This window comes from Saccharothrix longispora (assembly GCF_030852425.1).
GTDB lineage: Bacteria > Actinomycetota > Actinomycetes > Mycobacteriales > Pseudonocardiaceae > Actinosynnema > Actinosynnema longispora.
The window spans coordinates 735,315-790,878 of the sequence record NZ_NSDM01000001.1; the positions used below are offsets into that span (position 1 = coordinate 735,315).

Below are 55,564 nucleotides of genomic sequence, written 5' to 3' on the forward strand. Positions count from 1 at the left end.
CGGCTTCGACGTGGTGGGCTGGGCCGGTTTCCCGGTGCTGCGGGAGGTCAGGGAGTTGAAGCTGACCACGAGCGTGCTGCCGATCATCCGCAGCCACCCCGACGTCGGTGCGGAACTGCGCCGCCGGCTCAACGCCCTGCGCGCCGGCGACACCACCACGCCGTGGACCCCCTACCGCTGAACGCGGCCCCGTGGGAGAACGAACCGGTAACGCTCGCCCCGCGTTCCGCGAATGACGCATCGACGGGGACGCGCGTGACGGGGTCGCGAGGTGCAAGGTGGTCGGAAAGCTGATCGGTGCGAAGCGCAGGCGAGCGAAGCGGGCCCTCCGGTCCGCGCGGATGCTCGACGAGGTCGTCGACACCCAGCTGCCGCTGCTGGCGTCGTTCGACGAGCAGCGCCGCCGCCGGTCGGCCGACTACCTGGCCGAACTGGTGAAGCTCGCCCAGGACTACCGCTACTACGCCAACGGCTGGATCGACGCGCGCGAGCTGGAGCGCCGGGGCAGGTCGGCCATGTCGGTGCTGACCCGGCTGCGCGAGGACCCGTCGAACCACGCGGTCAACGACTAGGGGCCGGCGCCTCCGGTCGACGAGCGCCTCGGACTAGGCCACCGGGGCGCGCGACAGGACGACGGCCAGGCCGAAAGCCACCCCCATGACGGCCAGTTCCACCGCCGCCCACGCCACCAGCGCGGTGGTCCTGTGCTGCGCGATGTGCGGCAACAGCCGCCACCGGATGTTGGCCCCCAGCAGACCCAGTGCCACCGCGCACACCGCCTTGCCGACCAGCACCAGCCCGTACGACGTCGTGAACAACGACCCCGGCAGGCCGATCACCGGGTTGAGCGCCAGTTCCAGCACCCCGTTGAACAACCCCGTCACCGTGACCAGCGCCAGCGCCACCGTCGCCAGCTTCGAGAACTTCGGCAGCGCCTCGGCCAGCAACCCCCGCCGGTGCGCGACCAGCACCACCAGCGCGGCCAACCCGCCGGTCCACGCCGCCGCGCCCAGCACGTGCAGCTCCATCGAGATCATGGAGTAGTCGTGGTACTTCCAGTTCGACGCGTGGCCGGTCACCGGGAGCGGGAGCAGGCCGAACATCGAGATCAGGATGCGCAGCTCGGCGGGCACGGACTCGCCGCGCCGCACCGCCATGACGCCGACGAGCACGTAGACCAGGGCGCACGCGGCGCTGAACAGCAGCCCCTGCCCGGCACCGACCCGCTGCACGTAGTCCACGACCATCGGCATGGTCAGGTCGGCGTCCGGCCTGGTCTCGTACGCCCTGATCACGATGGACAGCAGCGCCGTGAACGCCCACACCGCCGCCGCCACGACGGCGGCCGGCCGGGCCACCCGGAGGACCGGTTCGGTCATCGCGGGACGGGTGAAGCCCAGCAGCTTCGGCAGCAGGGACAGGCCGACGACCAGCGTCGCGGCCAGGTCCAGCAGGGTGCGGACGAGCGGGTGCCCGACCCGGACCACCATCCCCGGCTCGGCCACGCCGACCACCTCGGGGGTGGTGGACAGGCCGAGACCCAGCAGGACGCCGACGGCTCCGCCCGCGAGCAGGCCGCCGGCGACCCAGTACCGGTTCGCGGTGGTGGTGGTCCGGCTCGAGGTCATCGCCCGGGGCCCTCCTTGGCGGGGGAGCCGCCGCGCAGCGCGAGGAACACGCCGCCGCCCAGCAGCACGACGGCCGCCGCGATCCACACCCAGATCGGCACGCCGCCGCCGTCCTGGGCCGCCGCCGAACCGGCGGTGCCCGAGGACTCGGCGGGCGCGGGGGTGCCGTCGCCCGCCGAGGTGGTGGTGAACTTCAGCGAGCCGGTCACCGGGTGGCCGTCCGCCGACAGGATGCGGTAGCCGACCGCGTACTCGGCGGCCGGCCCCAGCGGGCGCACCGGGAAGGTGACGCTGTTGTTCTTGACCGTCGGCTCGCCCTCCGCCTCCCAGCGCGTGCCCTCCGGGCCGGTCACGGTGATGGTGTTGAACTTCTCCCCGGCCTGCACGGGCTGGTCGAAGGTCAGCGTGATCGCCGCCGGGCCGGACTCCAGCCGCGCCCCGTCCGCCGGGTCGCTGCTGATCAGCACGTTGTGCGCGAACGCGGTGCCGGCCGTGCCGAGCACGACGGCGCCCGCGACCAGGCCGGCCAGCAGCAGCGAGACGACGCGCCTCATGCCGTCGGCTTGCCCGCTCGGCGGGACCGCAGCACGGCGCCCGCACCGAACCCGAGGCCGAGCGCGCCGACCGCGAGCCCGGCGCCGCCCAGCCAGCGGGCGGTGTCGTCGGTCGCCGAGGCGGCCGACGCGTCGTGCGAGTCGGTCTCCGCGGTGGCCGTGGCGGTGGGGGAGCCGTGGGCGTCGCCGTCGCCCTCCACCAGGTTCAGCACGGGTGCGGGCCGCTCCGGCTCGTCACCGCCCTCGGCGGGCGGCGGGGCGTTCCAGTCGACGACCTCGCCGCTCTCGTAGGTCTGCTTGGTGGGCAGCACCAACTGCCCGGTGTTGTCCGGCAGCGGGCCGATGGACAGGTCGAACTCGTTGAACTCGCCGGGCCCGATGCGGGAGCCCGGGTCCGCGGTCCACGTCACGGTGCGGACGGCCTCGGTCACCTCGCGGCCGTGGCTGGTGACCGGGGTGGCCAGCTTCTCCTTGACCGCCACGGCCTTCCAGCCGGGGACGGGCTTGGTGCTGACCGACGCCAGCGGGTACTCGGCGGGCAGGGTCAGCTCCAGCTTGATCGTGCCGGAGTCGGGGCGCTCGTTCGGCACCCGCAGCGTCACCTTGGTGTAGCCGCCCTGCTTGGCGGGGGCGGGCGTGGACGCGGTGACGTGCGCGGACGCCAGGCCGGCCGTGCCGAGCACGAGGAAACCGGCGGCGGTGAGCACGGCGCCGCCGCGGGCGAGCGCGCGCACGCCGGATCGCTTCATGGACATGGGGGTGTCGCTCCTGAGGACCAGGGGGTTTAGGGGACTCGGGTGATCAGGACCGCGGGAGGCCCCCTGCGCCCGTTCACGCGCCGCAGCAGCACGCCGACCAGCCGGTGCGGGGTCGGCGCCGGCACGGCGACGGGCGCCGTCCCCACCGGCGGGAGCGTGCCGGGGAACCGGGGCACGAGCCGCCGCGCGACCGCCACCAGCGCGTCCAGCGCCGCGTCCGCCCTGGCCAGCAGCAGGCCGGTGAGGAGCGCGGCGACGGCGTGCGCGGCGGTCATGGTGGTCTGGTCGACGCCGAGCCCGGGTCCGTCGGCGGTGCGGTGACCGAGGCCGAGCAGCAGGTGCTGCCCCACCTGGGCGACGCCGAGGGTGGCCAGCACCGTCCACGGCCGGCGGCCCCGTTCGGCGAGCGCCGTGCCCGCGAACGCCACGAGCAGCGTCAGCGGCAGGGCCGGCGCGAACTCGGTGACCCGCCCGCCCGCGGCACCGTGCGCGGTCACGGTGAGCGCCGCGGAGGTGACGGCCAGCAGCGCCGCCCGCGCGAAGCGGGTCGGGGCGGGCCGTCTGGTCACAGCCAGAGCCTAGGAGGTGTGGTCGCGCCGGCGGGAGCCCCGTCCGTGCGGTCGCGTTTGGACTGGTCCGAAAGGGGGAACGGGATTACCCGTGACGACTGATCCCAAACCTGTCGGGCAGCCCTCGCCCGGTGATCCGAAGGCCGACCGCCCGGGGCGCACGGACCACGTCGTGTTCGGCGTGGCCGCCGTCGTGACGCTCGGGTTCGTCGCCTGGGGGGTGTTCGCCACGTCGTCCCTCGGCGCGGCGGCCAAAGCCGCCCTGAGCTGGGTCATCGGCAACCTCGGCTGGGCGTTCGTGCTGTGCGCGTCGGGGTTCGTGCTGTTCGCGCTGTGGCTCGCGGTGAGCCGCTACGGGCGCATCCCGCTCGGCCGTGACGACGAGCGGCCGGAGTTCCGCACCATCTCCTGGGTGGCGATGATGTTCTCCGCGGGCATGGGCATCGGCCTCATGTTCTACGGGGTGAACGAGCCGCTGTCCCACTTCGTGGAGCCGCCGCCGGGCACGGTCGGCGGGGGCACGGACGAGGCGGTGCAGACCGCGATGGCCACCACCCTGTTCCACTGGACGCTGCACCCGTGGGCGATCTACGCCGTCGTCGGCCTGGCCATCGCCTACGGCAGCTTCCGGCGCGGCCGCAGCCAGCTGATCAGCTCCGCGTTCGCCCCGCTCATCGGGCAGCGCCGGGCGAGCGGCGCGGCCGGGCGGGCCATCGACGTGCTGGCGATCTTCGCGACGTTGTTCGGCTCGGCCGCGTCCCTCGGGCTCGGCGCGCTCCAGATCGGCAGCGGTCTGGAGGTCGCGGGCTGGCTGGGCGACGTCGGCAACGGCGTGCTCGTCGGCGTCATCGCGGTGCTGACCGCGGCGTTCGTGGTCTCGGCGGTGTCCGGCGTGGCCAAGGGCATCCAGTGGCTGTCGAACACCAACATGGTGCTGGCCGTGGTGCTCGCGGCGTTCGTGTTCGTCGTCGGCCCCACCGTGTTCGTGCTGAACCTGCTGCCCGTCGCGATCGGCGACTACTTCCGCGACCTGGCCGACATGGCGGGCCGCACGGCGGCGTCCGGCGGCGACGCGACCGAGACGTGGCTGTCCGGCTGGACGATCTTCTACTGGGCGTGGTGGATCTCGTGGACGCCGTTCGTCGGCATGTTCATCGCCCGCATCAGCCGGGGTCGCACGATCCGGCAGTTCGTGGCGGGCGTCATCGGCGTGCCCAGCACGGTGAGCCTCGTCTGGTTCTGCGTGTTCGGCGGCACGGCGATCTCCGTGCAGCGGTCGGGCACCGACCTCGCCGGCACGGCCACCCCGGAGGGGCAGCTGTTCGCCCTGCTCGACGGGTTCCCGCTGGCCGGCGTCGCCGGTGTCGTGGTGATGGTGCTGGTCGCGATCTTCTTCGTGTCGGGGGCGGACGCCGCGTCGGTCGTCATGGGCACCCTGTCGCAGCGCGGCTCGATCCGCCCCGCGAAGGGCGTCGTCGTCTTCTGGGGCGTGCTGACGGGCGCGGTCGCGGCGGTGATGCTGCTGGTCGGCGGCTCGAACGGGCTGACCGGCCTGCAGAACCTGACGGTCATCGCCGCCCTGCCGTTCATGCTGGTGATGATCGGCCTGTGCGCGTCGCTGGCCAAGGACCTGCGCAGCGACCCCCTCATCCGGCGCGAGGAGCGCGTGGCCGAGGTGATGGAGGTCGTCACCGACCACGCCGACCGGCTGGGACCCGAGGAGACCGCCTACCGGACCGTCGAACGCCTCACCCGGAAGGGGACCTGACGCACCGCGGGGGCGCCGGGACCCGCTGTCACCGCTCCTCCCGGACGCCGAGCCGCGTGAGCAGGTCGGTCCCCAGGACGTCCAGGTCCGCGGCCACGGCGCGGTGGGCGGCGCGCCGGCGGGGCGCGGGCATGCGTTCCGCCGCGCGCACGGCCGCCAGCAGCTGCCCGAGGCGCTTCTCGGTCGCCTCCACGTACCCGCGCTCGGTCTCGCGCAGCTGGTCGAGGGCCTCGGCGAAGCCGGCGACGCGGGCGTGCAGGCGGGCGCCGTGACCGGAGTACCTGGTCAGCTCGTCCACCGGCACACCCAGCCGGGACGCCCGGAAGTGGTCGTAGCGGTCGCTCACGAGCGCGGCGGCCCGCACCGCGATCGGCGCCATCACCGGGATCAACGCGGGCGCCAGCACCTTGGCCACGCCCACGAGGTTCTTCGCCCGGCTCGGGGTGAACCCCTTGCCCTTCGCACGCGCCACGGCGGCACCTCCTCACCACGAACAGTAGAGCCGTTCGGGCAAAAGATCGACTCGACCCGACGAGGTGCCGGCACGTGCGGGCACCCCACGGCTTACCCTTCAGCGGTGACTTCCCAGGTGCAGCTCGACGCCGGTGTGGTCACTCGTTGCCGGCGGCGGGTGCACCTCGAACACGATCCGGCCATGCGGGACGCGCCCACGCTGCCACCCGATCCCACCGGCAGGCAGCGCAAGGCCGACGCGACCGACCACCGCCGCGCCGTCGCGGCCGCGCTGGGCCGGGTCGTCGGCTCGGAGCTGGTGGAGGTCCCGCAGGACGTGCCCAGCGCCGACCGGGAACGCGTCACCGCCGCCGCGATGCGAGCCGGGGTGCGGTTCATCTGGGGCGCCGCCCTGCCGCGCGACCCGCTGGGCGGCCGGCGCGGGGGCATCGACCTGCTGGTCAAGGACACCACCGGGTACGTGCCGGTGCTCGTGGTGCGGCACAAGGTGAGCGATCCCGGGCAGGGCGCGCGCACGTCGCCGCTGTCCCACCCGCTGCCCGGCGGAGCGCGCGTCGACCCGTTGCGCAAGGTCCGCCCGCAGCCCCGTGACCAGCTCCGGCTCGCGCACGCCCAGCGCCAGCTCCAGGCCGCCGGGCACGCCGCGCGGGGCCGTGCCACCGGCGGGGTGGTCGGCATGGACGCCGACGTCGTCGTCTGGCACGACCTGGAGGCGCCGAACTGGCCCGGCGGCCGCACCGCGCTCGCCGAGTACGACTCGCGGTTCGCCGACCGGCTCGCCGTGGCGGCGGCCGCCGCGACCGGCGCGCAACCGCTGGCCCGGCCGTCGCGGATCGTGGAGTGCCGCAGCTGCCCCTGGTGGCCGGTGTGCGAGGGCGACCTGAGGACGGCCCGGGACGTGAGCCTCGTCGTGCGCGGCGAGGACGCCGTGGCGCTGCGCGGGGCCGGCGTGGCCACCGTCGACGACCTGGCCCTGCTCGACCCGGCCGAACCGGTGGTGCCGCTGGTCGGGATGCTGCACGCGGACGCCGTCGTGCTGGCCCGCGCGTGGCTGCGCGACCTGACCGTGGTGCGCCGCGTGCCGTCGATGGACGTGCCGCGCGCCGACGTCGAGGTCGACGTGGACATGGAGAGCTTCGGCGACCTCGGCGCGTACATGTGGGGGTGCCTGCTGTCCGGCGCGGACGTCGGCGAGGAGCACGGCTACCGCGCGTTCGCCACCTGGGACCCGCTGCCGTGCGACGACGAGGCGCGTTCGTTCGCCGAGTTCTGGGGCTGGCTCACCGACGTCCGCCTGCGCGCCCGCGCCCGCGGCCTGACCTTCCGCGCGTACTGCTACAACGAGCTGGCCGAGAACCGCTGGCTGCTGGGGTCCGCCCAGCGGTTCAAGGGCAGGCCGGGCATCCCGACCGTGGCCCAGGTGCGCGAGTTCATCTCGTCCGACGCGTGGGTGGACCTGTTCGGCATCGTGCAGCAGCAGTTCCTGTGCGCGCACGGCAAGGGCTTGAAGACGATCGCCCCGGTCGCCGGGTTCACCTGGCGCGACCCGGAGGCGGGCGGCGAGAACTCGATGCGCTGGTACCGCGACGCGGTCGGCATGGACGGCCGACCCCCGGACCCGGACCAGGCCCGACGCCTCCTGGAGTACAACGAGGACGACGTGCGGGCCACCCACACCCTCCGCGACTGGATGACCTCGGACGCGATGGACGACCTCCCGTTCGCCGGCGACCTCTGACCGCCACCCGCGAGTCGTAAGTCCAAACCCGGCGAGTCGTAAGTTCGGGCTCGGTGAGTCGTACGTTCGGGCTCAACGCGAACTTACGACTCGTCGGACTTGAACCTACGACTCGCCGGGCCTGGACCTACGACTCGCGCGGGTTGAACGCACGACTCGCGCGGTCAGCGGGGGGCCATGCGGAGGGCGCCGTCCATGCGGATGACCTCGCCGTTCAGGTAGTCGTGCTCGACGATCGAGACGGCCAGGGCGGCGTACTCCTCGGGGAGGGCCAGGCGCTTCGGGAACGGCACGCCCGCCGCCAGGCCCGCGCGGAACTCCTCGGAGACCGTGGCCAGCATCGGCGTGTCCACGATGCCCGGCGCGATCGTCATCACCCGCACGCCCACGGACGACAGGTCGCGCGCCGCGGGCAGGGTCATGCCGACCACCGCGGCCTTGGACGCCGCGTACGCGACCTGGCCGATCTGCCCGTCGTACGCCGCGATCGACGCCGTGTTGACCACGACACCGCGCTGCCCGTGCTCCAGCGGCTCGGTCCCGCCCATCGCCGCCGCGGCCAGCCGCAGCACGTTGAACGTGCCGACCACGTTGACGTCCAGCACCTTGCGGTACAGGTCGAGGGGGTGCGGGCCGGACTTGCCGACGGTCCGCGTCGACGGGCCGATGCCCGCGCAGTTCACCACGATCCGCAGCGGCGAGCCGGAACCGGCGGCCGCGTCGACGGCGGCCTGGACGTCCTCCTCCGAGGTCACGTCCGCCGCGAGGTAGGTGACGCCCTCGACCGCTTCGGCGCCCCCCACCTTGAGGTCGAGCGCGAACACGGACGCGCCGCGCGCGGCCAGCGCCCGTGCGGTCGCGGCGCCCAGACCGGACGCGCCGCCGGTGACGATCGCCGCGGTACCCGAGATCTCCATGCATTCCTCCTGTCCGACGGACAGGAGGTTAACGGTCGTTCAGCCCCCGGCGCTCGGACAGGTGCAGCAGTGCGACCAACGGCACGGCCGCGAGCACGGCCATCCCGATGAACAGCAGCGAGACGAGGACGAGTTCCATGCCTCGACCTTCCCCCGGAGCAGGTCCGGCGCACATCCACCGCGAGAGGTGTTCCGGCGTACACCCAGGGGACTACCGATCTCACTCTCCGCATACAGCTCGTGTTCCACCCACCGCAAACTTCGGCCGGCACCGTCAACGGCATGTTCGTCCGGCGGATCGCGGTCGTGGGAACGGGTTACGTGGGCCTGACGACGGGGGCGTGCCTGGCCTCCCTCGGTCATCGGGTCGTGTGCGCGGACGTGGACGCGCTGAAGGTCGCCCGGCTGCGCGCCGGGCAGGTCGACATCCTCGAACCCGACCTCGCCGACCTGGTCGCGCGGGGCAGGTCGGCGGGCCGGTTGAACTTCGTGGAGGGCGCGCGGTACGCCGTGGCGGACGCCGAGGTGGTGTTCCTGTGCCTGCCGACGCCGATGGGCGCGGGCGGCGCGGCGGACCTGTCCGCGGTGGAGGCGGTGGCCGGCGAGATCAGGGACGTCCTGCCGCGCGGCGCGGTCGTCGTGTGCAAGTCGACCGTCCCGGTCGGCACGTCCACGCGGGTCGCCGCGCTGCTCGGCCGCGACGACGTCGCGGTGGTCTCGAACCCGGAGTTCCTGCGCGAGGGCAGCGCGGTGCGCGACTTCCTGCACCCCGACCGGATCGTCGTGGGCGCCGACTCCCCCCGGGCCGCCGAACGCGTCGCCGCCCTGTTCGCGAAGCTCGGCGCGCCCACCGTGCTGATGGACGCGGCCAGCGCCGAGATGGTCAAGTACGCGGCCAACTGCTTCCTGGCGATGAAGCTGTCCTACGTGAACGCGGTCGCCGAGCTGTGCGAGCTGGTCGGCGCGGACGTCGCCTCGGTCACCGAGGGCATGGGGCACGACCGGCGCATCGGCCAGTCGTTCCTGCGGCCGGGCCCCGGCTGGGGCGGGTCGTGCCTGCCCAAGGACACGCACGCGATGGTGCGCATCGCCGAGGCGGTCGGCGTGGACTTCTCGCTGGTCAAGGCCACGATCGAGACCAACGGCCGGCAGCAGCGGCGGGTCGTGGACAAGCTGCGCGCCGCCGTCGGGACGCTCGCGGGCAGGCGGATCGGCGTGCTGGGCCTCGCGTTCAAGGCGGGCACCGACGACCTGCGCGACTCGCCCGCGCTGGCCGTGGCGGAGCTGCTCGCGTTCGAGGGGGCCGAGCTGGTCGCGCACGACCCGCAGGTGGACCGACCGCTGGTCGGCATGACCGTGGTGGGCGACCCGTACGCGGCCGTGCGCGGCGCGGACGCCGTGGTGCTGCTCACGGACTGGCCCGAGTTCCGCTCGCTCGACTGGGCGCGGGTCGCGGACGGGATGACCGGCTCCACGGTGCTCGACACCCGCGACCACCTGGACCCGGACGCCCTGCACCGGGCCGGCCTGGTGCTGCTCGGCCTCGGTCGCGAACCGGCGCGCGACGTGGCCGCGGTCCGCGCGCGGTAGGTCTCCGGACGGGCAATCTCGTTAGCGGGGGTAACGGAACCGGCCGGCTCGACGTACGTTGTGGGCGTGTTCACCACTCGCCCCGAACTCGTCGGCACCCACGGCATGGTCGCGTCGACGCACTGGCTCGCGTCCTCCGCGGGCATGGCCGTGCTGGAGGACGGCGGCAACGCCTTCGACGCGGCGGTCGCCGTCGGCTTCGTGCTTCAAGTGGTGGAACCGCACCTCAACGGCCCCGGCGGCGAGGTGCCCGCGGTGTTCGCCGCCGCCGGCGAGACCACGCCCAGGGTGCTCTGCGGCCAGGGCGTGGCCCCCGCCGGGGCGACGATCGGGCACTACCGCGGCCTCGGGCTCGACCTCGTGCCGGGCAGCGGCCTGCTCGCCGCCACCGTGCCCGGCGCGTGGGACGGCTGGCTGACCCTGCTGCGCGACTACGGCACCAAGTCGCTGCGCGACGTCCTCGGGTACGCCATCGGCTACGCCCGCGACGGCTTCCCGCTGCTGGAGCGCGTGAGCCACACCGTCGCCACGGTCGCCGACCTGTTCCGCGACCACTGGACGACGTCGGCCGAGCTGTGGCTGCCCGGCGGCGCGCCCCCGGCGGCCGGCGCGCGCTTCCGCAACCCCCGGCTCGCCGACACCTGGGAGTGGCTGCTCGCCGCCGCCGAGGCCGCCGGGTCCGACCGCGAGGCGCAGCTCGAAGCGGCCCGTCGCGCCTGGTCGCAGGGCTTCGTCGCCGCCCAGGTCGACGAGTTCTTCCGCACCGCGCGGCGCGACGACTCCGGCGCGGACCACGCGGGCGTCCTCACCGGCGAGGACATGGCGTCGTGGGAGGCCACCTACGAGGACGCGGTGTCGGCGGACTTCGGCGAGTGGACCGTGGCCAAGCCCGGCGCGTGGACCCAGGGACCCGTGCTGCTCCAGCAGCTGCGGCTGCTGGAGGGCTTCGCCGACCGGCTCGGCTACGTCGACGGCGTCCCCACGGCGGACACCGTGCACCTCGCCGTGGAGAGCGCCAAGCTCGCGTTCGCCGACCGCGAGGCGTGGTACGGCGACACCGGTGACGTGCCGCTCGACGTGCTGCTGTCCCGCGAGTACGCCGACGCGCGGCGCGCGCTCGTCACCGACACCGCCTCGTACGACCTGCGCCCCGGCTCGCCCCTGGGCGTCGACCCGCGACTGCCCGCGCACGTCCTGCGCGGCCCGGCCCGGGCCGTGGAGGAGGACAGCCCGGGCGCGCTCGGCGAGCCCACCGTCGGCCGCACCGGGACCGTGCGCGGCGACACCGTCCACGTCGACGTGGTCGACCGCTGGGGCAACGTCGTGTCCGCCACCCCGTCCGGCGGTTGGCTCCAGTCGTCGCCGACGATCCCGTCGCTGGGCTTCTGCCTCGGCAGCCGGGCGCAGATGTTCTGGCTCGACGAGGGCCTGCCGAACTCGCTGGCCCCCGGCAAGCGCCCCCGGATCACCCTGTCGCCGTCGCTGGCGCTGCGGGACGGCCTGCCCTCGCTCGCCTTCGGCACGCCGGGCGGCGACCAGCAGGACCAGTGGCAGCTCGGGTTCTGGCTCGCGCACACCGTCGGCGGGATGAACCTCCAGGAGGCCATCGACTCCCCGATGTGGCACACCAACGCGTTCCCCAGCTCCTTCTTCCCGCGTTCGTGGACCCCGGGCGAGGTGGTCGTGGAGTCGCGCTTCGGCGGGCTGGACGAGCTGCGCGAACGCGGTCACTCCGTGGTCGACGCGGGACCGTGGTCGCTGGGCCGCATGTCGGCCGTGGCCAGGGACTCGCGCGACGGCCTGCTGCGCGCGGCGGCCAACGCGCGCGGTGCCCAGGGGTACGCGGTCGGCAGGTAGCCGCGGCAGGCCGTGGGCTGGAGGTCGGAGCGGTCCCGGCCCGAGGGGGAGGGGGCCGGGACCGCTCCGGCTCGTGGGGCGGGCTCAGCCGCCGGAACCCGCGATGGTCCTCCTGAGGTTCATGGGGCGGAAAGTTCCGCACCGGGGGTGCCCGCTTCAAGCTCCGTAATCAGGCCGGGTGAACTTGTCCACCCGGACCGGTGATCACGCGATCATGCTGGAGAGCGCCCGGGCCCACGCGTCGTCGACGCGGTGCCGGACTTCCCGTCGGAGGTCGAGGCGGCTGGGCCGGGTCCGCGACTCCGAGCCTCCTCGCGCCGAGCGTCGTGCGGGACCTCGCGCAACTCGTGGTGCCGGTTCGCGAATCGGGTTTGGTTCCGCTCCGGCGAGGGTGAATATTCCTGGTTGTGGTCGTTCAGGTCGCGGAAGAATTGCGCAAAATAGGCCGGAGAACTACGCGCTGTGACGAAAAGACGATCACCCGCCGCATTTCGTGTGCGGCGGGTGACGTTAACGCGGAGCGTCTAGGCGATGGCGCCGGGGGGCAGCTTCAGCGAGAACGGCAGGGTGGTCACGACCGCGAGGTCGGACGCCGTGCGCTTCATCAGGGTGGGCGCGTTGCGCGAGCCGGGCTCCGGCAGGTCCAGCAACCGGTCCACCGCCTCGACCAGCGGTCCCTCGTAGATCCAGACGGCCTGCGCCGCCCGCCGGCTGTCCCTGACCGCGGGCAGCCTGCCGGCGCGGGCCTCGGTCTCGGACCAGAACAGGATCGAGTCGATGAAGCCCCGGCGCTGCTTGAACGCCATGATGCGGTCCAGCTGCCCGTCCTCGTCCCGCAGGTGCAGGAACTGGAACCCGCTCTCGCGCAGCTCGATCACCTTGCTCAGTGCGAGATCCATGATGCACCTACCTCTTGTTCCGAGGTCCCCTAAGCAGGCACAGGCCGTGCGGCCCGGAAATGATCGTACGGCAAGCGGACAATCCGCCATAGGGACTAGGCCGGTGGGGCGGACTCAATCCGGGGACCGCTTCGCGACGATTTCGAAGAGGACCGCAGTACGCGAACGGTGCGCACCACAAATGCCAGTGCGCCCAGGGTGACCAGGCTCACAGTGGGCCACATGCCTTCCTCCGGCAGGTCGGGTTCCGCTGTCACCCTGGGAGACGTCCACCACGGGGGGTGGGTTGCACCGGACGGCCCCTATCGATCCCCACCTTGCGGTGACCCACGAACGGGGGACCCACTCGCCGGCTACCCTGACGACGTGAGCGTGGACGTGCCCGAGAAGCTGCCCAACCTGCCGGAGTCGCTCCTCCCGCGCGAGCACAACCTCTACCGCCCCCGGCACAGCCCCCGCCAGCGGGTGGCCCTGGTCCTGGCCGTCCTGTTCTTCGCCACCCCCGGTCTCCTGCTCGTCGTCGGCGTCCGCCCGGCCCACTTCGAGAACCGGGAGCTGGCCGCCTTCCCCTCGATCACCGATGGCTGGGGCTTCATCACCGGGTTCGGCCCGTGGGCCGACGACCACATCCCGTTCCGCGACGTGGCCGTGTCCGCCGCCGACGGGATCAGCCGGGGCCTGTTCGGCGAACCCGCCCCCCAGCAGACCCGCAAGGGCGACCTGGGCGGACCCGTCCAGCCGCCGACCGACCCCTCCCTCGACAAGCCAGACCCCGTCGCCTTCGCGCGCGTCGTCGAGGGCAAGGAGGGGTGGCTCTACCTCGGCGCCGACGTGCAGCAGGCGTGCGAACCCCTCGTGCCGTTGGAGGAGGTGTTCGCCCGGGTCAACCGCCTCCGGCTGGCCGTCGAGTCCTCCGGGCGGAAGTTCGTCTTCGTCGTGGCGCCGAACAAGTCGACGATGGAGCCCGACCACCTGCCCGCCAAGTACTTCGGCAAGGCGTGCCACCAGGCCACCACCGAGCGCTTCTGGTCACGGGTCGTCGACGCCACCGGCGCGATCGACATCCGGGACGAGCTGCGGACGGCCGCGGAGCAGTCGGGCGGGCCCGTCTACACCCGCAAGGACAGCCACTGGGACAACCGCGGCGGCATCGTCATGGCCCGCGCCGTGGTGGACGCCGTCTCACCGGGCACGTCGAGGACCTGGAAGCCGGAGTCGAACGGCCCTTTCGGCCGGACCGGCGACCTGTCGCGGCTCCTCGGGCGCCCGGAGAAGGACGAGTTCGAGGCCTTCTCCCTCAAACCCGACGGCGAGGAGGTGCGCAGCCGCAACCTCGACGGTGACGAGAAGCAGCCGCAGCGCTCGACCCAGAGCCCGATCAGGGGCGTGGTCGACACCAAGGTCGGCTTGCTCGGCGACTCCTTCACCTTCGCCGGCGCCAAGTACCTCGTCGCCGGCTTCACCGACATCACCGTCCAGCACACCAAGGCCCTGGCCGAGGACCCGTTCCAGGTCGGCCGGATGTTCGCCGAGAACGAGGTGGTGGTGCTGGAGGTCGCCGAGCGCAACCTGGTCGGCGGCGTCGACTCCGTGCTCAACGGCCCGGTGCTCGACGCGATCACCCGGGAGTTGGCCAAGCAGCCGCGCTAGCCGGACCCGGCCGCCGCGCCGGTCCGCTCGCGCCGCTCCCACCGGCGGATCGCCCGGTCGGCGGGCATCTCCACCACGCGGTGCAGCACCTCGGCCGACAGCGCGGTGAACGCCAGGCCGAGCGCCACGACGAGGGTGTCGTCCAGGTGCGGCATCAGGGCGTCGTACAGCGGGTACATCGCGGACAGGTGGATCAGGTAGATCGCGTAGGTCCGCTTCGACCAGCCGCGGATGAACGCGGACCGGCTCACCGGCCCGCGCGCGGACACCAGGACCACCGTCAGCAGCACCGCGAACAGCAGCGTGCGGGGTGCCGAATCGCCCTGCCACGCGTACCAGCCGAGCATGTCCGTCCAGCAGAACAGCAGGAAGTGCACCGCGCCGATCGCCGTGCCGGCCAGGGCGTCCACCCGGCCCGAGTGCACCAGCGAGATGAGCTGGCCCAGGCACATCGCGGGCAGGTACGCGCCGAACCTGCCGATCTCCTCGCCGGCGGACGTGTCCGCGCCGTGGGTGAGCAGCAGGACGACGAAGCACACCGGCGCGGCCACCAGCGGCGGTATCCAGGCGCGCTTGCGCAGCACGGGGATGGTGAGCGCGACGTAGCAGTAGAAGGCCACCTGCACCTGGAGCGTCCAGGTGACGCCGACCATGACGACCTGCGGCGTCTGGAAGCGGTTGGTCAGGAACATCGCGCCGAGCAGGTTGCCGAAGCCCAGGTCGCCCTCGTCGGCGGCGCTGACCCGCAGGCCGAGGTTGACCAGGACCCACACCAGCACCGCGACGACCCACAGCAGCGGCACCAACCGCACGACGCGGCGGCGCAGGAACTGGAGCGGGCGCTCCCGGTTCGCCACGTGCGTCACCACGACGCCGCTGACCACGAGGAACAGCGCGACGCCGAAGAACGACAGGCGGGGGTTGAGGTGGAACGGCTCGACGACCCCCTGCTCCAGCCAGGTCGACAGCCAGAAGTCCTGGCGGATCAGGGTGAAGTAGCCGACCAGGTGCGTCAGCACGACCGCGCAGGACGCGATGACGCGCAGCAGGTCGAGCCCGTGCAGGTACCCCGTCCTCGCGGCCTCGGCGCGCGACACGGCGGGAGCGGTCACGCCACCTCCTCCAGTCCGCGGTGCAGCGCCGCGCCGGCCGCACCCGCGCACACCAGGCCGATCGGCACGGCGACCAGGGCGGGCAGCAGGTGGGCGACGACCCCCGCCACCGGGTAGCCGACGACCGGCACGGCCAGGCACAGCGGCAGCGCCCGGTCCCCCAGCCACCGCACGGGCGCGGTGGCGGCGAGGGACGCGCCGCGGGGCAGCGCGATCAGGAACAGCAGCAGCGCGAGCGTGCCGCCGAGGGGGTGCCAGTAGGCGGCCAGGTCCGGGACCGCCAGGTCCGACACGACGAGCAGGACGACGCAGAGCAGCCCCAGGGCGCCGCCCGCCGCGGTGTGCACGGCACCCGCGCGCACGGCCCGCGCCAGCCTGCCGAGCACGACCAGCGGCAGCAGCGCCGCGACCGGGCCGAGCCGTCGCAGCACCTCCGGCCCGCCGGCCTGGTCCGCCCAGCCACCGACGAGCACCAGCACGCAGGCGGCCTCCGCCAGGACGAGGATCGCGAGCGCCTGCGAGACCCGGGTCAACGGGCGGACCGCGGCGGCCAGCACCGCGTACACGCCCACCGCCGCGACGGGCGCCGTCACCGACACGTCCAGCAGGGGGTCCGCGCCGAGCAGCCACAGCAGCGCGGCGACCGCCGCCGCGCACGTCACGGCGACCGCGGCGCGGCGCAGCGGCCGGACCCAGTGCGACCACGGGGCCGGGCCCACCAGGTGGCCCAGGACCAGGAGCAGCAGGGCCGTGCCGAGGAAGCCGAAGTCCTCGCCGAACCCGGTGGGCCGGTTCACCCACAACCGGACGAGCACCACGAAGTCCGGCGAGTGCCCGTGCCGGACCGGCCACAGCCCGACGAGGTGGCTGTACGCGATCAGCAGCACCGAGACCGCCGAGACCACGCGCAGGCCCTCGGCCGCGCGCGGGGCGTGGTCGCGGCCGGGCGCGGGCCGGGTGTCGTCGGCGCGGGTGTCAACCATCGGCGGGCAGCACCCCGAGCTGCCGGGCGAGCAGGTCGCCGAAGTGCTCCGCCCGGTCCGCCGAGCGGGCGTTCAGCTCCACCCGGACCACCAGGTCGTCGTGGGCGTAGTGGGCGCGCACGACCGCGGGGGGTGTCGCGCCGTCCTGCCGGACCACCCGTGCGATGCGGTCGACGCCGTGCTCGGGTCCGATGCGCTTCATGCCGAAACCGAGTTGCTGGTCGTCCAGCTCGGTGGCGGTCCGCCGGGCGGCGCCCTCGTCCGCCACCCGCACCACCGTGACGAGGACCTGGCCCTCCGGGCGGTTCGACGCCACGGTCAGCCTGGCCGCCCCGGCTCCGGCCTCCCGGTAGGCGTCGACCTCGCTGTCGCCCAGGAACTTCAGGTCCACCACGTCGGCGAAGGTGCGCACGTGGTCGTAGGACTCGAAGCCGTGCTGGAAGTCGGCGACGGCCATCCGGTCCGCCGCCTCGCGCCCGGCCTCGCCCGTCGGCGGCACGTTGCGTGCGCTGGCGGGCAGCGGCACGCCCCACAGGGCGTGCGCGCCCGCCACGACGCCGACGAGGACGGCGACGACCGCGATCGCGCCGAACACGGATGTGCGGGCGTCAGCCACGCCTCACCTCGCCCACCGGCGTCACACGGGCCGGAGCCACAGCGTGAGGAAACCGGTGTCGGCGGCCTCCGCCTGCCGCACGAGGTCGTCGTCGACGTGGTCGACGTCCGGGTCGCCGCCCAGCGGCACCGGCGCGTAGCCCAGCTTGCGGTAGCCGAGCAGGACCTGACCCGGGTCGTCGCCCAGCTCGACGATCGCGCTCGGGCAGAACTCGCACACCACGTGTGGGCGGTCCCGTTCGAGCACGCCCGTCAGGCCGGCGAGGGCCCGGTGGTCGCGGCCCTGGAGGTCGACCTTGACCAGCGTGACGCGGCGCCCGGTGATCTCCGGCCGCCCGTCCAGCCGCACGGCGGGCACCACGACGCCACCGACGGCTTCGTCCTCCGCGGCGTGCGCCCGGTGGTCACCGCTGTTGCCCTCCTCCGCCTGCACGAGCCGGATGCTGCCGTCCTCGTCCCACGCGGCGATCGGCAGCACGTCCACCAGGGCCGCCGTCTCGGGGCCGAGGTTCGCGGAGACGTTGCGGCGCAGGAAGTCCGCGTTGACCGGGTTGGCCTCGACCGCCACGGCGGACGCGATGCCCGCGGCCCGCTGGAACAGGCGCAGCGTGTGGTAGCCGACGTGCGCGCCGACGTCGACGAACGCGCCGTCGCCGACCAGCCGGGCCATCAGCCCGGCCTCCTCGGGCTCCCACGACCGGTGGTAGGCCAACCACGGCCGCACCACGTCGTCCGCGGGCAGCAGCAGCGCGCCCGCGTCGCACACCACCACGTCGGCGCCCTCGGGCACCGGGGCGTGCCGCAGGCGGGCCGCGTCCTGCACCGCGTCCAGCGCCTTGGCCAGCTCGGTGACCCGCTCCTCGCCCTCGGCGAAGCGCCGCCGGCCCTCGTCGAGCCTCAGGTCGCGCTCGACGAACCCGTCGAACACGGCGCGCCGGTCGTCCGCCAGCCGCGACCAGACGCGGTCCAGGCTCTCGTCGAGCTGCCGCTCCAGCCTCGTCGTCGAGCCGCGCACCGACTCGGCCTCCGCGCGCACCGAGTCCACGTCGGCGCGCACCGACGACATGCGGTCCTTCAGGCCTTCGTTCACCCAGCGGGTCGACTCGACGCCCGCCTCCACGGCCTCCAGCCGCGACACCACCGCGCTCAGCGTGTCCTCGACCCCGCCGACGAGCGTGCCCATCACCTTGCGCTGGTGCACGTCGTAGTGGTCGATGGCGCGCAGAACGGCGCGGCGCAGCGCGGGCGCGAGCGGCGTGCGGGACGCCGCACCCACCTCCGCGCGCCACAGCAGCGCCTGCTTCGAGTCGCGCAGCGGTCGCAGCACGTCGGCCCCCGGCACGGCGGCCCGGTAGCCCGCGCCGCCCTGGTCGCGCCAGTTGTCGTGGGCGGCGCGCAACTGCTCGCGCATCCAGCGCGCCGCGTTCTCCACGGACCGGGTGCGCAGGATGTGCTCGCGGGCCGCGCGACCGCGCCGCTCGGCTTCGGCCGGGTTGTCCGCGACCTCCCGCATGGCGCGGGCGGCGGCGTCGAGGTCGGGTTCCGCCCACAGCGCGTCCGCCGGGTACGGGCCGTTGCCGGCGCCCACCGGCACCAGCCGGGCCGGGACCGGCCAGCCGGTGCGCTCGTCGAGGAACTCGGTCGTGCTGGAGTAGTCGGTGGAGATCACCGGCATGGCCCGCGCCATCGCCTCGGCGACGGTCAGGCCGAAGCCCTCGCTGCGGTGCAGCGACACGTAGGCGCTGCTCGTCGCGTACAGCTCGTCCAGCTCGCGCACGGACAGGTACCGCTCGACCAGTTCGATGCGCGGGTCGTCCAGGACGCGCACCCGGAGCCGCTCGGCGGTGTGGGGGTTCTTGTCGCCGTTGATCGCCTTGAGCACCAGGCGCACGTCGTCGCGGCCCTCGAAGGCGCGCTGGAACGCGTCGACCAGGCCCCACGGGTTCTTGCGCTGCCCGATGCTGAAGAAGTCGAACGCGAACAGGAAGGTCACCGGGTCGCCCGCGCGCCGCGCCGGCCGGGCGACGGGGCCGGGGTCGCGCACCGGTACCGGGATCGTCTTCACCGGGATCGCCGTGTGCCTGGCGATGGCCTCGCGGCAGAACTCGCTGACCGTCCACACCTCGTCGACCAGGTCGAACGCGTGGTGCATCTCGCCGGGGAACTCCTCCAGCTCCCACGCCCACAGGCCGATCCGGTAGCGGTGGTGGCCCACGTGCGGCTGGTGGTCCAGCACGACCCGCGTCTGGTCGGCGTTCACGCACAGCAGGCTGACCGGGAACCTCGGCTCACCGACCGTGCCCGGCTCGGCCAGGCCCGTGCGGTTGGACACCAGGCGGTCCTCCACCACGGAGGCCACCGGCACGCCGGACGCCGAGATGGCGTCGTGCACGAGGCGCGCCATCTCGCCGACGCCCAGCTCCGCGGTCAGGTAGCCGACGACGTTCACGCCGAACTCGTCCGTCGGCTCGCTCGGGGCGACCGGTTCGGCGGGCAGCGCCCAGGTCGGGAGCTGCGACTCCTTCACGCCGGAGCCCGCGCACCAGGCGGCGAACGGCGCGGCGTCGCGGCTGTGCGGCAGCGGGAACGCCGCCTTGAGGTCCGGGCGGGACTCCCACAGGGTGCTGACGAGTCGGTTCAGCGTGGTGCCCAGGGGCGCGTCCTCGGCGGGCTCGGCAAGCCACGCGCGCAGCGCGGCGCCGCCGTCCGGGCCGAACGCGTGCGGCGGGACCGGCCTGCCCTTGCGCTCGGCCTCCTCCCACGCGTCGCGGTAGAGGGTGCGGACGGCCTGGCTGATCTTCGTGCCGTCGGCCATCTTCCCGAAGCCGTACGGGATGGCCTCCAGCGTCGTCGCGTAGCCGTTGGCCTGGAGCCGGGCGCCGTAGGCGTCGCACAGCTCGCGCACCACCGGGTGCTCGGACAGCACGACGCGCGGCCGGGTCGGCGTGTGGTGCGACAACAGCCACGGGCGTTCCGGCCGGTAGCCGCTGTAGTGGAAGAACCTCAGCCGGTGGCCGCCCGCCGTGAGCACACCGTCGGCGTCCCGCTCGACGGGCCGCTCGTGGATGTTCCAGTAGGCGACGTTGAAGCCGGGGTCGCGCAGCACGTGGTTGCCGAACAGCGCGGGCACCTGGTCCACCCAGCGCTGGTCGGTGAACAGCTGCTTCTCGGGCGCGACGATCGCGTCGTGGCGCAGGCGCTCCGCCCAGAAGTCCAGGAACGGCTCGGAACCGGGACCGGTGGCCACGAACCCGAGGTTGAAGATGCCCGCGCCCATGATCGCGGCTTCGCTCGGGTCCTTGCCGTCGCGCGGCAGCGGGTCGAGGAAGTGCGGGGTCAGCACGATCCCGTGCGCGCGGGCCAGTTCCGCCAGCTCCGGCATCGGCGCGAACACCTGGATGTCCGGGTCGAGGAAGATCACCACGTCGGCGTCCGACCGCAGCGAGCGCAGCAGGTAGGGCTTCGCCGCCGTCGCCATCTCGGTGATGTTGTAGGCGGTGGCCATCCGCAGGTAGTCGTCCTCGGGGATGCCGGTGGCCTCCGGGCCGACGACCCGCGTCCGGCCGTCGTGCTCACCCGAGCCCCGCGGCGCGTCCACGACCAGGATCACGAACCCGTGGTCGTCACCGGGGTGGTGCTCCAGGTAGGACGCCGCGAGGACGCGGGCGGCCGGCAGGTAGTTGCGGGCGACGATGGTGCACGCGATCACGGCGCGGCCCCGGTCGGCGCGGTCGCCGGAGCTGCGGTCAGCCATCGGTCGGCAGCACCTCCAGCTGGGCGTCCAGGGCCTCTTCGTAGCCCTTCTGCGCGGCGGCGAGCGTCGGGGCCGCCACGTCCACGCGGACGATCAGGTCCTTGCTGCTGTAGTGGCCGCGCACGCGGGCGTTCTGGCCGTTCGCCGCGTCGATCTCACCGGTGGACACCCCGGCGGGACCGCCGTCGTGCTGCGCCATGCCGTTGTTGATCTGCGTGTTGAACAGCTCCTCGGCGGCCGCCGAGGCGGCGGTCGCGTCGGTGGCCTGCACGATCAGCACGACGCCCAGGGAGCCGTCGTCCAGCGTGAACTGGGCGAGCTTCGTCTTGGTGGCGCCCGCCGCGGTGTAGAGCGCGGCCTCCGAGTCGAGCAGGTACTTGAGGTTCGGCACCGCGCTGAAGTCGGTGACCGCCTTGTTCGTGCTCACCTTGCCGGGGATCTCGCCGACCGGCAGGGGGTCCGGCGGCGGCGTCGAGGACGTGGTGGTCGGCGTCGAGGAGGTGCTGGTGCCGCCGCCGGCCTGGTCCGAACCGCTGTCGCGGCCCCAGAGCCAGTAGGCGCCGAACGCGATGCCCGCCAGCAGGACGACCGCGACGACGATGCCGACGACCTTGCCCTTGCCGCCGCCACCGCTCTCGTCGAACACCTCGGGCCCCTGCGCGATCCACGACGGGTTCTGGTCGCCGGGGGAGAAGCTGTCGCCCCACGGGGGCGTGCCGACCGGCGGGCCGGACTGCCAGCCCTGCTGCTGCGGTTGCTGCTGCGGCATGCCGGGCGGCGGTGTGATCGGTGCCACGTACTGCGTGCGGTCGGCGTCCTGTCCGCGCTGTTGGCCGCTCACGACCTGCGTCTTGTCGGCGCCGGCCTGCTGGTTCGCCTGGTTGTTGACGACCTGGGTCGCCTCCGGGTTCGGCGTCTGCGGCCGGGGCGGCACCGCGTCCCACCGCACCGGCGGTGCGAAGGGCCCGCTCGGCGCCTGCTGCGGTGCCGGGGGCGTGCCGGGCGACCCGACCGCGCCGCTGCTCGTGGCGGACGCGAGGAGCTCGTCCCGGCGACGGCGGTACTCGTCGGCGCTGATCCGCCCCTCCGCCAGCGTGCGGTCCAGCTCAGCCAGGTCCTCTTGCCAGGACATTCCGTTCCTCCAGGGGTTGCCGCGCGAGCGCCATTGTTGCTCATGCGCTTTCGGGCGTTGCCGGCATCCGGCACTTGTGATGCGGTCGTTGCCGGCGGTCCACCGTTCGGCCTCGGGCGTCGACCCCGGGGACCGCCGCACAGCCGGGACGTGGCCATGGTGCACGAACCGCGTGAACCTGGCGTCACACGCGCGAGCGTCGCGCTCGGGGCCTGGGAGGTGCGGACCCCGTCGTCGGCCCGCGGTGTCCACGAGGAGCCCGGGGCGTCGTCCGGGTGGGCTCTGCGCGCGAGCGGCCCGGACCGCGTGAACCGGGCGGTTACCTCTTCGTGAGCAGGGTCGGCCCCACGATCTTGCGCGCGATCTTGCGGAGCTTGGACTTCGGGGTCGGCGGCGTCTTGGGGGCCGTGGAGGCCGCGGGGGCCGAAGTCGAGGAGGCCGGGGCGGGGGGCTGCGCAGGGGCGGCGGCGGGAGCGGCGGCCGGGGGCTTGGGGGTGGTCGGCGCCGGCGGCAGGTCGGTGATCGCCGGGAGGACGGTCGTCGCCTGCGAGTCCACCGGCGGAGCGGGGACCGGTGCGGGAGCCGGTGCGGGAGCCGGTGCGGGCGTGGGGACCGGGGCCGGGGCGGGGACCGGGGCCGGCGCGGCGACGGGGAGCGTGCCGTTCACCGGCTTCGTCGCGGGCACGGTGGCCCCGGCCGGCGCTGCGACGCCGTTGGACGCCGCGACGCCGTTGGACTGGACGGGCGGCTCGCCGAGCAGGATCGCGAACGGCGGCTTGGCGCGCTGGCCCTGACGCCCGTCGGGCGGGGTGGGCTCGATCAGCGCCGGGATGAACGGGCGTCCGACGCCGCCGTGGCCGGCGGTCCTGGTGGTCGGCACGGCGGAGACGGGCGTCGGGGGGACCGGTGCGGCGGGCGGCGCGACGGGCCTCAGGTCGGTCGCGGTCATCGGCTCGGACGTGGGCCACGCGGGCTCGGGGACCACCGCGACGGGCTTGATGCGGATCGTGGGGGTGTCGTTGCTTCGCTGGGGCTGTGTGGGCACCTGGCTTGACGTCACCCCTCGATCTTGCCAAAACACCGTCGGTAGTCCAGACGGGACGAGTCAGCACCACCACCCGCACGGCCTGCGCGTGGTGGTCGTGGTGGTCGACGTCGTCGTGGTCGGGCGGTGCGTCGTGGTGGTGGTCTGCCTGGTCGTCGTGGGCGCGGCGGTGGTCGTGGTGATCGCCGGCGCGGTCGTCGTGGTGGTGGTGGGAGCCACGGTCGTGGTGGTGGTCACAACGGTGGTCGTGGTGGTGGTCGTGGTGGTGGTCGACGTCGGTGCGTCACCGGTCGGCGTCGCGACCCGGCTGGGCGGCTCGCTGCCCTTCACGACCACGATGTGCCCGACGTCCGACGGCGCGGGCGGCACGGGCAGGTCGCCCTTGCCGGACAGCGCGGAGAAGCCGACGAGCGCCGCGACGCCCGCCCCGACGAGGGCGCCGAGGGCGAGCCGGGCGGGTCCACCCATCGCGGTGAGCATTGACCACCACTACCGGCATCCCTCAACCGGGTCAAATCGGCCCGTAGGGCTGGTACCGGCCCGAGACTTCGGGTATCGGGCCGGTACCGGTGGTCACGCGGTCACGCGGTCACGCGAGGGTGGCGGTCAGCGTGATCTCGGTGCCCGCCAGCGCCTGGCTGACCGGGCAGTTCTTCTTGGCGTTCTCGGCGGCCTCCGCGAACGCGTCGGCGTCCAGGCCGGGCACGGACGCGGTGACGGTCAGGTGGATGCCCGTGATGCCCTTGCCGGGCTGGAACGTCACCTCGGCCGAGGTGTCCACGGTCTGCGGCGGGGTGCCCGCCTGCGCGAGGCCGTGCGACAGCGCCATCGAGTAGCAGGACGAGTGCGCGGCGGCGATCAGCTCCTCCGGGCTGGTCTTGCCGTTCGCCTCCTCCGCGCGGGAGGGCCAGCTCACGTCGTAGGTGCCGATGCCCGACGACTCCAGCGCGACGCTGCCCTTGCCCTCGAGCAGGTTGCCTTCCCAGTGCGTGGTCGCCTTGCGGGTGGTGGCCATGTCTGCAACTCCGTCTTCGACGAGGAAAACCCTTCGCCGTCAAACCTAACGGTCGTGCGCGGACCCCGCCCCGGACGGTGATCGGGAACGCGAAAGGCCCCCGGTGCGGACACCGGGGGCCTTTCACACGAGCGGATGACGAGACTCGAACTCGCGACCCTCACCTTGGCAAGGTGATGCGCTACCAACTGCGCTACATCCGCCTGACACGAAGAACTATAGACCATGCCTCAAACGGCATTCGCACCGGGGGGTGCCGTACCCGTCAACAGGCGGTCGACCTCGGACAACCGCTCCTTCGACCACCGCCACTCCCACAGCGGGCGCACCCGGTCCACGACCTCCGCGGGCAGCCACGGCGCGACCTCGTCGCGCAGCTCCCACTCGTCGAACACGTGCTCGTAGAAGCTGACCACCGACGCGTCGGACAGGAACCGCTCCGGCTGCCGGAAGCACCAGTGGGCGAAGTCGTACACCCGGCGGAGGACCTCGCGGTCACCCTCGCGGTGCGCCTCCAGCGCGAGCTGCCACAGCTCCGACAGGAACACGTGGCAGGACCAGGACTCGCGCTCGACCACGGCGCTCAGTTCGGGGAGGAGGGCGGATGCCCTCGTGCGCCAGTCGACCACGTGGCGGGAGGTTACCCGCCGCGGCGCCCGCCGCGACCCCGGCGGCCACCACCCGACGCCCACCCGTGACCGGTCCGTCACCGACCGCGAGCGCGGGCGCTGCGGGGTGCGGGCGCTCCGACTGCCCCGAACGGCCCACTCCGTCCGGCTGGTCTTCGGTATCGGCTCGCTATCACTTCGGAGCGTGGACCACCCGGTTGTGGCATCTTGACGAGCGGACCACAGTGCGGGCGGGAGGTGCCGGGCGGGATGGCCGGAGATGCCGATTTCGACCGGGAACTGCTCGCCAGGGTCAGGGCGGGCGACGACGCCGCGTTCGGCGAGCTGTTCACCCACCACGCCGACGCCGTTCGTCGGTTCGCCCTCCGGCACGTCCGTGAACACGCCGAGGCCGACGACCTGACCGCCGAGGCGTTCTTCCGGGTGCTCCAGGCGATCCGCCGGGGCAACGGCCCCACCGAGCACGTGCGCACCTACCTGCTGACCGTCGCGCGCCGGGTGGCGTGGGAGTGGAGCGGGCGGCGGCGGGACGTGCCGGTGGAGGACGAGGAGCTGAGCAAGCGCGTCGAGCCGTTCCCCGACGCCACGGCGAACCGCCCGGAGCACACGCTGATCTCCCGCGCCTTCACGAGCCTGCCGGAGCGGTGGCGCACCGTGCTGTGGCAGGTCGAGGTGGAGGGCGCGCGGCCGGCCGCGGTCGCGCCGAGCTACGGGCTCAGCGCCAACGCGATGGCCGCCTTGGCCCGCCGCGCCCGCGAGGGGCTGCGCGCGGCCTACCTCCAGGCGCACCTGGCCGAGGACACCGGCCCGCGCGCGTGCAGCTCGGTCGTGGCCAAGCTCGGCACGTACGTGGCGGGCGGCGTGCAGGGCACCGAGCACAAGCGCATCCGCAAGCACCTCCGGACGTGCTCCTCCTGCAACGCGCTGCACGCCGAGCTGACCGAGGTCTGCTCGTCGCTGCGGGCGCACGCGGCGGTCGCCGCCGTGCCGGTGGCCGCGACCGCCCTGGCCACGACGGGGCTGTTCGCGCCGGTCGTCGCGGGCAAGGCCGCGCTGCTCACGAGCCGGGTCAAGCTGGTGCTCGCCGCGACGGCCTCGGCCGCGGCGGTGGGCGTGTTCGGCGTGCTGGCGGGCACGTTCACCGGGGCGCCCGGCCCCGCCCTGGTGCAGCCCGGCCCGGACGGCGCGCCCGGCGGGCACGTACTGGCGCTGCACCCCACGACCGGGCCCACCGCGACCGGCACGGCGACCAGCGAGACGTCGCCCGCGCCGGTCCACCGGGTCGTCGTGCACACGAAGACCCGGGCCCGCACGGTCACCGCACCCCCGGCGGCGCCCACCACGACCACCCCCGACGCGGTGCCGGGGCAGCAGGCCGGCGAGGCGGCCACGCCGCCCGGCCACGCCGGTCCCCACCTGCTGACCGACGCCTCGTCGTCCGCGACGCCGCCGGGGACCACCGCCGCCGGCGCGACCACCGGGGCCGGCGCGTCGACGGTGTCGCCGACGTCCGAGCCGCCGTCGGACACCACGCTGCTGGCCACGACGACCACCCCGTCCGCGCGGCCGACCGGCAGGGGGCGGGTCGTCACGCCGACCACCGTGACCCTCCACCCGACGCCCGCCACGTTCGCACCCGCGTAACTGCGGGTTTCACCCGCGAGGTGCAAGACTTTCCCGGTAGCGTGGTACACGCTGAGTGATCGCTCGACGTCTTGAGGAGACGGTGATGACGCGGCTGGTGCGCGGTGCCGACGGCCGGATGTGGACTGTGCGCAGCCAGGTCCAGTGGCGCAACCCGGCGGGGGACGCCGATTTCGAGCACGACGTGAGCGGTGGCCACGGCCCCGGTGTGCTGATGCTGGCCATCGTCGTGGTCATGGCGGTCGTGCTCGTGGCGTGGACCCCGGCCGACGTGGTCGTGCCGGCGTGGCTGGTCGTGGCGCTGGTCCTGGTCTTCCTGTTCTTCCCCGTCCGCTGGGCGGTGCGGCGGCCGTGGGTGGTGGCGGCGGAGTCGAAGAAGACCGACGAGCTGCCGCCGGAGCGGTGGGTCGGCACGGTGCGCGGCATGCTGACCGTGCGCGACGAGGTCGCCAAGGTGGCCCGCAAGATCGAGATGTACTCGCTGCCCGACCTCGACGGCCCGCTCCAGCCGGTCGACTGACGGCCGTTCACGGGCGACACTGGTCGGGTGCCGGAACTCCCCGAGGTCGAGGCGCTCGCCCACCACCTGCGCGAGCACGCGGTCGGCCGCGTCGTGCACCGGGTGGACGTCGCGTCGTCGCAGGTGCTCAAGACGTTCACGCCGCCCTGGACGGACCTCCAGGGCCGGGAGGTGACGGGTGCCGGCCGGTTCGGCAAGCACCTGGACCTCGACTGCGGCGGGCTGCACCTCGTGGTGCACCTCGCGCGGGCCGGGTGGCTGCGCTGGTCGGAGAACCTGTCGGCGGCGCCGCCCAGGCCCGGCCGGGGCCCGCTGGCACTGCGCGTGCACCTCGGCCCGCCGGGGCGGGGGCCCGGGTTCGACCTGACCGAGGCGGGCACCAGGAAGGGCCTGGCCGCCTGGGTGGTGGACGACCCGCGGGACGTCCCGGGCGTCGCCCGGCTCGGGCCCGACGCGCTCTCGGTGACGCGCACGCAGCTGGAGGACCTGTTCGCCGGCCGCACCGAGCGGCTGAAGACGGCGCTGACCGACCAGACCGTGCTCGCGGGCGTGGGCAACGCCTACTCCGACGAGATCATGCACACCGCGCGGCTGTCGCCGTACGCGACGGCGGGCCGGCTGTCCGGTGAGGCGCTGGACCGGCTGCACGAGGCGCTGGTCGGGGTCCTGACCGACGCCGTGGCGCGCTCGGTGGGGCAGGGCGCGGCGACGCTGAAGGGCGAGAAGCGGTCGGGGCTGCGGGTGCACGCCCGGACCGGCCTGCCGTGCCCGGTGTGCGGTGACGCGGTGCGCGAGGTGTCGTTCGCGGACCGGGCGTTCCAGTACTGCCCGACGTGCCAGACGGGCGGCAAGCCCCTCGCCGACCGCCGGATGTCACGCCTGCTCAAGTAAGTCACACGACCGGGTGGACCCGTGCTTGTGACCGTTCTTCCCGGCAACTCCTCCTCGTGACAGCTCGACCACGTGGAGGAACCATGAACATCCGCATCGCCGCCGCCGTCACCGGTGCCACCCTCGGCCTGGCGACCATCGCCGGAGTGGCCGCCGCGTCCTCGGAAGCGCCGCCGGCCGCGAGTACCGAGGTCGGCACCTTCGACGCGCAGGAGCGCACCACGCTGTGCGAGATCCTGGAGGAGGCCGGCCTGTACGACGAACCGGACATGGAGGAGCTCCTCGCGTTCCTCGGCTGCGACACCGACGAGGAGACCACCACCTCGTCCTCGCAGGCGGTCGACCGAGGCCGGCGGGGCGCGGTCCGGTGAGCGAACCGCGCTCACCCTCCGTAGTCGTATCGCCCTGATGTCACCCGATCGGGAAGGTAAAGGGGCGCGGTCGCCGCCAATTCATCGGACGTGCACGTCTCCGGGCGTCGATCCCCTTGCCTCCGCGGCCTCCACGGCACAGCATGGACGCCGTGCGTGACCTGCTGACCGAGCGTGCCGTCCTCGGCGTCATCGCGACCCTCGCCGTCCTCGGCCTGTTCGTGATGCTCTGCCGCGCCCGCCGGGTGAGCACCTCGGTCGAGGACGCCGTGATGGACATGCTGCACCGGATGTCCAAGGCGTCGGCCGACCTGCGCGAGGGCCTGACCGAGGAGGCCGCCGACAAGGCCACCCCGCACCTGCGGGAGATGCTGCGCTGCGTCGCCGTCGGCATCACCGACCACGAGGGCACGCTCCTGTCGTGGGACGGCGGCGCGAACGACCACTACGAGTTCCTGCGCACCTACATCGAGCGCGCCATCGGCGAGGGCCACAAGGAGCACGTCGAGCACCGCAAGCTCGACTGCGAGCTGCCCGGCCCGTGCTCGCTGCACAGCGCGGTGATCGTGCCGCTGGTGGTGGAGGGCGAGGTCGCGGGCACGCTGATCGTGGTCAGCGGCGTGGCGAACAAGCGCCAGATCAGGATGGCCGAGGAGACCGCGCGGTTCGTGTCCACGCAGCTGGAGCTGGAGGTGCTCCAGAAGTCGCGGCAGGCGCTGGCGCAGGCCGAGGTCCGGGCGCTGCGGGCGCAGATCTCGCCGCACTTCGTCTACAACGCGCTCAACACGATCTCGTCGCTGATCCGCACCGACCCCGCGCACGCCCGCGAGCTGCTCCAGGAGTTCGCCGAGTTCACCCGCTACTCGTTCCGCACGGACGGCTTCTTCACCACGCTGTCCGACGAGCTGACCAACATCCACCGCTACCTGACCATCGAGCAGGCCCGGTACGGGCCGCGCCTCAACGTGCGGCTCAGGATCGCGCCCGAGGTGCTCCAGGTCGTGCTGCCGTTCCTGGTGCTGCAACCCCTGGTGGAGAACGCGGTCCGGCACGGCCTGGCCAAGAAGCCCGGCGGCGGGCTGCTCACGATCATCGCCGAGGACAACGGCGCCGAAGCGCTGATCTCGGTCGAGGACGACGGCGTCGGCATGGACCCGGACCGGCTGTTCGAGGACCTCAAGGACGCCCACCAGACCGGCGCGCACGTGGGCCTGGGCAACATCAACCACCGGATGCGGGCGGTGTTCGGCGACGACTACGCGCTCGTCGTGGAGACCGCCCCGGACGCCGGCATGAAGATCATCCTGAAGATCCCCAAGTACAGCAAGGGCGTGCGCACGAACCTGCCGCTGGTGCCGCCGCGCCTGGAGGACACCACCGAGCAGCCCGCGGTCCGGGCCTGAGCCCGGCGGTCCGGGACGTCACTCGGCGGCCACCGCCAGCGAGGCCACCACCATCACGGCGCACACCGACCACGTGATCCACATCCAGTAGACGTGCATCGTCGTCGGCCCGTCCGGGTTCTTCTTGCCCCGGACGTCCCACCACTCGACGTAGCGTTCCAGCCACCGGATCGGGTTGAACGTCACCGGGCGATGTTAGCCCCGCCACCCGCCCGTGCCACTGCACGTAAGGTCGTGGCATGAGCGTGACGGACAAGATCGCCCGGCTGCCCAGGATCGTCGGCGAGCGGACCGAGCGCGGACCCGTCGTGGCCGCCGTCCGCCTGCACGGCGTCATCACCCCGACGCCGACGCCGATGGCGCGCAACACGATCAGCGTGCAGACCGTCGAGACGGCGCTGACGCGCGCGTTCGACCACGACCGGCTCGTCGCGGTCGCCCTGCTGATCAACTCGCCCGGCGGGGCGCCCACCCAGTCCGCGCTGGTCGCCGAGCGCATCCGCGAGCTGGCGGCGAAGAAGAGGGTGCCGGTCCTGGCGTTCTGCGAGGACGTCGCGGCCTCCGGCGGCTACTGGCTGGCCTGCGCGGGCGACGAGGTCTACGCGCACGGCACGTCGCTGGTCGGCTCGATCGGGGTGGTCAGCTCGGGCTTCGGGCTCAACGGCCTGATCGAGCGGTACGGCGTGGAGCGCCGCGTGCACGCGGCGGGCGAGAACAAGGTGCGCCTCGACCCGTTCTCCCCCGAGAAGCCCGAGGACGTCGAGTGGCTCAAGGGCCTCCAGGCGCAGCTGCACGAGCAGTTCGTCGCCTGGGTCCGGGAACGCCGCGGCGCCAAGCTCAAGGGCACCGACGACGAGTTGTTCAACGGCGAGGTGTGGACCGGCGCGAAGGCGCTGGAACTGGGCCTGGTCGACGGGGTCGGCACCCTGCGCGGCGTCGTGGCCAAGCGCTACCCGGACGCCGAGATCGCCGTCGCCGAGCCCCGTCGCCCGTTGCTCGCCCGCCTCGGCATGGCCGGCGCCTCCACCCGATCGGGGGACTTCCTGCTGGAGGGGTTGGCCGCGTTGGAGGAGCGGGCGCGCTGGTCGCGATTCGGCTTGTGAGGTCACGGCACGCACCGGGACCGGCGACCGGCGTAGACAGCGACCCCGCTCGATGGGCAAGATGCGCGGCACAGTGAGTACCCCAAAGAACCCCGGTTCCCCGAAGGGCCCCCACGACGGCCTCCTCGTCCTGGCGGTGGACGACGAGGCCCCGGGGCTGAGCGAGATCAAGTACCTGCTCGAGGGCAGCCCGCACATCAGGCGCGTGCTCACCGCCTTCGACGCGGCCGAGGCGTTGCGCATCCTGCGCGGCGACTACGACGCCGAGGTGATGGAGCGCCAGGAGGCCGGCGTGCCGCCGGTCGACGCGGTGTTCGCGGACATCAACATGCCCGGCCTGAGCGGGACCGACCTCGCGCGCGTGCTGGGCGCGTTCCGCGCGCCGCCGGCGCTGGTGTTCGTGACGGGCGTCGAGCACTCGGAGGCCGTGGTCGCCTTCGAGGTGGGCGCGCTGGACTTCGTGACGAAGCCGATCAACGAGGACCGCGTGAACAAGGCCATCTCGCGGGTCGTGGAGCGGGTCGCGTCGACCCCGGTGGCGGTGCCCGAGCAGACCTCGGCGGCCGAGCCGCAGGACGACGAGGTGATCCCGGTCGAGCTGGGCGGCACGATCAAGCTCGTGCCGCGGGCGACCGTCCGGTACGTGGAGGCGCAGGGCGACTACGCCCGCCTGCACACCAACGACGGCGCGAGCCACCTCGTGCGCATCCCGCTGGCCCAGCTGGAGGACCGCTGGGAGAACGCCGGGTTCGTGCGCATCCACCGGTCCTACCTGGTGGCGCTGCCGCTGGTGACCGAGCTGCGGATGACGTCGAACGGGTACGCGGTGGTGATCGGCTCCGGTGACGACGCGAAGGAGCTGCCGGTGAGCCGGCGGCACACGCGTGAGCTGAAGGAACGGCTCGTGCGCCCCCCCAAGAGCAGTTGGGGATGACCAAGCACTCCGGCCCGCCCGGGCAACCGGACCAGCCGCAACCGGCCGAGCGCGACGCCTGGCCGCCGGTCGCGGCGCGCAAGAACCGCCGCAGGCGGGTGGTGCTCGCCGACCCGAAGGGGCGCGGCCGCGTGCTGCGCACCATCATCGAGCTGGAGGAGCAGACCAGCGTCGGCGAGAAGCTGATCCGCGACCTGATCCGCCAGCAGCTGCGCACCGGCCTCGCCCTCGGCGGCACGACCCTGCTGCTCCTCGCGGCGCTGCCGGCGTTGTTCCACGCAGTCCCGCAGCTGTCGGAGGTGCACCTGCTGGGCGTCCGGTTGCCGTGGGTGCTGCTGGGCCTGCTGCCGTTCCCGCTGTGCTACGGCGTCGGCTACGCCTACCGCAGGCTCGCCGAGCGGCACGAGCAGGACTTCGTGAACTCGGTGGACCGGTGATCCAGAACCTGTGGAGCCTGGGGCTCGTCGTCGTGATGGCCACGCTGACGTTCCTGCTGGGCTACGTGGGCTCCCGCCGGGCGAACACCACGCCGGACTTCCTGGTGGCGCGGCGCGCCATCCCGGCGACCCGCAACGCCGCCGCGATCTCGGGGGAGTACCTGTCGGCCGCGTCGTTCCTGGGCGTCGCCGGGCTCGTGCTCAAGGACGGCGTCGACGCCCTGTGGTACCCGATCGGCTTCACCGCGGGCTACCTGGCGATGATGGTGTTCGTCGCGGCGCCCCTGCGCCGGTCCGGCGCGTACACGCTGCCCGACTTCGCCGAGGCCCGCCTCGGGTCGTCGAACCTGCGCCGGTTCTGCACGTTCTTCGTCATCTGCATCGGCGTGCTTTACCTGGTGCCGCAGCTCCAGTCGGCCGGGCTGACGCTGAACACGATCACCGGCCTGCCCGCGTGGCTCGGCGGCGTGGCGGTCACCGCCATCGTGGTGGTGAACGTGCTGGGCGGCGGGATGCGCGCGATCACGCTGGTGCAGGCGTTCCAGTACTGGGGCAAGCTGTTCGCCATCGCCGCGCCGACGTTCGTGCTGTTCACGCTGTTCGCGGCCGGGCCGGGCAACGGCGCGCAGCCGGTCGACGCGGACGGCGTGCTGCGGTTCCACGAGGACGTGGCGGTGACGACCACCGACCCGGTGCGGGTGCGCGTGGACGTGCCGCTGGAGCTGTCCGCGACCGGTCGGGTCAACGGGGCGCCCGCGGACGGCGAGGTGTACTGGACGACCGGCACGCACACCGTGGGCGCGGGCACCGAGCTGCGCTTCACGGCGGGCACGCCGGTGCCGGTGGTGGAGGGCGCGCCGACCGGGAACGCCGATTGGCTGCGCCCGCAGACCGGCGGCGCGGGCGAGCTGTTCGAGACCTACTCGCTGATCTTCGCGACGTTCCTCGGCACGATGGGCCTGCCGCACGTGCTGGTCCGCTTCTACACCAACCCCGACGGCCGGGCCGCCCGCCGGACCGCGCTGCACGTGATCTACCTGCTCGGCCTGTTCTACCTGTTCCCCACGGTGCTGGGCGTGATCTCGCGCCAGTACCTGCCGCAGCTGCTGGTGACCGGGAAGACGGACGCCGCCGTGCTGCTGCTGCCCACGACCATGCGGCCCGACCTGCTCGGCCAGGTGCTGGGCGCGGTGGTGGCGGCGGGCGCGTTCGCCGCGTTCCTGTCCACCTCGTCGGGGCTGGTCGTGTCGGTGGCGGGGGTGGTGTCGACGGACATCCTGCCGGGCAAGGTGCGGGACTTCCGCTGGGCCACGGTGCTGACCGGCGCGTTCGCGATCGGCCTCGCGCTCGTGCTGCCGCGCTCGGACGCCTCGCTGACCGTGGCCATGTCGTTCGCGCTGGCCGCGTCGACGTTCTGCCCGCTGCTGGTGCTGGGCATCTGGTGGCGCGGGCTGACCTGGGTCGGCGCGATGGCGGGCATGGTGGTCGGCGGCGGCCTGGTGATCGGCTCGCAGGTCGTCACGGTGGTCAGCTCGTACACCGGCGACTGGGCGCCCTCGGTGTTCTCCCAGCCGGCGCTGGTGACGGTGCCGGTGGCGTTCCTGACCATGGTCGTGATCAGCGGCCTGACGTCGCGGCGCAGGCCCGAGGACGTCAACCAGATCCTGCTGCGCTTCCACGCGCCGGACCCGCTGGGCTTCATCCGCGACCGCGTCGTGCAGCGGTTCGGCACGGCCGAGGAGAAGGCGCTCCAGGACGGCGCACGCGGCGACGGCCCGTCGTCCTAGCGGGTCGGTCGGCACGCTCCCGTTCAGCCGCAGACGCGGTAGCAGGGAGTATGTGAAGGTCTCGAATGGGTGAAGATAAGCCCACCGATCCGGCTAACGGTGATGTCGATCACCCGAGTGGCAGTTCGTCTCAGCATTCATACCGCTCATCGCATCACTCGACAGTTGAGCGCAAGGCCACGTCCGGAGTCTTTCAGACGTGAGCCAGGTCTCCTTACGGTGCACGGCGTATCAGGAACGCACCAGGAGGCCTTACGTGCCGTTCACACCGTCGTCAAACACGCGAGGAGGGGACCGTGAGCACCTCTGAGCAGCACAACCCCGACACCCAGGGCGCTCACAACTGGGTGGAGGTGCAGGAGAGCGCGGACTTCAAGGAGCTGCGGCGCCGACTGCGCAATTTCGTGTTCCCGATGGCCGGTCTGTTCCTGGCCTGGTACCTGCTGTACGTCCTCCTCGCCGATTACGCACACGGCTTCATGTCGACGAAGGTCTTCGGCAACATCAACGTGGGCCTGATCCTCGGCCTGCTGCAGTTCGTGTCGACGTTCGCGATCACCACGCTGTACGTCCGCCACGCCAACAAGAACCTCGACCCCAAGGCGGAGAAGCTCCGCGGCGAAATCGAAGGGGGTCGGGCGTGAACAGCAGCCCCTGGCTCAACATCGGCATCTTCGGCCTGTTCGTCGCGGCGACCCTGGTGGTCGTCATCCGCGCGAGCCGGAACACGAAGACGGCCGCCGACTACCTCGCCGCCGGCCGCGCGTTCACCGGCCCGCAGAACGGCGTCGCCATCGCGGGCGACTACCTGTCCGCCGCGTCGTTCCTCGGCATCGCGGGCGCCATCGCGCTCAACGGCTACGACGGCTTCCTGTACTCCATCGGCTTCCTCGTCGCGTGGCTCGTCGCGCTCCTGCTGGTCGCGGAGCTGCTGCGCAACACCGGCAAGTACACGATGGGCGACGTCCTCAGCTTCCGGATGCGCCAGCGCCCGGTGCGCGCCGCCGCGGCGACGTCCACCATGGCCGTGTCCTTCTTCTACCTGCTGGCCCAGATGGCGGGCGCCGGCGGCCTGGTGGCCCTGCTGCTCGGCATCACCGGCAAGCTCGGCCAGGCCCTCGTGATCGCCGTCGTCGGCGCCCTGATGATCGCCTACGTCCTCATCGGCGGCATGAAGGGCACCACCTGGGTGCAGATCATCAAGGCGGTGCTGCTGATCATCGGCGCCGGCGTGATGACGGTGTGGGTGCTCGCCAAGTTCGGCCTGAACCTGTCCGGCCTGCTCGGCGCGGCCGTCGACAACGCCCCGAAGGCCGGCGAGAAGCTCCTCGGCCCCGGCCTCCAGTACGGCGCGACCGGCACCTCGAAGCTCGACTTCCTGTCGCTGGCCCTCGCCCTGGTCCTCGGCACGGCCGGCCTGCCGCACATCCTGATGCGCTTCTACACCGTGCCGACCGCCAAGGAGGCCCGCCGCTCGGTGGTCTGGGCCATCTGGCTGATCGGCCTGTTCTACCTGTTCACGCTGGTCCTGGGTTACGGCGCGGCGGCGCTGGTCGGCCCCGACGCGATCCGGGCGGCACCCGGTGGCGCGAACTCGGCGGCCCCGCTGCTCGCCGAGGCCCTGGGCGGGCCGCTGCTGCTCGGCCTGATCGCGGCGGTCGCGTTCGCCACGATCCTCGCCGTGGTGGCGGGCCTGACGATCACCGCGTCGGCGTCGTTCGCGCACGACATCTACGCCAACATCATCCGCAAGAACGGCCACGACGGCGCGGTCAAGGAGAAGTCCGACGAGGAGGCCGAGGTGAAGGTGGCGCGGCGCACCGCCATCGTCATCGGCATCGTCTCGATCCTCGGCGGCATCGCGGCCAACGGCCAGAACATCGCGTTCCTCGTGGCGCTCGCGTTCGCGGTGGCGGCGTCGGCGAACCTGCCGACCATCCTCTACTCGCTGTTCTGGAAGCGCTTCAACACCTCCGGCGCGCTGTGGAGCATCTACGGCGGCCTCGCGGTGACCATCACCCTGATCGTCCTGTCGCCGGCCGTGTCCGGGAAGCCGACGTCCATGTTCCCGAACGCGGACTTCGACCTGTTCCCGCTGTCCAACCCGGGCATCGTGTCGATCCCGGTGGCGTTCATCCTCGGCTACGTCGGCACGGTGACGTCGAAGGAGAACGACAAGGAGAAGTACGCGGAGATGGAGGTGCGGGCGCTCACCGGCGTCGGCGCCGAGAAGGCCACCGCGCACTAGGGCCTTCCTCCGGGACCACGCCGGCCGTCCTCCTCCCGGGGAGGGCGGCCGGCGTGCTCCTCATCCCCCGTTCATCAGGGACGTGGCAGCATGGTGACCGTGACCGTTCCCACCGTTGAAGTGACCGAAGTGCCCGCCGAACTCCCGGCCGGGAAGGTGCTGCTCGACGTCCGCGAGGCCGACGAGTGGACCGCGGGCCACGCCCCGGGCGCCCTGCACATCCCGATGAGCGAACTGGCGGGCCGCCTGGACGAGCTGCCCGGCGACAGCGAGTTCTACGTCGTGTGCCGCGCGGGCGGCCGGTCGGCGCGGGTCACCCAGTACCTCAACGCCAACGGCTGGGAGGCCACCAACGTCGACGGCGGCATGCAGGTCTGGGCCGCCCAGGGCCGTCCGCTGGTCGCCGAGGTCGACGGCGCGGACCCCGAGGTCATCTGACGTGGCGCTCCGGCCGATGCGCGTGGACTGGGTGGCGACCCCGCCGCCCGGCGCCTACCAGCGGCGCGACCTCGGCCGGCCGCGCCAGGACTACGCGGGACCGCCGTCCTACCCGGTGCCGCCGCGCTGGGGCTTCCCGCTGCTGGCGTGGCGCTGGCCCACGTCCGTGGCGGTGGACGCCGACGAGCCCGCCGACTCGGTCGACCGGGTCCAGCGGCTGGCCCGCACCGCCTCCCACGCCCTCGGCCTGGCCGCGCTCACCGGCCTGTGGGCCGCGGGCAGCGAGATCTGGCGCTACGTCCTGCTCCTGCTCAGCCGCTACGGCGCGCTGTCGGAGTCCACGGTCGGCGTGTCGGACGCGATGGTCGTGTCCTCGTCGGTCGTGATGCTGGTGGCGACCGCGATGGCGGTGGTGTTCACGCTGCTGTGGCTGCGCCGGGCCCGCCGGGCCGCCGCGAGCGCCGCCGGCTACGCCCCGTCCCGCTCGGACACCGAAGTCCTGGTCAGCCTGTTCATCCCGGGCGTCAACCTGGTCGTGCCCGGCTCGGTCGCCGCCGAGCTGGAGCACGCCGCCCTGCGCCTGCCCGTCGACGCCCGCCCGCGACCGTCCCGGCTGATCCGCTGGTGGTGGGGCCTGTGGGCGTTCACCTGCCTGTTCTCCGCGTTCACGATCGCCTGGTCGTTCCGCGACAGCGTGCAGGCCATGGCGGACGGCGTGCTGCTGCACGCGGTGGCCGACCTCCTGGCCGTCGCCGTGGCGATCGTCACCGCCGTGGTCGTGCGCCGCACCACGACGTGCCTGCTGCCGGTGGACCCGAGCACGTTCCGCCGGATGCGGGTGGTGGGCGTGAAGGACGCCCCGGCACCGGAGCTGCGCACCTTCCGCGCCGCCGGCTCCCCCCGCTAGACGAACGGGGTCAGGCGGCCAGCGCCGGGGTGGGGGTGGGTGGTCGGTGGAGCAGGTTCTGGCGTGGCCTCTGGGCGGGGTCGACGTGTCGGGGTGGGATGAAGACCGGTGTCCCGCCGGTCGTCGCGACGCGCCAGTGTGAGTGGTGGACGAGGCTGTGGTGGGTGCGGCAGAGCAGGACGAGGTTGTCCAGGTCGGTGGACCCGCCATCGGCCCAGTGCTGGATGTGGTGGGCGTCGCACCACTGGGGTGGTCGGTGGCAGCCGGGGAAGGCGCATCCCCGGTCACGCGCGTGCAGCGCGCGGCGTTGGGCGGTGCTCACCGTCCGCTTGGCGCGGCCGAGGTCGAGTACTTCGGACATTCCGCCCAGTACGACCGGGAGGACTGTGGCGTCGCAGGCGATGCGGCGGGCCTGGGCGGCGCTGAGGTGGCGGTCGCCGTCCAACAACGCGTGCCCGACGCCCCGGCGCAGGGCCTCGTGGTCGATGGTGACGCTGATGTGCGGGCGCTCTCCGGCCTCCGAGGGCACGTCGGTGGAGCGTGACGCGAGGTGGATCAGGTCGGCGAACGCCTCGCCCCTGCGTCGTGCCGCGTCACGCGGGCCGTCCGGGCGAGGTGCGGAGAGCGGTTCGAGCATCGCGGTGAACCGCGCGCCGCTCTCGGCGGACAGCTCGCCGAAGAACTCCAGCCGTCCGCCGGGCAGGTCGCGCAGGTGCAGCACGTCGCCGGTCTCGGCGGCGGGCTCGTCCACCTCGTCCACGCGGTCCTGCTCGGCGCGGTCGCGAATCCGATCGGCGAGCTGCCGCACCGCTTTCGGCTCCACCGATCGAGCGGCCTCGACCAGGATCTCCTCCGACCCGTCCGGCAGGCGCAGCGAGATGGCCCGCGCCAGTTCGGTCAGGTGTCCGTCGGAGAGTTCCCCCACCACCGCACCGGTCACCGGGTGCAGGGGCGGGAGCGGTTGTCCGGTGGGGCTGGTGGAGGGCAGGAAGAGGGTCGCCTGGGTGGTCCAGCGCTTGACCTCGCGCGGGTCGGCGCGCACGACGCGCCGGTAGGTGTCGGTGTCGAGCCCGCGCCGCAGCACCTCGGCCAGCAGCCGCAGTCGCCGCACGTGCAGCGTCCGCAGCGCGGCTTCGGTCTCGACGACGGCGTCGAACACACCGTCGTCGGTCAGCAGCGCGGGCGCGATCTCCATACCTGCCACGCTATTCGAACACCTGTACCCATTTCATCACTTGATCAGGTGAAACAGGCGGAGTCAGAGGGTGATCGGGAGGCGGGCGAACGTCACGCCGGACCACTGTTCCCAAGCGGTTCCTCCTCGTCGAACTCCCACACCAGGACCAGTGGTACGCGCCGGCCGTACCGGGCCAGCGCCGACTCCGCCGACCGGTGCTGGCCGAGCATCGTGCGCCCGGTCACCGGATCACGCCGGTAGACCACGGCGGTCGTCGTGTCCTCCTCCATGATCTCCATGCCCCACGCGAAGATGCGCGTGCTGTCGGCGGCGTCCACGAGGCTGAAGAGGTTCGCTTCCACGGGACCGACTGTCCGACGGGAGATCCGCTCCAACCCAAGGGGTGAACCGGGAATCCCACACCCGGAGATCCCGCCGGACCATGCTGACGCGTGCCCACTCCACCCCCGTTCCGCCGCCGCCGGTTGGGCAAGAAGCTCGCCCGCATGAGGATCGCGGCCAAGCTGACCCTGGACGACGCCGCGAAGGCCCTGTACCGGACCAGGTCGACGCTGCACCGGATCGAGCGCGGCGAGACGATCCTGGACGTCCACCTCGCCAAGTCGATGATGGACCTGTACGACCAGTACGACCCGGACCTGCTGGACCAGGCGGTGCGGGCGAGGGAGCCCGGCTGGTGGACCACCTTCGGCATCGAGAACCAGGGTTACGTCGACGTCGAGACGGAAGCCGTCGAAGTCTGCGAACTCTCGCTCCTGGTGATCCCCGGTCTGCTCCAGACCGGCGATCACATGCGGGCGCTGTTCGCGGCGCACCGACTGGGCCGTACGAAGCGCCGGCTGGAGAACGACATCCGGGTACGCCGGATCAGGCAGGAGCGCCTGGTGGACCCGCGCAACCCCCTGCGGTTGGACGCGATCATCGACGAGGCGGCGTTGCGGAAGGTGGTTGGCGGCGCCGAGGTGATGCGCGAGCAGTTGCGCCACCTGCGCGAGGTGGCGGACCTGCCCAACGTGTCGATCCGCATCCTCGCCGACGCCGGTGGCGCCCACGCGGGCATGGTGAGCAGCTTCGCGCTGCTCGATTTCGCCGATCCCCTCGAACCGCCGGTGCTGTTCATCGAGCACATGGTGGGAGCCGTGCACATCGAGGAGGGGAACCAGCTCCGCGAGGCTAGGCTGGAGTTCGAGCACCTGGCTTCCCAAGCGCTGGGCCTCGCGGAGTCGATCGCCCTCGTCGAGCGGGTCCTGACCGAGTGAAAGAGGCGACGGATATGTCCACAGTGGACTTCACTGGCGCGGTGTGGCGCAAGAGCAGCCGCAGCGGGGGCGCGAGCAACACCAACTGCGTCGAAGTGGCGTTCGTCAACGCGGTGTGGCGGAAGAGCAGCCGGAGCAGCGGTGCCAGCAACGCGAACTGCGTCGAGGTGGCGTCGACCGGCCCCGTCGTCGGCGTCCGGGACTCGAAGAACCCGACCGCCGCAACGTTGGCGTTCCCCGCCGTTCGGTGGGCGTTCTTCCTGCGGCGGTTGGGTTCCTGACCCCACCCGTGCCACGGTGGACGCCATGCGGGCACTCGTGGCGGCACTGGTCCTGTCCCTCCTCGTCCCCGGCGTGGCCGCCGCGCACGGCCACCCCCGGAAGTCGTTCGACCTCCAAGCCCACCGGGGCGGGATCGGGCTGACCGTCGAGAGCACCCTGGCCGCGTTCGGCAAGGCGCTGGAACTCGGCGTGACCACGCTCGAACTCGACGTCCAGATCACCAGGGACGGCCGCGAGGTCGTCACCCACGACCGCAGGACCAACCCCGCCAAGTGCGTCGACACGGCACCCGCCACCCCCGGCGACCCGGCGTTCCCGTACGCGGGCAAGTACGTGAAGGACCTGACGTTCGCGCAGGTCCGCACCCTCGACTGCGGGTCGCGGCGCTGGTCGCAGTACCCGGACCAGGAACTCTCGCCGGGTGCGCGGATGCCGACGCTCGCCGAGGTGTTCGCCCTGGCCCGACGCCACCGGGCGTGGGACGTGAAGTTCAACATCGAGACCAAGGTCGAGGCCGCCGCGCCGCACGAGACCGCGCCGCGCGAGCAGTTCGTCGAGGTCACGTCCCGCGCGATCCGCCGCTCCGGCTTCCACCGCAACGTCACGGTCCAGTCGTTCGACTGGGGCACCCTGATGCTGTGGCGCAGGGCCGAGCCGCGCATCCCGCTCGTCGCCCTCACCCAGCCCGAGTTCCTGCGCCCCGGCTCGCCGTGGACCGGCGGCCTCGACCTGGCCGACTTCGGCGGCAGCGTGGTGGAGGCGGTCAAGAGCTTCGGCGCGTCCGCCCTGTCGCCGGTGCACGGCAACCCGCAGAACGGCACGGTGAACGACCCCGGCTACGTCCCGTTCACCACGAAAACCCTGGTGGACGAGGCGCACCGGCACGGCCTGAAGGTCATCCCCTGGACGGTGAACGACCAGGCCACCATGCACAAGCTGATCGACGACGGCGTGGACGGCATCATCACCGACTACCCGGACCGCCTGCGCGAGGTCATGGCCGAGCGCGGCTTCAGGCTCCCCCGGGCGTACCCGGCGCGCTGACCCCCGCGCTCACCCGATCTTCGGGTAGAACCGGAACGGCGTGCTGTGCGCGAGCGCGAGTTCCGCGTACCGCACGTACTCGGCCGGGTCGCCGTCGAGCGGTTCGCGGCGGACCGGCCCGTCGTCCCGGTGGTGCAGCAGCACGACCGTGCTGTCGTCGAACAGCCAGAAATCCTGCCGGGGCAATTCCGCGGCGACCTCGTCGCGGGAGCAGATCACCCGCACGTCCTCGCCGGAGCGCACGTTTCCCGGGTATTCCCACTCGAACTGGCAGCGCTGGTACTCGGTCAACCGCTCGTCCACCAGGCGCACCCGCTGCACGGACCTGCCCGCCTGCCGGTGCACGCGCAGCCGGTTGTGCCACGGCGCGTTGAATCCGACCGGCATGGGACGGCCCCCGGTGTACTGTTCCACCAGGTCGTCGCCGGTCCAGTACGAGGGGCGCACCTCGAGGCGGAACGCCGACGTGGTGAACCGGCCCCACATGTCGGCCCAGTCCTCGTCCGTAATCCACCGTGATTCCCGCGCACCTGATCGCATGGCCACACGTTAACGGGAAATCGGTCCCGGGTGCAGCCCCGAATGTGTAAACCTCGAACGCGTTCTACTCAGTCGGACGTGGAATTTATTCAACCGAACGTGGGAATTATTCAGTCGAACGAGGCGAACGTGACTTTTCTTCGCTCACGTTGTCCGCCGGTTTCCGCCGAGGCGCGGTCGCGCGCCGCGCCGGTCACCGCTCCCGCGTCAGCCTCAGTTCGTGCACCCCGCGCATGACGAACTCGGCCCGCTGCCGGGGCGGGGCGGCCAGGGCGATGCCGGGCAGCTTGCGGGTCAGGGAGGACACGGCCGCCTGCACCTCGATGCGGGCCAGCGGTGCGCCCAGGCAGTAGTGGATGCCCATGCCGAAGCCCAGGTGGGGGTTCGGGGTGCGGCCGACGTCGAGGACGTCCGGGTTCGCGAAGACGAGCGGGTCGCGCGCCGCCGCGCCGAGCAGCGCGGCGATCTTCCGCCCCGGTTCGACCACGTGACCCGCGATCGTGACCGGCTCGGTCGCCGTGCGCTCGAACAGTTGGAGCGGCGAGTCGTAGCGGATCAGCTCCTCGACCGCGGTGGGCAGGAGGGCGGGGTCGTCGAGGAGCCGCTGCCACTCGGACGGGTGGTCCACCAGCGCCCGCACGCCGTTGCCGATGACGTTGACCGTCGCCTCGTGGCCCGCCATCAGCAGCAGCACGGCGGTCGCCACCAGCTCGTCCACGGTGAGCTTCGCGCCGTCGGTGTCGGTCACCGCCACCAGGTCCGACACCAGGTCGTCGCCCGGGTTCGCCCGGCGGTGCGCCACCAGGTCGCGCAGGTACGCCACGAACTCGCCCGCCGCCCGCTCGGCCGCGTCCCGCTTGTCCTCGGCCAGGCCGTACTCGTACATCTTCACGATGGCGTTCGACCACGGCTGGAGCAGCGGCCGGTCGTCGGTCGGCACGCCCAGCAGCTCGGCGATCACCTCGACCGGCAGGGGGGAGGCGACGTGGGCCAGCAGGTCGGCCGAGCCCGCGGAGTCGACCTCCGCCACGAGCCCGTCCACGAGGCGGTCGGCCAGGTCCGCGATCCACGGGCGCAACCGCTCGACGTGACCGCGGCCGAACGCGGCGGCCACCAGCCTGCGCAGCCTGGTGTGCGTGGGCGGCTCGTTCTCCAGCAGCGAGTTGCGGTGCAGCAGGTTGAACGAGCCGAACCGCTCCAGCGGCGTCGCGTCCGTCCAGATCCGCCCGAGCGCCCGGTGCCGCAGCACCGCCGACGACGCCGCGTGCGACACCGCCACGGCGATGCCCATGTCCTCGTGCCAGTGCACGTCCCCCTGCTCGCGGAGGGCGGCGAACACCGGGTACGGGTCCGCGATGAAGGCGGGGTCGCGCTGGTCGAACGTCACGGTCACGGTCACGGACGGTAGGTCTTGAGCTGTGCTCGCGTCCATCCGAGTGTGGTTGTCCACTCAAACATTGAGCGAGCTGTGACATGACGTAGTCGAGTTGACCCGCTCGGTGCTCCACCTGGAGCATTCACCCCGTGCCGCCCGAGATCGTCGCCCACCGCGGGGCGTCCACCCGCCGCCCGGAGCACACGCTCGCCGCCTACGACCTCGCCCTCCGGCAGGGCGCGGACGGGCTGGAGTGCGACGTGCGGTTGACGAAGGACGGTCACCTCGTCTGCGTCCACGACCGGGTCATCGACCGGACGAGTGACGGGCACGGCAAGGTGAGCGACCTGACGCTCGCCGAGCTCCAGCGGCACGACTTCGGCGCCTGGCACGGCGGCGAGCCCGCCCCGGTGCTCACCCTGGAGGCGCTGATCGGCCTCGCCCAGGACCACGGCACGCGGCTGTTCGTCGAGACGAAGCACCCCGTGCGGTACGGGGCGCAGGTCGAGCGGACGTTGGCCGCCGTGCTGAACCGGCACGCGGTCGAGGCGGTCGTGATGTCGTTCTCCGTCTTCGCCGTGCACCGGATCAAGAAGCTCAAGCCGGACGTGCCGACCGTGCTGCTCTACGACCGGCTGTGGCCGCGCACGCTGCCCCGCTTCGTCGACTACGCCGGTCCCGGCGTTCACCTGCTCAGGCGTCACCCGGATCGGGGGCAGGGTGTCTACACGTGGACCGTCAACGAGCCGGCCGACATAGCGTTGTGCCGGGACCGCGGCGTCCGGTTCCTCGCGACCGACAACCCGGAGGAAACGCGCGAGCACCTTGCGGCTAACTTGACGCCCGACCAGCCCTGAGACCCTGGAGGCGGCGGTGGCGAAGCGGACGGCCGTGAAGGACGCCGTGAAGGACAAGCCGGCGGGCGGCGTGAACCCGCGCCAGCCGTGCCCGTGCGGCTCCGGCAAGCGCTACAAGGCGTGCCACGGTGCGGCGGGTGGCGCGGCGGACGTGATCGTCTCGCGCCCCTTCGAGGGCCTGGCCGCCGAGGCCGAGCTGATCGCGCTCCGCGAGTTCGTGCCCTCGGCGACGGTGACGCTGCCGCTCAAGGACGGTTCGGCGCGCGAGATCACCCTGGCCACCGTGCTGCCGATGGCCGCCGCGGGCCTGGTCCGCGCGGACGGCACCGCGTTCGTCGGCCTCCAGGTGCAGACCCGCTCCGGCGACCTGAGCCGCGACCTGGCCCGCGCCGTGCGGTGGGCGCTGAACGCGGAGACCGGCGACGCGCTGCCCGTGGTCGGCCCCGACAACGGCGACGACCCCGGCCGGTTGCAGGACCTGCTCGACACCGGGGCCACGCTGAGCCCCGACCTGCACGCCGACTTCGCGTGGTGGCTGCCGCCGGACAACGAGCCCACCGGCGACGTCGCCCTGTCCCTGGAGCGCGCGAACGCCGCGATCCTGCCCACCGAGCGCGTCGACGCCCCCGGCGTCGAGGCCGCCTACTGGGTCGACGCGGGCGACAAGGCGCACCTGCGCTGGGTGCGGCCCGAGCCGGAGGAGACGCTGCTGGCGGCGCTGGCCCGGCTGTCCGTGCGCGGTGAGCTGGACCTCGGCGAGGGCTCCCGGTACGCGGGCTCGTTCCGCGCGCACGGCCTGCTCGTCCCCGTGTGGGACCTCGACCGCGAGCTGCACTCCAGCGAGTGGGCGCCGGGCGCGGAAGCCCTGGGCAAGCGCGTCGACGAGGCCCTGGCCGGCCTCGACGCCGAACCGCTCACCGAGGCGGAGCGCCGGGCGCGCGACGGCCTGCGCGGTCGGCAGATCACCCTGCGCTGACCTGTCCACAGGTATCCCCACACCTGTCCACAGGTCCTGTGGACAACTCCCGTGGACGGGTGTGGACGACGAGGAGTCCGCGTGATCCTCCGGATCAGCTCCAGGGACGACTGGGCCCGCGCCCGCGAGGAGGGCGCGGTCCCGCTCGACCCCGACGGGTTCGTGCACTGCTCCGACTGGGGCACCGTGCACCTGCCCGCGAACCGGCTGTACCCCGCCCGGCACGACCTCGTGCTGCTGGTGGTCGACCCCGAGGGGTTGCCGGTGCTGTGGGAACCGGGGGAGACCGGCGAGGACGGCCCGTGGTTCCCGCACGTCTACGGGCCGGTCCCGGCGGACCACGTGGTCGCCGTGCACGAGTTCGCGCCCGACGCGGACGGGCGCTTCCGGCCCCTGCCCGTGTCGTGAGCCCCACCCCGCCCCACCCGGGACCCCGCCGGTCCTGATCCGGCCCGGTCCCGGGGCAACCGATCCGCCCCCTCGTGCGTGGTCTTCACGTCGAGGAGGAGGAGAGGTGGCGGGGTGGTCGCGGCGACAGCGGACGAGCGCGTGGCCGCGGGGTCGGTCGCCGACTTCGCCGAGTTCGCGCGGGCCGCGCTGCCCGGCCTGCTGCGCTACGGCCACGCGTTGACGGGCAACCCGCACGACGCGGCCGACCTCGTGCAGGCGGTGCTGGAGAAGGTCGGCGCCCGCTGGGCCTCCCTGCTGCGCAAGGACCCCGACCCGCTGGCCTACGCGCGGCGGGCCATGGCGAACACCCACATCAGCCGGTGGCGGCGGCGCAGGCGCGAGAACCTCGTCGCCGACCTGCCCGACTCGCCCGCCCACGCGGCCGCGGACCGGCTGGAGCACGAACCGCTGTGGCGGGCGCTGCGCGAGCTGCCGCCGCGCCAGCGCGCCGTCGTGGTGCTGCGCTTCTACGAGGGCCTGTCGGAGGCGGAGATCGCCCACACCCTGGGCATCGCGCGCGGCACGGTCAAGAGCCAGAACAGCAAGGCGATGGCCGCGCTGCGCGCACGAGCGGAGGAGTGGTCGTGAACCTGGAGGACGACCTGCGGGCGCTGCTGGCCGACGAGCGGCTCGACGTGCCGGTGCGGGAGGGCGCGGAGGGCGCGCTGGTGGCACGGGCGGCCAGGCGTCGGCGCAGGCGGGCGGTGGGCGCGGTGGCCGCGTCGACCGCGGTGGTCCTCGCGGTGGGTGGTCTGGCCACCGGCCTGCGCGTCGGCGGCTCGGAACCCGCGGCGCCCCCCGCCCCGCACGTCGTCACGGTCACCGTGGACCCGCCGCCCGGGTACGGCCCGCTGCGCCTGGGCGCGGGGGAGCGGGCCGTGCGGGACAGCGGCCTGCTCGGCGCTCCCGTCGACCTGCCCGGCGGCTGCCGCCGCTACCCCGCCCACGACGGCGGCGCGGTCGTCGCCTCGCCCGACGGCGTCGTGGTCGGGGTGCGACTGCCGCAGCCGGGCACCACCGCCGCCGGGATCGGGGCGGGGTCGACGACGGCCGAGCTGGCCGCCGCGTACCCGGGCGCCACCGGCCTCGTCGTCGCCATGCCGGGCCGGCCGCCGTGGCGCTACTCGTTCACCGCCGAGGCGGGGCTGATCACCGCCGTGGAACTGGAGATGGAGGACTCACCGTGCGACAACCGATGACCCTGCGACCGATGACCCTGCGACGGACGACGACCCTGGCCGCGCTGCTCGTGACCGCGATCGCGTGCGCGCCCGGGACGTCGACGTCCGCGTCGGCGTCCGCGCCGACGTCCGGGACCGACGCGGCGCCGGCCGCCACGACGACCGGGAGCGCGACCGGGATCGCGACGGGCGTCACCGCCGCGAGCACCGTCACCGAGACGGTCGTGGCCGGGGCGCCGACCGTGCTCGACCACGGAGGCCTGGGGCCGATCCGGCTGGGCGACACGTTCGCCGAGGTCGAGGCGACCGGTCTCATCGGCGGGCGGAGCAGCCCCGCCACCCGACCGTGCGCCTACCACGACTTCGTGCTGCCGCTGCGCGGCTCGGTGGTGTTCGACCAGTCCCGGACGGCCGTGTCGATCATCATCACCCGCGGACCGGGCACCCCGGAGGGGCTGCGCAACGGGGACGAGCCCGCCAGGGTGCCGGAGCTGTACCCGTCGGCCGTGGCGAACGAGTACGGCCACAAGGTCGCGCTCGACACGGGCAACGAGTACTCCGCCTACTCGATCGACGGCACGGTCATCACCAGCCTGGGCCTGAGCCGCATCGGGCAGACCTGCCACGAGTGACGCGTCAGAGCGCCCCGCCGGCCGCGCGCGGGGCGCTCGCGTCGGCGCCGTCGCCCACGTTCTCGCGGGTCAGGAACGCCTCCACGTGGAACAGGTTGCCGTCGGCGCGGTCGACCACGGTCAGCAGCGTGCTCATCGCCGCGACCTCCTCCACCTGCTCCTTGAGGAACCACTGGAGGAACTGCTCGCCGATGTAGTCGCCCTCGTCGCGGGCGGTCTTGGCGAGCGTCACGATCTGCTCGGTGACGGTCCTCTCCTGGGCCAGCGCGAGCACGACGGGCTCGCGGGCCGAGGCGAAGTCGTTGCGGACCTCGTCGACGCCGGGAATGGTCACCGGCAGTCCGTTGTCCATCAGGTGCCGCACGATCATCATCGCGTGGTTGCGCTCTTCCAGGGCCTGCTTGTAGAAGTGCGACGCGAGGCGCGGCAGGTCGTTGCCGTCGTACCACACCGCGATGGCCAGGTACTGCTGCGATGCGGTCAGCTCGTTGCGGACCTGCTCGCGCAGCAGGTCGTGGAACTTGGTCCCGGTCGTCGACGAAATCTTCTTCAGGTTGATGGCCATGACCCGAGAATATCTCGGATTATCTTCCCGCGCATTGAAGGCAAGGCTCTGCACAATGAGGAAAGGGTTGCCGAAGAAAGCTTAGGCAACCCTTTCCGGAGAATGTCACACGAGTGGCGCGCGGTCGATCGGGCACGACATGCAGCGCGGTCCGCCGCGCCCGGAACCCAGTTCGGAGCCGCTGATCCGGAGCACCTCGACGCCCGCGTCCTCCAGGCGCGCGTTGGTCTCCACGTTGCGCTCGTAGGCCACCACGAGGCCGGGGCCGACGGCGAGCGTGTTGTTGCCGTCGTCCCACTGCTCGCGCTCGGCCGTCACCGGGTCCAGGCCGGTGTCGATGACCCGCAGCCGGTCGATGCCCATCGCCTCGGCCGCCGCGTCCAGGAACGGCCGCCGGTCCTCCACCACGACGCCGCCGTCGCCGTCGGACCGCACGGGGAAGGCGAACAGGCTGTCCCGCACCGCCGGGTACATCACCACGGCGTCGCGGTCGACCATCGTGCACACCGTGTCCAGGTGCATGGTCGCCCGCTCCTGCGTGATGGGCACCGCCAGCACGGTGTGCGCGAGGCCGTCGGCCAGCGCGGACCGGGCGAACGACTCGGCGCCCGCGGGCGTGGTGCGCTCGCCCACGCCGATGGCCAGCACGCCCGGCGCGAGCAGCAGCACGTCACCGCCCTCGACCGGCGCGGAGTGCGCGCCGTACGCGCGGCCGGTCTTCCGGAACCTCGGGTGGTAGGCGTAGATCAGGTCGGTGAGCGCGGTCTCCCGGTCGCGCGCGGGCAGCGCCAGCGACGTGATCGCGACCCGGTCGCCCACCCACACCGACGAGTCGCGGGTGAACAGCAGGTTCGGCAGCGGGTCGACCGCGAAGTCGATCGGGTGGTGCATCTTGCGCACCAGCGACGCGCCCTCGGCGGCCGGCAGCTCCTCGAACGTCATGCCGGTCATCAGGGCGGTGGCCAGCTGCTCGGGGGTGATCGACGTCAGGTGCGAGCGCAGCGCGTCGGCCAGGTCGATGCCCAGCCGCCGCTCGTTGACCGCGCTGTGGATGCCCGCGATCCGCGCCCGGTCGTCGTGCAGGGCGTCGACCAGCAGGTCCGCCAGCAGCAGCACCTCGGCGCCGCGCCCGCGCAGTACCTCGGCGAACGCGTCGTGCTCCTCCTGCGCGCGGTCGACCCACGGCACGCCGTCGAACAGCAGCTGGTCGTTGTTGCGCGGGGTGAGCCGCTTCAGCTCCGCGCCGGGGCGGTGCAGCAGCACCGTGCGCAGGGGGCCCACCTCGCTGTCGACGCGGGGCGCGGGGAACGGTCGGCTGTCGGCGGCCTCGGTCCGGGCGATGTGCGCAGTCACGCGTTCGAGGGTAACCCGGTACCGGTGCGATCAGCAGCTCGGAGCGGCCCGTCGCGGCAAAGTCGATCGCATGCGGACGTGAACGCGGCGTTTCGTTGCGCAACTTGCAGGCTCAACCGTTGATTTGTTGCGCGCCGGTGTGCACCCGCCGGTCGGTGGCGCAGGTCGGCGCGCCTTCACACCAAAGCGTGAACCAGCGGCTCAGCGCTTAACGCATCGCGGCGTCGTGCCGAGAACCGGTTGTCAGACCCGGTCGTCCGCGGCGGCCGGACCGCACGTGGTGGGCGGCGGCCCGCGCCGGCCGCCGCCCACCCGTGCCGGTGCTAGCTGCTCGCCGCGGGCACGACGAGCGCGACCGTGATCGCGGCCTGCACCTCCTCGATCGCCTTCCGCACCGCCGTCGCCGCCCACTCGCCCTCGGAGATCGCCTTCAAGCGCCGCTTCACGTCACCGCGCGGCAGGGCGGCGAAGACCCTCCGGTCCTGGCCCACCGCCTTGACCAGCGCGCACAGCGCGGCCGTGCGCGGGTCGACCGGCCCGTCCCCGGCCACGGCGGCGTGCATCCTGGCCCGCGCGTCCGCCTCGGCGTCCGGCTCGCGGCCGTCCGGCGCGGGGAAGCGGGTGCGCGGGAAGACCAGCAGCACGCGCCCCTCCTCGCGCCGCAGCACACCGCGCTCCACCAGCCCGTCGAGCACCCGGTCGGTGAGCCCCTTGCCCAGCTTGTCCACCCAGTGGCCGGGCTTGCGCGGCTTGTCGTCGGCGATGCGCGCCAGCGCCCCGTCCAGCAGCGGGTGCCCGGTCGGCGCGGGGTCCACGACGGCGACCTTCCGGTCGACCACGTCGACGCGCCCGGCCAGCGCCAGTTCGACCAGCAGCGCGCCGGCCAGGCCGTAGCCCAGCGCGGGCTGCCCGAGCCTGCGCGTGCCGTCCTCGTCGTCGTGCACGAGCAGCGCCAGTTCATCCGCAAGTGTCACGTCCATGTCACAACCCTAGGGTCGGCGGACGAAGCGGACACCCGGACGGCGTGGCGGCCCCGACCCCGCCGCTACGGCAACCAGGACACGTGCCCGCGCAACGCCGTGTAGCCGACGAACGCGACCACGTCGAGCAGGGTGTGCGCCAGCACCAGCACCCACAGCCGGTTCGTCCGCTGCCACACCCACCCGAACACCAAGCCCATCACCACGTTGCCGACGAACCCGCCGAACCCCTGGTAGAGGTGGTACGACCCGCGCAGCACCGCGCTCGCCACCAGCGCCGTGCCGTCCCGCCACCCGAGCTGCCGCAGCCGGGTGATCAGGTACCCGACGACGAGCACCTCCTCCGCCCACGCGTTGCCCGCCGCCGACAGGACCAGCACCGCGCTGCGCCACCACGCCTCGTCCAGGGTCGCCGGCTGCACCGCCAGGTTCAGCCCCAGGTTCCACGCGACCAGGTAGAACACCAGCCCCGGGATGCCGATGACGGCGGCCAGCCCGAGGCTGCCCAGCGCGTCCGGCCCGAGCCGGGTGCGGTCGAGCCCCAGCACCCGCAGCCCGATGCCGCCGCGCCACAGCAGGTACAGGCCCAGCCCGCCCCACGCGGCCAGCTGCACGACCCCCAGCAGCTGCGCGACGAGGTCCAGCAGGTCGAACCGCGCCTGCGGGACGTTGATCGCGACCTTCTGCTCGTTCAGCGGCACCGGGTTGAGCAGGCTGTCCAGCAGCCGCACCAGGCTGCGCAACCCGGACAGGCCGAGCGTCATCGCGAACACGAGGAGCAGCTCGACCCGGTAGCCGGTGCGCTCCCGGGCGTCGAGGGGTTCGATCACCCGCGCAACGTTAACCGCGCCGCGCCAGGAACGGGCACCCCATCAACCCGCGCAGCTCCACCGCCAGCTCCTGCGGCGTGCCGACCGGGCGGGAGAACGCGATCCGCACGTCGTGGTCCTCGTCGGGCATCTCCACCCGCAGCCGCAGCCCGAACCGGTCCAGGCCGAGCGGGCGCACGTGCCCGCCCCGCAGGTGGTCCGGCAGGTGCCCGGCGAGCAGGCCCACGACGTCGCGGTGCGACAGCTCCAGGTGCCGCAGCCAGTGGTCCTCGTGCGCGGCGAACGGGTCCGGCTCCGCCTGCGCGAACAGCTCCGGCCGCACCGACGTCGTGCCCTCCGCGTCCGCCACGACCAGCGACGCCGGGCTCAGCACCAGCGCGCTCGCGCCGTGGCCCACGTCCAGCAGCCTCGGGTCGGGGCGTTCCTCGGCGACCTCCAGGCACGCCTCGCGCGCCTCCCGCGGGTCCAGCGCGCGCAGCCACCCGGTGATCCACAGCAGGCCGCGCACCGGCTCGCGCAACGGCACGGGGGCGTGGTCGGCCAGCTCCAGCATCGCGGTCAGCTCCGCCCCGCGCGCCGCCCCGACCAGCGGGTGCTCGTCCGGCAGCACGATCGTGGCGCTCCCGGACGGGTGCACGTGGTGCAGCACCGGGGTCACCCGGTGCTCCGCGCCGTCCGACGGCGACAGGGCCGCGCGCCCACCCCGGGCGGCGATGGTGCGCGCTCGCTCCGCCGGGTGCGGGGCGGGCGGTCGACGCGTCTCGTCCATCGCTCACCTCCAAACTTAGGGCAGCCTAACTTGGTGGGCCCGTCGGCGGAAGTCCCACGTCGGCGCACCGCAGGGTAGGGCGTGCCGTGGTCGTGCGCCGGTTGGCCTATCCCGTCCGGGTGACGGCGGCCGTAACCTGATCACGCCGAGCGGGCGGCGGGCCTGGGGAGGTGGCCTGGTGGGCGTGCCGGACAAGCCCTCCACCGAGGGCGCGGCCCTCGACGACCAGTGGACCAGGTACTGCCTGGAGATCGCCGGGCGGCGGGTGTTCTGGTGGGTCGTGCTCGGCGCGGTGGCCTTCGTGCTCCAGCTCGTGCTGATCTTCGCGCTCGACGTGACCTCCGCCCTGCCGCTCGTGCTCCTGGTGTTCTCCGCGCTGGTCACGGGCCTGGGACTGACCCGGCGACCGTCGTTCCCCCGCGGCCTCGACCACCGCGCGTGGATCCACGTGCGCGTCCACTGGCGCGGCGGGCGGCTCGTCGTCCACGGTGAGCGGCCCGTCGTCCTGGACGTCAGCGCCGGCCCGCTCGTCCGGGGGCGCATCAGCGGGCACCGCCGCGCCTGGGTCGTCGCCGCCGACCGCGCCGGCAACACCGTCGTGACGTTCCGGGGCGTGCCGAGGCTGTTCGCGGCCCGCGTCGTGCGCGCCTGAGGTTTGCTGATCGTCCCGCGAGCCGACCCCGGGAGTGGAATTCCGGTTTCCTGGGAGCTGTGGTGGGCGAAACGTGGGTGCGGAAGTGCCTGGCCGGATCCGACCGGCGGGCCGTGGGGTTCATCGGCATCGCGCTGGTGGCGTTCGTCGTGCTGTGGCTCGTGTCGGAGTGGCTGGGTTCGCGCTGGGTGTTCGTGCTCTCGCCGCTGTGCCTGGAGTTCGCCGTGCCCGGTCTGCGGCACTTCCTGACCCGGCGCAGCCTGCGGCGGCTGCTGGAGACGTACCCGAGGCACGCCGTGCCGGTGCACTTCGTGCCCGGTCGCGCCCGCGTCGGGTGGCAGACCTACCTGGAGACCGAAGGGTCCGACCGCACGTTCCTGCGCCTGTCCGAACTCCCCGAACGGGTGCGCGAGAACATCCGCCGCGGCGGCCAGGTGTGGATGGCCGGCCCCGACCCGCGCGGCCGGGCGGCCGTCCTGACGCGCGGCGCGCCGTTCCTCACCCTGGGCCGCGTGGTGATCCGCTGACCCGGCCCGCTCAGCACCGCCCGCTCAGCACCCGATCGCTCAGCGGCCCACCGCGATCCCGCTCCGCTCGGCCCAGGCGGCCACGTCCTCCCGCCTGATCGCCGTGGCCAGCAGGTCCGGGAAGAGGTCCGGCGTGCAGGCGAACGCGGGCGCCCCCAGCTCCGACAGCTGCGCCGCCAGCTCGTGGTCGTACGCCGGCGTGCCGCTGTCCGACAGCGCGAGCAGCACCACCACCGTCACCCCGCCGCGCACCAGCTCCCGCACCCGGCGCCGCAGCTCGTGCGCCACGCCGCCCTCGAACAGGTCGCTGATCAGCACCAGCACCGTGTCCGTCGGGCGGCGCACCAGCGACTGGCCGTAGGCGACCGCCCGGTTGATGTCCGTGCCGCCGCCCAGTTGGGTGGAGAACAGCAGGTCCACCGGGTCGTCGAGCTGCTCGGTGAGGTCGACGACCTCGGTGTCGAACACCACCAGCCGCGTGTCGACCGCCTTCAGCGACGCCAGCGACGCGCCCAGCACCGCCGAGTACACCACCGACTCCGCCATCGACCCGGACTGGTCGACCAGCAGCACGACGTCCCGCAGCGAGGCCTGCCGGCTGCGCCTGCCGTTGCCGACCAGGTCCTGCACCACCACGGTCCGCTGCTCGGGCTGGTAGTGCCGGAGGTTGCGGCGGATGGTCCGGTCCCAGTCCACGTCGGCCAGGCGCGGCCGGCTGGTGCGCCGGGAGTGGTCGACCGCCCCGTGCACGGCGGCCAGCAGCCGCTCGGCCAGGCGGCGCTCGATGTCCTCGACGACCTTGCGGACCACGGCGCGCGCCGTTTCGCGGGTGCGCTCCGGGATCGCGCCCGCCAGCGACACCAGCGTCCCGGCCAGCGACACGTCCGGCTCGATGCCGGACAGCAGCTCGGGCTCCAGCAGCAGTTGCCGGAGGCCGAGCCGCTCCACCGCGTCCCGCTGCATGACCCGGACCACCGAGTCGGGGAAGTACGTGCGGACGTCGCCCAGCCACCGGTGCAGCACCGGCGACGACCCGCCCAGCCCGGCGCTCCGCTTCCCGTGGGCCTCGGGCGCGTCGGACGGAGCCCCGCCCCCGTACAGGCCGGTCAGCGCCGAGTCCCGGCGCCGGTCGTCCTCGTCGAGGGCGGCGAGGTCCCCGGCCGCGCCCCCCAGCAGCAGCCGCCACCGCCGCAGCCGCTCGTCCTCGTCGCTCACCCGGCCACCCCCGAGAGGAGTTCCCGGACGTGCCCCGCGAGCCGCCCGGCCACCTCCTCGTCCCAGTCCTGCCCCGGACCCCCGCCGGCGCGCGCGCCCGTGCCCACCGCCCGCACCCGGTCCCCGAGCATCCGCCGCTCGGCGGGGCTGAACTCCGCCACCGCCCGCCGCAGCAGCGGCACGGCGGCCCCGAAGTCCGCGCCGGACAGCCCGGTGAGCCACTCGTCGACCACGGCGAACAGCCGCGGGTCCGCCGTCAGCAGCGCCGCCGACCCGCGCAGGAACCCGGCCACGAACGCCGTCGCCCCGACCCCCGCGCCGGACACCGCCCGGTGCAGCCGGACGGCCACGTCGTCCGAGCCCATCAGCCCCGACTCCCACAGCAGCCGCGTCGCCCGGCCGCTCGGCAGCCCGTGCGCGTCCGGCATCGCGACCAGCGCCCCCAGCGCCCTCCGCCACGTCTCCCGGTGCTCGTCGTCCGCCGCCAGCCGCACCGCCTCGTCGGCGCCGTCCACCGCCCGCAGCGCGCGCTCCGCCGTGTCGTCGTCCACGCCCCGGCACGCGATCGGCAGACCGACGGCGCCCCGGGCCAGCAGGCCGTGCAGCGCCACCCGCAGCAGGTCCGGGTCCGTGCCGCGGACCGAGCCGTAGCGGACCGTCGTGGCCAGGTCCGGCAGGGCGGCCAGCAGTTCCAGCGCGTCCGTGGCCGCCGCCGCGCAGCGGTCCAGGGCCTCGCGCGCCGCGGCGACCGCCTCCGGGATCTCGCACCCCACCGACCGGCTCAGCGCCTCCGCCGCCCCCACCACGCGGGTCGCCTCCGCCGCACCCGTCACCAGCACCCGGCGCGCGGCGGCCTCGACCGTCGTGCCGTGCCGCGCGGCGACGGCCAGCGCCACCTCGAAGTCCGGCTTCCAGTGCAGCTGCCACGCCTCGGCGAACGTCCCCAGCGTCCGCGTCGCGTCCGGCGTGCCCCACGGGACGCCCAGCACCTCCAGGCGCCGCAGCAGCTTCGAGCGCTCCCGGTCCGTGTCCTTGCGCAGGTCCAGGCGGATCGGCTTCACCTCCGCCGTCACCGGCAGCCGCAGGCGCCGCTGCGAGCGCGCCAGGTCGGCCGCCAGGGGGGACCTGGGCACACCCGGGTCCACCTCGCCCAGCCGCTCGCCCACCACCAGCCGCGCGTGCACCAGCCGCAACGGCGTCTCGTCACCACCGCACAGCACGGCCAGCGCCGCCTCCAGCACCTCCGACAACCCCGGTGACGGCCGACCGCGCATCGCCGCCAACGCGTCCGCCAGCCGGACGGCCTCCACCGCGCCCGCCGTCGACGCCGGCAGGTCCTCGGCCCGCAGCACCCCGCACACCCGCGCGAACCACCGCGCCACGGCGTCACCGCGCCCGGCGCACTCCCACAGGTGCCCGTACCAGCCGGGCGACGCCACGCCCGCGCCGTACCCCGAGTCGGCCGCCAGCCGGCCGTGGCTCCACGGCACCCACGTGCCCGACACCTTC

Annotated in this window: 59 protein-coding genes and 1 tRNA gene (2 of these 60 only partly in view); 31 read left to right on the top strand and 29 right to left on the bottom strand. The window is 73.3% G+C overall.

The window, feature by feature from the left end:
• Positions 1 to 181, top strand: partial view of an aminoglycoside phosphotransferase family protein gene (locus CKY47_RS03760; protein WP_306744541.1) — the final stretch only. 710 nt of this gene lie to the left of the window's left edge; 181 of the gene's 891 nt are visible here — the last part of the coding sequence; its start codon lies off the left edge, out of view; its stop codon occupies positions 179 to 181.
• Between the two features lie 97 nt (positions 182 to 278).
• Positions 279 to 572 carry a hypothetical protein gene (locus CKY47_RS03765; RefSeq protein ID WP_306744169.1) on the top strand — a complete coding sequence of 98 codons (294 nt, stop codon included), beginning with the start codon at positions 279 to 281 and terminating at the stop codon, positions 570 to 572.
• Between the two features lie 33 nt (positions 573 to 605).
• Here the strand turns inward: CKY47_RS03765 and CKY47_RS03770 are convergent, their stop codons facing one another.
• The 4 genes from CKY47_RS03770 to CKY47_RS03785 are packed head-to-tail and all read right to left on the bottom strand — an operon-like array spanning position 606 to position 3,509.
• Positions 606 to 1,628 (bottom strand): CopD family protein, encoded by a 1,023-nt coding sequence (locus tag CKY47_RS03770; RefSeq protein WP_306744170.1) that lies wholly within the window; start codon positions 1,626 to 1,628, stop codon positions 606 to 608.
• Positions 1,625 to 2,182 carry a copper resistance CopC family protein gene (locus CKY47_RS03775; protein WP_306744171.1) on the bottom strand — a complete coding sequence of 186 codons (558 nt, stop codon included), beginning with the start codon at positions 2,180 to 2,182 and terminating at the stop codon, positions 1,625 to 1,627. Before CKY47_RS03775 ends, CKY47_RS03770 begins: the two co-directional genes overlap by 4 nt.
• Positions 2,179 to 2,937: a YcnI family copper-binding membrane protein gene (locus tag CKY47_RS03780; RefSeq protein ID WP_306744172.1), complete on the bottom strand. Its 759-nt coding sequence runs from the start codon at positions 2,935 to 2,937 to the stop codon at positions 2,179 to 2,181. Before CKY47_RS03780 ends, CKY47_RS03775 begins: the two co-directional genes overlap by 4 nt.
• A gap of 29 nt (positions 2,938 to 2,966) precedes the next feature.
• On the bottom strand, positions 2,967 to 3,509 hold the full coding sequence (locus tag CKY47_RS03785) for a hypothetical protein (protein ID WP_306744173.1): 543 nt from the start codon (positions 3,507 to 3,509) through the stop codon (positions 2,967 to 2,969).
• Between the two features lie 91 nt (positions 3,510 to 3,600).
• Between CKY47_RS03785 and CKY47_RS03790 the strand changes: the two genes are divergently transcribed.
• A complete protein-coding gene (locus tag CKY47_RS03790; protein ID WP_306744174.1) occupies positions 3,601 to 5,277 on the top strand; it encodes a BCCT family transporter in 1,677 nt (558 codons plus the stop codon).
• Positions 5,278 to 5,305: 28 nt separating this feature from the next.
• Here CKY47_RS03790 and CKY47_RS03795 read toward each other — a convergent pair whose 3' ends face one another.
• Entirely contained in the window at positions 5,306 to 5,749 is a 444-nt protein-coding gene (locus CKY47_RS03795) for a DUF6474 family protein (protein WP_306744175.1), read from the bottom strand.
• Between the two features lie 105 nt (positions 5,750 to 5,854).
• Here CKY47_RS03795 and CKY47_RS03800 point away from each other — a divergent pair, with 105 nt between their 5' ends.
• Complete coding sequence (locus tag CKY47_RS03800; protein WP_306744176.1) at positions 5,855 to 7,489, top strand: TM0106 family RecB-like putative nuclease; 1,635 nt, start codon at positions 5,855 to 5,857, stop codon at positions 7,487 to 7,489.
• A gap of 164 nt (positions 7,490 to 7,653) precedes the next feature.
• Here CKY47_RS03800 and CKY47_RS03805 read toward each other — a convergent pair whose 3' ends face one another.
• Positions 7,654 to 8,406 carry an SDR family NAD(P)-dependent oxidoreductase gene (locus tag CKY47_RS03805; protein ID WP_306744177.1) on the bottom strand — a complete coding sequence of 251 codons (753 nt, stop codon included), beginning with the start codon at positions 8,404 to 8,406 and terminating at the stop codon, positions 7,654 to 7,656.
• Positions 8,407 to 8,688: 282 nt separating this feature from the next.
• Here CKY47_RS03805 and CKY47_RS03810 point away from each other — a divergent pair, with 282 nt between their 5' ends.
• Positions 8,689 to 9,996: a UDP-glucose dehydrogenase family protein gene (locus CKY47_RS03810; protein ID WP_306744178.1), complete on the top strand. Its 1,308-nt coding sequence runs from the start codon at positions 8,689 to 8,691 to the stop codon at positions 9,994 to 9,996.
• Between the two features lie 66 nt (positions 9,997 to 10,062).
• Complete coding sequence (locus CKY47_RS03815) at positions 10,063 to 11,853, top strand: gamma-glutamyltransferase family protein (RefSeq protein WP_306744179.1); 1,791 nt, start codon at positions 10,063 to 10,065, stop codon at positions 11,851 to 11,853.
• Positions 11,854 to 12,377: 524 nt separating this feature from the next.
• Here the strand turns inward: CKY47_RS03815 and CKY47_RS03820 are convergent.
• The gene (locus CKY47_RS03820; RefSeq protein WP_306744180.1) at positions 12,378 to 12,752 is read right to left on the bottom strand and encodes a hypothetical protein; all 375 of its coding nucleotides are present in this window, start codon (positions 12,750 to 12,752) and stop codon (positions 12,378 to 12,380) included.
• Positions 12,753 to 13,118: 366 nt separating this feature from the next.
• Here CKY47_RS03820 and CKY47_RS03825 point away from each other — a divergent pair, with 366 nt between their 5' ends.
• On the top strand, positions 13,119 to 14,402 hold the full coding sequence (locus tag CKY47_RS03825; protein ID WP_306744181.1) for an alginate O-acetyltransferase AlgX-related protein: 1,284 nt from the start codon (positions 13,119 to 13,121) through the stop codon (positions 14,400 to 14,402).
• On the opposite strand, the gene CKY47_RS03830 is transcribed toward CKY47_RS03825, so the two are convergent.
• The 10 genes from CKY47_RS03830 to CKY47_RS03875 all read right to left on the bottom strand — a co-directional run bounded on the left by CKY47_RS03830 (position 14,399) and on the right by CKY47_RS03875 (position 24,687).
• The gene (locus CKY47_RS03830; RefSeq protein WP_306744182.1) at positions 14,399 to 15,514 is read right to left on the bottom strand and encodes an acyltransferase family protein; all 1,116 of its coding nucleotides are present in this window, start codon (positions 15,512 to 15,514) and stop codon (positions 14,399 to 14,401) included. The two genes, CKY47_RS03825 and CKY47_RS03830, sit on opposite strands and share 4 nt — an antisense overlap.
• Positions 15,511 to 16,497, bottom strand: a complete 987-nt coding sequence (locus CKY47_RS03835) for a hypothetical protein (RefSeq protein ID WP_306744183.1) — start codon at positions 16,495 to 16,497, stop codon at positions 15,511 to 15,513. The genes CKY47_RS03830 and CKY47_RS03835 overlap by 4 nt, the downstream gene beginning before the upstream one ends.
• The gene (locus CKY47_RS03840; protein WP_306744184.1) at positions 16,490 to 17,113 is read right to left on the bottom strand and encodes a hypothetical protein; all 624 of its coding nucleotides are present in this window, start codon (positions 17,111 to 17,113) and stop codon (positions 16,490 to 16,492) included. The genes CKY47_RS03835 and CKY47_RS03840 overlap by 8 nt, the downstream gene beginning before the upstream one ends.
• Before the next feature lie 21 nt (positions 17,114 to 17,134).
• On the bottom strand, positions 17,135 to 20,866 hold the full coding sequence (locus CKY47_RS03845) for an FkbM family methyltransferase (RefSeq protein ID WP_306744185.1): 3,732 nt from the start codon (positions 20,864 to 20,866) through the stop codon (positions 17,135 to 17,137).
• Positions 20,859 to 21,998 (bottom strand): hypothetical protein, encoded by a 1,140-nt coding sequence (locus CKY47_RS03850; RefSeq protein WP_306744186.1) that lies wholly within the window; start codon positions 21,996 to 21,998, stop codon positions 20,859 to 20,861. Before CKY47_RS03850 ends, CKY47_RS03845 begins: the two co-directional genes overlap by 8 nt.
• Before the next feature lie 319 nt (positions 21,999 to 22,317).
• Positions 22,318 to 23,043: a hypothetical protein gene (locus tag CKY47_RS03855; protein WP_306744187.1), complete on the bottom strand. Its 726-nt coding sequence runs from the start codon at positions 23,041 to 23,043 to the stop codon at positions 22,318 to 22,320.
• Between the two features lie 60 nt (positions 23,044 to 23,103).
• Positions 23,104 to 23,511, bottom strand: coding sequence for a hypothetical protein (locus tag CKY47_RS03860; RefSeq protein WP_306744188.1), 408 nt, complete (start codon positions 23,509 to 23,511; stop codon positions 23,104 to 23,106).
• A gap of 121 nt (positions 23,512 to 23,632) precedes the next feature.
• Entirely contained in the window at positions 23,633 to 24,058 is a 426-nt protein-coding gene (locus tag CKY47_RS03865) for an OsmC family peroxiredoxin (protein WP_306744189.1), read from the bottom strand.
• 130 nt (positions 24,059 to 24,188) lie between these two features.
• Positions 24,189 to 24,261: transfer RNA gene (locus CKY47_RS03870), tRNA-Gly, on the bottom strand.
• Positions 24,262 to 24,288: 27 nt separating this feature from the next.
• Positions 24,289 to 24,687, bottom strand: a complete 399-nt coding sequence (locus CKY47_RS03875; protein ID WP_306744190.1) for a DUF7674 family protein — start codon at positions 24,685 to 24,687, stop codon at positions 24,289 to 24,291.
• A gap of 249 nt (positions 24,688 to 24,936) precedes the next feature.
• Here CKY47_RS03875 and CKY47_RS03880 point away from each other — a divergent pair, with 249 nt between their 5' ends.
• From CKY47_RS03880 to CKY47_RS03900, 5 genes are all read left to right on the top strand, one after another.
• Positions 24,937 to 26,331, top strand: a complete 1,395-nt coding sequence (locus CKY47_RS03880) for a sigma-70 family RNA polymerase sigma factor (RefSeq protein WP_306744191.1) — start codon at positions 24,937 to 24,939, stop codon at positions 26,329 to 26,331.
• Positions 26,332 to 26,416: 85 nt separating this feature from the next.
• Positions 26,417 to 26,851 (top strand): DUF983 domain-containing protein, encoded by a 435-nt coding sequence (locus CKY47_RS03885; protein ID WP_306744192.1) that lies wholly within the window; start codon positions 26,417 to 26,419, stop codon positions 26,849 to 26,851.
• 27 nt (positions 26,852 to 26,878) lie between these two features.
• Positions 26,879 to 27,742: an Fpg/Nei family DNA glycosylase gene (locus CKY47_RS03890; RefSeq protein WP_306744193.1), complete on the top strand. Its 864-nt coding sequence runs from the start codon at positions 26,879 to 26,881 to the stop codon at positions 27,740 to 27,742.
• A gap of 83 nt (positions 27,743 to 27,825) precedes the next feature.
• Positions 27,826 to 28,113 (top strand): hypothetical protein, encoded by a 288-nt coding sequence (locus tag CKY47_RS03895; RefSeq protein ID WP_306744194.1) that lies wholly within the window; start codon positions 27,826 to 27,828, stop codon positions 28,111 to 28,113.
• A gap of 143 nt (positions 28,114 to 28,256) precedes the next feature.
• Entirely contained in the window at positions 28,257 to 29,516 is a 1,260-nt protein-coding gene (locus tag CKY47_RS03900; RefSeq protein ID WP_306744195.1) for a sensor histidine kinase, read from the top strand.
• Between the two features lie 18 nt (positions 29,517 to 29,534).
• Here the strand turns inward: CKY47_RS03900 and CKY47_RS03905 are convergent, their stop codons facing one another.
• Complete coding sequence (locus CKY47_RS03905) at positions 29,535 to 29,702, bottom strand: hypothetical protein (RefSeq protein WP_306744196.1); 168 nt, start codon at positions 29,700 to 29,702, stop codon at positions 29,535 to 29,537.
• A gap of 53 nt (positions 29,703 to 29,755) precedes the next feature.
• Here CKY47_RS03905 and CKY47_RS03910 point away from each other — a divergent pair, with 53 nt between their 5' ends.
• From CKY47_RS03910 to CKY47_RS03945, 8 genes are all read left to right on the top strand, one after another.
• Entirely contained in the window at positions 29,756 to 30,619 is an 864-nt protein-coding gene (locus tag CKY47_RS03910; RefSeq protein WP_306744197.1) for a S49 family peptidase, read from the top strand.
• Positions 30,620 to 30,680: 61 nt separating this feature from the next.
• Positions 30,681 to 31,553, top strand: coding sequence for a LytR/AlgR family response regulator transcription factor (locus tag CKY47_RS03915; RefSeq protein ID WP_306744542.1), 873 nt, complete (start codon positions 30,681 to 30,683; stop codon positions 31,551 to 31,553).
• Positions 31,550 to 31,990, top strand: a complete 441-nt coding sequence (locus tag CKY47_RS03920; protein WP_306744198.1) for a hypothetical protein — start codon at positions 31,550 to 31,552, stop codon at positions 31,988 to 31,990. Before CKY47_RS03915 ends, CKY47_RS03920 begins: the two co-directional genes overlap by 4 nt.
• A gap of 35 nt (positions 31,991 to 32,025) precedes the next feature.
• A complete protein-coding gene (locus CKY47_RS03925) occupies positions 32,026 to 33,777 on the top strand; it encodes a sodium/solute symporter (RefSeq protein WP_371320618.1) in 1,752 nt (583 codons plus the stop codon).
• Between the two features lie 296 nt (positions 33,778 to 34,073).
• Positions 34,074 to 34,421, top strand: a complete 348-nt coding sequence (locus CKY47_RS03930; RefSeq protein WP_371320602.1) for a DUF485 domain-containing protein — start codon at positions 34,074 to 34,076, stop codon at positions 34,419 to 34,421.
• Positions 34,418 to 36,025 (top strand): monocarboxylic acid transporter, encoded by a 1,608-nt coding sequence (locus tag CKY47_RS03935; protein WP_306744200.1) that lies wholly within the window; start codon positions 34,418 to 34,420, stop codon positions 36,023 to 36,025. The genes CKY47_RS03930 and CKY47_RS03935 overlap by 4 nt, the downstream gene beginning before the upstream one ends.
• 90 nt (positions 36,026 to 36,115) lie before the next feature.
• The gene (locus CKY47_RS03940) at positions 36,116 to 36,463 is read left to right on the top strand and encodes a rhodanese-like domain-containing protein (protein ID WP_306744201.1); all 348 of its coding nucleotides are present in this window, start codon (positions 36,116 to 36,118) and stop codon (positions 36,461 to 36,463) included.
• A gap of 1 nt (position 36,464) precedes the next feature.
• Complete coding sequence (locus tag CKY47_RS03945; protein WP_306744202.1) at positions 36,465 to 37,370, top strand: DUF4328 domain-containing protein; 906 nt, start codon at positions 36,465 to 36,467, stop codon at positions 37,368 to 37,370.
• Between the two features lie 10 nt (positions 37,371 to 37,380).
• On the opposite strand, the gene CKY47_RS03950 is transcribed toward CKY47_RS03945, so the two are convergent.
• Both CKY47_RS03950 and CKY47_RS03955 read right to left on the bottom strand, forming a co-directional pair.
• Complete coding sequence (locus CKY47_RS03950; protein ID WP_306744203.1) at positions 37,381 to 38,565, bottom strand: HNH endonuclease signature motif containing protein; 1,185 nt, start codon at positions 38,563 to 38,565, stop codon at positions 37,381 to 37,383.
• A gap of 92 nt (positions 38,566 to 38,657) precedes the next feature.
• Entirely contained in the window at positions 38,658 to 38,909 is a 252-nt protein-coding gene (locus CKY47_RS03955; protein ID WP_306744204.1) for a hypothetical protein, read from the bottom strand.
• Positions 38,910 to 38,999: 90 nt separating this feature from the next.
• Between CKY47_RS03955 and CKY47_RS03960 the strand changes: the two genes are divergently transcribed.
• The 3 genes from CKY47_RS03960 to CKY47_RS03970 are packed head-to-tail and all read left to right on the top strand — an operon-like array spanning position 39,000 to position 41,153.
• A complete protein-coding gene (locus tag CKY47_RS03960; RefSeq protein ID WP_306744205.1) occupies positions 39,000 to 39,827 on the top strand; it encodes a helix-turn-helix domain-containing protein in 828 nt (275 codons plus the stop codon).
• A gap of 14 nt (positions 39,828 to 39,841) precedes the next feature.
• The gene (locus tag CKY47_RS03965; RefSeq protein ID WP_306744206.1) at positions 39,842 to 40,108 is read left to right on the top strand and encodes a DUF397 domain-containing protein; all 267 of its coding nucleotides are present in this window, start codon (positions 39,842 to 39,844) and stop codon (positions 40,106 to 40,108) included.
• A 25-nt stretch (positions 40,109 to 40,133) separates the two neighbouring features.
• Positions 40,134 to 41,153 carry a glycerophosphodiester phosphodiesterase gene (locus CKY47_RS03970; protein ID WP_306744207.1) on the top strand — a complete coding sequence of 340 codons (1,020 nt, stop codon included), beginning with the start codon at positions 40,134 to 40,136 and terminating at the stop codon, positions 41,151 to 41,153.
• A 9-nt stretch (positions 41,154 to 41,162) separates the two neighbouring features.
• Here the strand turns inward: CKY47_RS03970 and CKY47_RS03975 are convergent, their stop codons facing one another.
• Positions 41,163 to 41,693, bottom strand: a complete 531-nt coding sequence (locus CKY47_RS03975; protein ID WP_371320603.1) for a DUF6879 family protein — start codon at positions 41,691 to 41,693, stop codon at positions 41,163 to 41,165.
• A gap of 193 nt (positions 41,694 to 41,886) precedes the next feature.
• Entirely contained in the window at positions 41,887 to 43,125 is a 1,239-nt protein-coding gene (locus tag CKY47_RS03980) for a cytochrome P450 (RefSeq protein ID WP_306744209.1), read from the bottom strand.
• A 92-nt stretch (positions 43,126 to 43,217) separates the two neighbouring features.
• On the opposite strand from CKY47_RS03980, the gene CKY47_RS03985 reads away from it, so the two are divergent.
• The 6 genes from CKY47_RS03985 to CKY47_RS04010 all read left to right on the top strand — a co-directional run bounded on the left by CKY47_RS03985 (position 43,218) and on the right by CKY47_RS04010 (position 47,164).
• Positions 43,218 to 43,925: a glycerophosphodiester phosphodiesterase gene (locus tag CKY47_RS03985; protein WP_306744210.1), complete on the top strand. Its 708-nt coding sequence runs from the start codon at positions 43,218 to 43,220 to the stop codon at positions 43,923 to 43,925.
• Between the two features lie 16 nt (positions 43,926 to 43,941).
• Positions 43,942 to 44,901, top strand: coding sequence for a DUF5926 family protein (locus CKY47_RS03990; RefSeq protein WP_306744211.1), 960 nt, complete (start codon positions 43,942 to 43,944; stop codon positions 44,899 to 44,901).
• 81 nt (positions 44,902 to 44,982) lie between these two features.
• Positions 44,983 to 45,309, top strand: coding sequence for a DUF952 domain-containing protein (locus CKY47_RS03995; RefSeq protein ID WP_306744212.1), 327 nt, complete (start codon positions 44,983 to 44,985; stop codon positions 45,307 to 45,309).
• Positions 45,310 to 45,423: 114 nt separating this feature from the next.
• Positions 45,424 to 45,939, top strand: coding sequence for a SigE family RNA polymerase sigma factor (locus tag CKY47_RS04000; RefSeq protein WP_306744213.1), 516 nt, complete (start codon positions 45,424 to 45,426; stop codon positions 45,937 to 45,939).
• Positions 45,936 to 46,550, top strand: a complete 615-nt coding sequence (locus CKY47_RS04005) for a hypothetical protein (RefSeq protein ID WP_306744214.1) — start codon at positions 45,936 to 45,938, stop codon at positions 46,548 to 46,550. Before CKY47_RS04000 ends, CKY47_RS04005 begins: the two co-directional genes overlap by 4 nt.
• An 11-nt stretch (positions 46,551 to 46,561) precedes the next feature.
• On the top strand, positions 46,562 to 47,164 hold the full coding sequence (locus tag CKY47_RS04010; RefSeq protein WP_306744215.1) for a hypothetical protein: 603 nt from the start codon (positions 46,562 to 46,564) through the stop codon (positions 47,162 to 47,164).
• A gap of 4 nt (positions 47,165 to 47,168) precedes the next feature.
• Here CKY47_RS04010 and CKY47_RS04015 read toward each other — a convergent pair whose 3' ends face one another.
• The 5 genes from CKY47_RS04015 to CKY47_RS04035 all read right to left on the bottom strand — a co-directional run bounded on the left by CKY47_RS04015 (position 47,169) and on the right by CKY47_RS04035 (position 51,661).
• Entirely contained in the window at positions 47,169 to 47,729 is a 561-nt protein-coding gene (locus CKY47_RS04015; RefSeq protein ID WP_306744216.1) for a ferritin, read from the bottom strand.
• A gap of 105 nt (positions 47,730 to 47,834) precedes the next feature.
• Positions 47,835 to 49,082 carry an arginine deiminase gene (locus tag CKY47_RS04020; protein WP_306744217.1) on the bottom strand — a complete coding sequence of 416 codons (1,248 nt, stop codon included), beginning with the start codon at positions 49,080 to 49,082 and terminating at the stop codon, positions 47,835 to 47,837.
• 323 nt (positions 49,083 to 49,405) lie between these two features.
• Positions 49,406 to 50,062, bottom strand: coding sequence for a GOLPH3/VPS74 family protein (locus tag CKY47_RS04025; protein ID WP_306744218.1), 657 nt, complete (start codon positions 50,060 to 50,062; stop codon positions 49,406 to 49,408).
• A 65-nt stretch (positions 50,063 to 50,127) separates the two neighbouring features.
• Positions 50,128 to 50,892, bottom strand: coding sequence for a CPBP family intramembrane glutamic endopeptidase (locus tag CKY47_RS04030; RefSeq protein WP_371320604.1), 765 nt, complete (start codon positions 50,890 to 50,892; stop codon positions 50,128 to 50,130).
• A gap of 10 nt (positions 50,893 to 50,902) precedes the next feature.
• On the bottom strand, positions 50,903 to 51,661 hold the full coding sequence (locus CKY47_RS04035; protein ID WP_306744219.1) for a DUF2470 domain-containing protein: 759 nt from the start codon (positions 51,659 to 51,661) through the stop codon (positions 50,903 to 50,905).
• A gap of 178 nt (positions 51,662 to 51,839) precedes the next feature.
• Between CKY47_RS04035 and CKY47_RS04040 the strand changes: the two genes are divergently transcribed.
• Together CKY47_RS04040 and CKY47_RS04045 are read left to right on the top strand one after the other, a co-directional pair.
• Positions 51,840 to 52,313 (top strand): hypothetical protein, encoded by a 474-nt coding sequence (locus tag CKY47_RS04040; protein WP_306744220.1) that lies wholly within the window; start codon positions 51,840 to 51,842, stop codon positions 52,311 to 52,313.
• A 62-nt stretch (positions 52,314 to 52,375) separates the two neighbouring features.
• Positions 52,376 to 52,840 carry a hypothetical protein gene (locus tag CKY47_RS04045; RefSeq protein WP_306744221.1) on the top strand — a complete coding sequence of 155 codons (465 nt, stop codon included), beginning with the start codon at positions 52,376 to 52,378 and terminating at the stop codon, positions 52,838 to 52,840.
• A 39-nt stretch (positions 52,841 to 52,879) separates the two neighbouring features.
• Here the strand turns inward: CKY47_RS04045 and CKY47_RS04050 are convergent, their stop codons facing one another.
• Entirely contained in the window at positions 52,880 to 54,055 is a 1,176-nt protein-coding gene (locus tag CKY47_RS04050) for a VWA domain-containing protein (protein ID WP_306744222.1), read from the bottom strand.
• Positions 54,052 to 55,564: the 3' portion of a DUF5682 family protein gene (locus CKY47_RS04055; RefSeq protein WP_306744223.1), read on the bottom strand. The gene runs 686 nt beyond the window's last position; the window shows 1,513 of its 2,199 coding nt (coding positions 687-2,199); its start codon lies beyond the right edge, outside the window; its stop codon occupies positions 54,052 to 54,054. The genes CKY47_RS04050 and CKY47_RS04055 overlap by 4 nt, the downstream gene beginning before the upstream one ends.

Bases quoted from the DNA above. Each gene is read 5' to 3' on its own strand.
- CKY47_RS04035 (WP_306744219.1), bottom strand. From the start codon at position 51,661: ATGGACGAGACGCGTCGACCGCCCGCCCCGCACCCGGCGGAGCGAGCG.
- CKY47_RS03860 (WP_306744188.1), bottom strand. From the start codon at position 23,511: ATGGGTGGACCCGCCCGGCTCGCCCTCGGCGCCCTCGTCGGGGCGGGC.
- CKY47_RS03900 (WP_306744195.1), top strand. From the start codon at position 28,257: ATGGACGCCGTGCGTGACCTGCTGACCGAGCGTGCCGTCCTCGGCGTC.
- CKY47_RS03980 (WP_306744209.1), bottom strand. From the start codon at position 43,125: ATGGACGCGAGCACAGCTCAAGACCTACCGTCCGTGACCGTGACCGTG.
- CKY47_RS03910 (WP_306744197.1), top strand. From the start codon at position 29,756: ATGAGCGTGACGGACAAGATCGCCCGGCTGCCCAGGATCGTCGGCGAG.
- CKY47_RS04025 (WP_306744218.1), bottom strand. From the start codon at position 50,062: ATGGACGTGACACTTGCGGATGAACTGGCGCTGCTCGTGCACGACGAC.
- CKY47_RS03865 (WP_306744189.1), bottom strand. From the start codon at position 24,058: ATGGCCACCACCCGCAAGGCGACCACGCACTGGGAAGGCAACCTGCTC.
- CKY47_RS03850 (WP_306744186.1), bottom strand. From the start codon at position 21,998: ATGTCCTGGCAAGAGGACCTGGCTGAGCTGGACCGCACGCTGGCGGAG.
- CKY47_RS03950 (WP_306744203.1), bottom strand. From the start codon at position 38,565: ATGGAGATCGCGCCCGCGCTGCTGACCGACGACGGTGTGTTCGACGCC.
- CKY47_RS03820 (WP_306744180.1), bottom strand. From the start codon at position 12,752: ATGGATCTCGCACTGAGCAAGGTGATCGAGCTGCGCGAGAGCGGGTTC.
- CKY47_RS03965 (WP_306744206.1), top strand. From the start codon at position 39,842: ATGTCCACAGTGGACTTCACTGGCGCGGTGTGGCGCAAGAGCAGCCGC.
- CKY47_RS03920 (WP_306744198.1), top strand. From the start codon at position 31,550: ATGACCAAGCACTCCGGCCCGCCCGGGCAACCGGACCAGCCGCAACCG.
- CKY47_RS03975 (WP_371320603.1), bottom strand. From the start codon at position 41,693: ATGCGATCAGGTGCGCGGGAATCACGGTGGATTACGGACGAGGACTGG.
- CKY47_RS03925 (WP_371320618.1), top strand. From the start codon at position 32,026: ATGGCCACGCTGACGTTCCTGCTGGGCTACGTGGGCTCCCGCCGGGCG.
- CKY47_RS04015 (WP_306744216.1), bottom strand. From the start codon at position 47,729: ATGGCCATCAACCTGAAGAAGATTTCGTCGACGACCGGGACCAAGTTC.
- CKY47_RS03885 (WP_306744192.1), top strand. From the start codon at position 26,417: ATGACGCGGCTGGTGCGCGGTGCCGACGGCCGGATGTGGACTGTGCGC.
- CKY47_RS03770 (WP_306744170.1), bottom strand. From the start codon at position 1,628: ATGACCTCGAGCCGGACCACCACCACCGCGAACCGGTACTGGGTCGCC.
- CKY47_RS03835 (WP_306744183.1), bottom strand. From the start codon at position 16,497: ATGGTTGACACCCGCGCCGACGACACCCGGCCCGCGCCCGGCCGCGAC.
- CKY47_RS04010 (WP_306744215.1), top strand. From the start codon at position 46,562: ATGACCCTGCGACGGACGACGACCCTGGCCGCGCTGCTCGTGACCGCG.
- CKY47_RS03880 (WP_306744191.1), top strand. From the start codon at position 24,937: ATGGCCGGAGATGCCGATTTCGACCGGGAACTGCTCGCCAGGGTCAGG.
- CKY47_RS03895 (WP_306744194.1), top strand. From the start codon at position 27,826: ATGAACATCCGCATCGCCGCCGCCGTCACCGGTGCCACCCTCGGCCTG.
- CKY47_RS03810 (WP_306744178.1), top strand. From the start codon at position 8,689: ATGTTCGTCCGGCGGATCGCGGTCGTGGGAACGGGTTACGTGGGCCTG.
- CKY47_RS03915 (WP_306744542.1), top strand. From the start codon at position 30,681: ATGCGCGGCACAGTGAGTACCCCAAAGAACCCCGGTTCCCCGAAGGGC.
- CKY47_RS03805 (WP_306744177.1), bottom strand. From the start codon at position 8,406: ATGGAGATCTCGGGTACCGCGGCGATCGTCACCGGCGGCGCGTCCGGT.
- CKY47_RS03845 (WP_306744185.1), bottom strand. From the start codon at position 20,866: ATGGCTGACCGCAGCTCCGGCGACCGCGCCGACCGGGGCCGCGCCGTG.
- CKY47_RS03780 (WP_306744172.1), bottom strand. From the start codon at position 2,937: ATGTCCATGAAGCGATCCGGCGTGCGCGCGCTCGCCCGCGGCGGCGCC.
- CKY47_RS03775 (WP_306744171.1), bottom strand. From the start codon at position 2,182: ATGAGGCGCGTCGTCTCGCTGCTGCTGGCCGGCCTGGTCGCGGGCGCC.
- CKY47_RS03940 (WP_306744201.1), top strand. From the start codon at position 36,116: ATGGTGACCGTGACCGTTCCCACCGTTGAAGTGACCGAAGTGCCCGCC.
- CKY47_RS03970 (WP_306744207.1), top strand. From the start codon at position 40,134: ATGCGGGCACTCGTGGCGGCACTGGTCCTGTCCCTCCTCGTCCCCGGC.